At 56.2% G+C, this 56698-nt stretch carries 52 protein-coding genes and 2 pseudogenes (2 of these 54 running past the window's edge); 30 read left to right on the top strand and 24 right to left on the bottom strand.

The features are described from left to right. Positions 1-240 (top strand): annotated as a pseudogene (locus AC6I8P_RS21310) (TNT domain-containing protein) (its annotated part extends 27 nt beyond the left edge of the window); the annotation flags it as partial. Position 241: 1 nt separating this feature from the next. After that, a complete protein-coding gene (locus AC6I8P_RS21305) occupies positions 242-658 on the top strand; it encodes an Imm63 family immunity protein (RefSeq protein ID WP_072208604.1) in 417 nt (138 codons plus the stop codon). A 57-nt stretch (positions 659-715) separates the two neighbouring features. Here the strand turns inward: AC6I8P_RS21305 and AC6I8P_RS21300 are convergent, their stop codons facing one another. Next, positions 716-949 carry a SymE family type I addiction module toxin gene (locus AC6I8P_RS21300; RefSeq protein WP_058776385.1) on the bottom strand — a complete coding sequence of 78 codons (234 nt, stop codon included), beginning with the start codon at positions 947-949 and terminating at the stop codon, positions 716-718. Positions 950-1309: 360 nt separating this feature from the next. Between AC6I8P_RS21300 and AC6I8P_RS21295 the strand changes: the two are divergent. Both AC6I8P_RS21295 and AC6I8P_RS21290 read left to right on the top strand, forming a co-directional pair. Next, a pseudogene (locus AC6I8P_RS21295) lies at positions 1310-2226 on the top strand (VENN motif pre-toxin domain-containing protein); the annotation flags it as partial. A gap of 4 nt (positions 2227-2230) precedes the next feature. Next, positions 2231-2470 (top strand): hypothetical protein, encoded by a 240-nt coding sequence (locus tag AC6I8P_RS21290; protein WP_262264989.1) that lies wholly within the window; start codon positions 2231-2233, stop codon positions 2468-2470. 41 nt (positions 2471-2511) lie between these two features. Here AC6I8P_RS21290 and AC6I8P_RS21285 read toward each other — a convergent pair whose 3' ends face one another. Further along, positions 2512-2598 (bottom strand): SymE family type I addiction module toxin, encoded by an 87-nt coding sequence (locus tag AC6I8P_RS21285; protein ID WP_315975550.1) that lies wholly within the window; start codon positions 2596-2598, stop codon positions 2512-2514. A gap of 403 nt (positions 2599-3001) precedes the next feature. Between AC6I8P_RS21285 and AC6I8P_RS21280 the strand changes: the two genes are divergently transcribed. The 4 genes from AC6I8P_RS21280 (at position 3002) to AC6I8P_RS21265 (ending at position 8889) form a co-directional block, all read left to right on the top strand. Continuing rightward, positions 3002-3154 (top strand): VENN motif pre-toxin domain-containing protein, encoded by a 153-nt coding sequence (locus AC6I8P_RS21280; protein ID WP_262264988.1) that lies wholly within the window; start codon positions 3002-3004, stop codon positions 3152-3154. A 796-nt stretch (positions 3155-3950) separates the two neighbouring features. After that, positions 3951-4295: a hypothetical protein gene (locus AC6I8P_RS21275; RefSeq protein WP_166719163.1), complete on the top strand. Its 345-nt coding sequence runs from the start codon at positions 3951-3953 to the stop codon at positions 4293-4295. A gap of 410 nt (positions 4296-4705) precedes the next feature. Continuing rightward, complete coding sequence (locus tag AC6I8P_RS21270; RefSeq protein WP_420799934.1) at positions 4706-6688, top strand: autotransporter outer membrane beta-barrel domain-containing protein; 1983 nt, start codon at positions 4706-4708, stop codon at positions 6686-6688. 341 nt (positions 6689-7029) lie between these two features. Next, positions 7030-8889 carry a putative phage tail protein gene (locus tag AC6I8P_RS21265; RefSeq protein WP_498031192.1) on the top strand — a complete coding sequence of 620 codons (1860 nt, stop codon included), beginning with the start codon at positions 7030-7032 and terminating at the stop codon, positions 8887-8889. Between the two features lie 40 nt (positions 8890-8929). Here the strand turns inward: AC6I8P_RS21265 and AC6I8P_RS21260 are convergent, their stop codons facing one another. Then, on the bottom strand, positions 8930-10222 hold the full coding sequence (locus AC6I8P_RS21260) for a glycoside hydrolase family 10-like protein (RefSeq protein WP_498031350.1): 1293 nt from the start codon (positions 10220-10222) through the stop codon (positions 8930-8932). A gap of 172 nt (positions 10223-10394) precedes the next feature. Here AC6I8P_RS21260 and AC6I8P_RS21255 point away from each other — a divergent pair, with 172 nt between their 5' ends. After that, the gene (locus AC6I8P_RS21255) at positions 10395-10715 is read left to right on the top strand and encodes a hypothetical protein (protein WP_058759124.1); all 321 of its coding nucleotides are present in this window, start codon (positions 10395-10397) and stop codon (positions 10713-10715) included. A 31-nt stretch (positions 10716-10746) separates the two neighbouring features. Here AC6I8P_RS21255 and gabP read toward each other — a convergent pair whose 3' ends face one another. Together gabP and gabT are read right to left on the bottom strand one after the other, a co-directional pair. After that, the gene (gabP, locus tag AC6I8P_RS21250) at positions 10747-12144 is read right to left on the bottom strand and encodes a GABA permease (RefSeq protein ID WP_021509088.1); all 1398 of its coding nucleotides are present in this window, start codon (positions 12142-12144) and stop codon (positions 10747-10749) included. Between the two features lie 104 nt (positions 12145-12248). Further along, positions 12249-13502, bottom strand: coding sequence for a 4-aminobutyrate--2-oxoglutarate transaminase (gene gabT, locus AC6I8P_RS21245; protein WP_059011229.1), 1254 nt, complete (start codon positions 13500-13502; stop codon positions 12249-12251). Positions 13503-13611: 109 nt separating this feature from the next. Between gabT and pdxR the strand changes: the two genes are divergently transcribed. After that, positions 13612-15105 carry a MocR-like pyridoxine biosynthesis transcription factor PdxR gene (gene pdxR, locus AC6I8P_RS21240; RefSeq protein WP_195910919.1) on the top strand — a complete coding sequence of 498 codons (1494 nt, stop codon included), beginning with the start codon at positions 13612-13614 and terminating at the stop codon, positions 15103-15105. Positions 15106-15119: 14 nt separating this feature from the next. Here the strand turns inward: pdxR and AC6I8P_RS21235 are convergent, their stop codons facing one another. Next, positions 15120-15983 carry an aldo/keto reductase family oxidoreductase gene (locus AC6I8P_RS21235; RefSeq protein ID WP_059011227.1) on the bottom strand — a complete coding sequence of 288 codons (864 nt, stop codon included), beginning with the start codon at positions 15981-15983 and terminating at the stop codon, positions 15120-15122. A gap of 97 nt (positions 15984-16080) precedes the next feature. On the opposite strand from AC6I8P_RS21235, the gene AC6I8P_RS21230 reads away from it, so the two are divergent. Continuing rightward, positions 16081-16992, top strand: coding sequence for a LysR substrate-binding domain-containing protein (locus AC6I8P_RS21230; RefSeq protein ID WP_021509092.1), 912 nt, complete (start codon positions 16081-16083; stop codon positions 16990-16992). Here AC6I8P_RS21230 and AC6I8P_RS21225 read toward each other — a convergent pair. Then, a complete protein-coding gene (locus tag AC6I8P_RS21225) occupies positions 16973-17575 on the bottom strand; it encodes a TetR/AcrR family transcriptional regulator (protein WP_059012970.1) in 603 nt (200 codons plus the stop codon). The two genes, AC6I8P_RS21230 and AC6I8P_RS21225, sit on opposite strands and share 20 nt — an antisense overlap. A 129-nt stretch (positions 17576-17704) precedes the next feature. Here AC6I8P_RS21225 and AC6I8P_RS21220 point away from each other — a divergent pair, with 129 nt between their 5' ends. Further along, positions 17705-18097, top strand: a complete 393-nt coding sequence (locus AC6I8P_RS21220) for a RidA family protein (protein WP_059012972.1) — start codon at positions 17705-17707, stop codon at positions 18095-18097. Between the two features lie 83 nt (positions 18098-18180). On the opposite strand, the gene AC6I8P_RS21215 is transcribed toward AC6I8P_RS21220, so the two are convergent. From AC6I8P_RS21215 to AC6I8P_RS21200, 4 genes are all read right to left on the bottom strand, one after another. After that, positions 18181-19647 carry a pyridoxal phosphate-dependent decarboxylase family protein gene (locus AC6I8P_RS21215; protein ID WP_059012974.1) on the bottom strand — a complete coding sequence of 489 codons (1467 nt, stop codon included), beginning with the start codon at positions 19645-19647 and terminating at the stop codon, positions 18181-18183. 12 nt (positions 19648-19659) lie between these two features. Then, complete coding sequence (locus AC6I8P_RS21210; protein WP_021509096.1) at positions 19660-21042, bottom strand: diaminobutyrate--2-oxoglutarate transaminase; 1383 nt, start codon at positions 21040-21042, stop codon at positions 19660-19662. A gap of 215 nt (positions 21043-21257) precedes the next feature. Then, positions 21258-22022 (bottom strand): prepilin peptidase, encoded by a 765-nt coding sequence (locus AC6I8P_RS21205; RefSeq protein ID WP_059012976.1) that lies wholly within the window; start codon positions 22020-22022, stop codon positions 21258-21260. A 656-nt stretch (positions 22023-22678) separates the two neighbouring features. Continuing rightward, positions 22679-22894 (bottom strand): hypothetical protein, encoded by a 216-nt coding sequence (locus AC6I8P_RS21200; protein WP_227746467.1) that lies wholly within the window; start codon positions 22892-22894, stop codon positions 22679-22681. 457 nt (positions 22895-23351) lie between these two features. Between AC6I8P_RS21200 and arnB the strand changes: the two genes are divergently transcribed. The 7 genes from arnB to arnF are packed head-to-tail and all read left to right on the top strand — an operon-like array spanning position 23352 to position 30696. Next, positions 23352-24488 carry a UDP-4-amino-4-deoxy-L-arabinose aminotransferase gene (arnB, locus tag AC6I8P_RS21195; protein ID WP_264443865.1) on the top strand — a complete coding sequence of 379 codons (1137 nt, stop codon included), beginning with the start codon at positions 23352-23354 and terminating at the stop codon, positions 24486-24488. A gap of 1 nt (position 24489) precedes the next feature. After that, a complete protein-coding gene (gene arnC, locus AC6I8P_RS21190; protein WP_021509379.1) occupies positions 24490-25476 on the top strand; it encodes an undecaprenyl-phosphate 4-deoxy-4-formamido-L-arabinose transferase in 987 nt (328 codons plus the stop codon). Next, positions 25473-27452, top strand: a complete 1980-nt coding sequence (gene arnA, locus AC6I8P_RS21185; protein WP_021509380.1) for a bifunctional UDP-4-amino-4-deoxy-L-arabinose formyltransferase/UDP-glucuronic acid oxidase ArnA — start codon at positions 25473-25475, stop codon at positions 27450-27452. The genes arnC and arnA overlap by 4 nt, the downstream gene beginning before the upstream one ends. Further along, positions 27449-28333, top strand: a complete 885-nt coding sequence (gene arnD / locus AC6I8P_RS21180; RefSeq protein WP_125310936.1) for a 4-deoxy-4-formamido-L-arabinose-phosphoundecaprenol deformylase — start codon at positions 27449-27451, stop codon at positions 28331-28333. Before arnA ends, arnD begins: the two co-directional genes overlap by 4 nt. A 31-nt stretch (positions 28334-28364) precedes the next feature. Beyond that, positions 28365-30020 carry a lipid IV(A) 4-amino-4-deoxy-L-arabinosyltransferase gene (gene arnT, locus AC6I8P_RS21175; protein ID WP_498031349.1) on the top strand — a complete coding sequence of 552 codons (1656 nt, stop codon included), beginning with the start codon at positions 28365-28367 and terminating at the stop codon, positions 30018-30020. After that, complete coding sequence (arnE, locus tag AC6I8P_RS21170) at positions 30017-30337, top strand: 4-amino-4-deoxy-L-arabinose-phosphoundecaprenol flippase subunit ArnE (RefSeq protein WP_058781502.1); 321 nt, start codon at positions 30017-30019, stop codon at positions 30335-30337. The genes arnT and arnE overlap by 4 nt, the downstream gene beginning before the upstream one ends. Continuing rightward, positions 30334-30696, top strand: coding sequence for a 4-amino-4-deoxy-L-arabinose-phosphoundecaprenol flippase subunit ArnF (gene arnF, locus AC6I8P_RS21165; protein WP_058781501.1), 363 nt, complete (start codon positions 30334-30336; stop codon positions 30694-30696). Before arnE ends, arnF begins: the two co-directional genes overlap by 4 nt. 3 nt (positions 30697-30699) lie before the next feature. Here arnF and AC6I8P_RS21160 read toward each other — a convergent pair whose 3' ends face one another. Beyond that, positions 30700-32043, bottom strand: a complete 1344-nt coding sequence (locus tag AC6I8P_RS21160) for an MFS transporter (protein ID WP_058776361.1) — start codon at positions 32041-32043, stop codon at positions 30700-30702. 317 nt (positions 32044-32360) lie between these two features. Here AC6I8P_RS21160 and AC6I8P_RS21155 point away from each other — a divergent pair, with 317 nt between their 5' ends. From AC6I8P_RS21155 to AC6I8P_RS21140, 4 genes are all read left to right on the top strand, one after another. Then, positions 32361-33806 (top strand): sugar porter family MFS transporter, encoded by a 1446-nt coding sequence (locus AC6I8P_RS21155; protein ID WP_498031191.1) that lies wholly within the window; start codon positions 32361-32363, stop codon positions 33804-33806. A gap of 147 nt (positions 33807-33953) precedes the next feature. Then, positions 33954-34775, top strand: coding sequence for a TIM barrel protein (locus tag AC6I8P_RS21150; RefSeq protein WP_481658203.1), 822 nt, complete (start codon positions 33954-33956; stop codon positions 34773-34775). A gap of 31 nt (positions 34776-34806) precedes the next feature. Beyond that, entirely contained in the window at positions 34807-35817 is a 1011-nt protein-coding gene (iolG, locus tag AC6I8P_RS21145) for a bifunctional inositol 2-dehydrogenase/D-chiro-inositol 1-dehydrogenase (protein ID WP_058770196.1), read from the top strand. A gap of 158 nt (positions 35818-35975) precedes the next feature. Beyond that, the gene (locus AC6I8P_RS21140) at positions 35976-37214 is read left to right on the top strand and encodes an aromatic amino acid transporter (protein ID WP_498031190.1); all 1239 of its coding nucleotides are present in this window, start codon (positions 35976-35978) and stop codon (positions 37212-37214) included. 204 nt (positions 37215-37418) lie between these two features. On the opposite strand, the gene AC6I8P_RS21135 is transcribed toward AC6I8P_RS21140, so the two are convergent. Then, positions 37419-38315, bottom strand: a complete 897-nt coding sequence (locus tag AC6I8P_RS21135; RefSeq protein WP_338671151.1) for an SDR family oxidoreductase — start codon at positions 38313-38315, stop codon at positions 37419-37421. 99 nt (positions 38316-38414) lie between these two features. On the opposite strand from AC6I8P_RS21135, the gene AC6I8P_RS21130 reads away from it, so the two are divergent. Next, positions 38415-39260 carry a helix-turn-helix transcriptional regulator gene (locus AC6I8P_RS21130; protein ID WP_394517663.1) on the top strand — a complete coding sequence of 282 codons (846 nt, stop codon included), beginning with the start codon at positions 38415-38417 and terminating at the stop codon, positions 39258-39260. A 171-nt stretch (positions 39261-39431) separates the two neighbouring features. Here the strand turns inward: AC6I8P_RS21130 and uraH are convergent, their stop codons facing one another. Next, positions 39432-39845 (bottom strand): hydroxyisourate hydrolase, encoded by a 414-nt coding sequence (uraH, locus tag AC6I8P_RS21125; RefSeq protein ID WP_394517664.1) that lies wholly within the window; start codon positions 39843-39845, stop codon positions 39432-39434. A 129-nt stretch (positions 39846-39974) separates the two neighbouring features. Beyond that, positions 39975-41075 carry an NADH:flavin oxidoreductase/NADH oxidase gene (locus tag AC6I8P_RS21120; protein WP_394516480.1) on the bottom strand — a complete coding sequence of 367 codons (1101 nt, stop codon included), beginning with the start codon at positions 41073-41075 and terminating at the stop codon, positions 39975-39977. 326 nt (positions 41076-41401) lie between these two features. Between AC6I8P_RS21120 and AC6I8P_RS21115 the strand changes: the two genes are divergently transcribed. Continuing rightward, positions 41402-42214 carry a DUF4225 domain-containing protein gene (locus AC6I8P_RS21115; protein ID WP_481658201.1) on the top strand — a complete coding sequence of 271 codons (813 nt, stop codon included), beginning with the start codon at positions 41402-41404 and terminating at the stop codon, positions 42212-42214. Positions 42215-42216: 2 nt separating this feature from the next. Here AC6I8P_RS21115 and AC6I8P_RS21110 read toward each other — a convergent pair whose 3' ends face one another. The 4 genes from AC6I8P_RS21110 to AC6I8P_RS21095 form a co-directional block, all read right to left on the bottom strand. Beyond that, positions 42217-42531, bottom strand: coding sequence for a hypothetical protein (locus AC6I8P_RS21110; protein WP_058759146.1), 315 nt, complete (start codon positions 42529-42531; stop codon positions 42217-42219). 158 nt (positions 42532-42689) lie between these two features. Further along, positions 42690-42950: a hypothetical protein gene (locus AC6I8P_RS21105; protein WP_058776354.1), complete on the bottom strand. Its 261-nt coding sequence runs from the start codon at positions 42948-42950 to the stop codon at positions 42690-42692. A 56-nt stretch (positions 42951-43006) separates the two neighbouring features. Further along, complete coding sequence (locus AC6I8P_RS21100; RefSeq protein ID WP_498031189.1) at positions 43007-43921, bottom strand: SDR family oxidoreductase; 915 nt, start codon at positions 43919-43921, stop codon at positions 43007-43009. A 36-nt stretch (positions 43922-43957) separates the two neighbouring features. Then, positions 43958-44695 (bottom strand): SDR family oxidoreductase, encoded by a 738-nt coding sequence (locus AC6I8P_RS21095; RefSeq protein ID WP_082678671.1) that lies wholly within the window; start codon positions 44693-44695, stop codon positions 43958-43960. Positions 44696-44814: 119 nt separating this feature from the next. Here AC6I8P_RS21095 and AC6I8P_RS21090 point away from each other — a divergent pair, with 119 nt between their 5' ends. Further along, positions 44815-45729, top strand: a complete 915-nt coding sequence (locus AC6I8P_RS21090; RefSeq protein ID WP_498031348.1) for a LysR family transcriptional regulator — start codon at positions 44815-44817, stop codon at positions 45727-45729. 42 nt (positions 45730-45771) lie between these two features. Here the strand turns inward: AC6I8P_RS21090 and AC6I8P_RS21085 are convergent, their stop codons facing one another. Then, positions 45772-46503, bottom strand: a complete 732-nt coding sequence (locus AC6I8P_RS21085; protein WP_125311799.1) for an N-acyl amino acid synthase FeeM domain-containing protein — start codon at positions 46501-46503, stop codon at positions 45772-45774. Positions 46504-47110: 607 nt separating this feature from the next. On the opposite strand from AC6I8P_RS21085, the gene AC6I8P_RS21080 reads away from it, so the two are divergent. Further along, entirely contained in the window at positions 47111-48664 is a 1554-nt protein-coding gene (locus AC6I8P_RS21080) for a GGDEF domain-containing protein (RefSeq protein ID WP_059010827.1), read from the top strand. Here the strand turns inward: AC6I8P_RS21080 and AC6I8P_RS21075 are convergent. Beyond that, the gene (locus AC6I8P_RS21075; RefSeq protein WP_021509403.1) at positions 48661-50160 is read right to left on the bottom strand and encodes a UbiD family decarboxylase; all 1500 of its coding nucleotides are present in this window, start codon (positions 50158-50160) and stop codon (positions 48661-48663) included. The two genes, AC6I8P_RS21080 and AC6I8P_RS21075, sit on opposite strands and share 4 nt — an antisense overlap. 10 nt (positions 50161-50170) lie before the next feature. Then, complete coding sequence (locus tag AC6I8P_RS21070) at positions 50171-50764, bottom strand: UbiX family flavin prenyltransferase (protein WP_104187331.1); 594 nt, start codon at positions 50762-50764, stop codon at positions 50171-50173. A gap of 137 nt (positions 50765-50901) precedes the next feature. Here AC6I8P_RS21070 and AC6I8P_RS21065 point away from each other — a divergent pair, with 137 nt between their 5' ends. Then, positions 50902-51804, top strand: coding sequence for a LysR family transcriptional regulator (locus AC6I8P_RS21065; RefSeq protein ID WP_104187330.1), 903 nt, complete (start codon positions 50902-50904; stop codon positions 51802-51804). 124 nt (positions 51805-51928) lie between these two features. Then, complete coding sequence (locus tag AC6I8P_RS21060) at positions 51929-52849, top strand: LysR family transcriptional regulator (protein WP_104187328.1); 921 nt, start codon at positions 51929-51931, stop codon at positions 52847-52849. Here the strand turns inward: AC6I8P_RS21060 and AC6I8P_RS21055 are convergent. Beyond that, positions 52839-54533: a thiamine pyrophosphate-binding protein gene (locus tag AC6I8P_RS21055; protein ID WP_275030054.1), complete on the bottom strand. Its 1695-nt coding sequence runs from the start codon at positions 54531-54533 to the stop codon at positions 52839-52841. The two genes, AC6I8P_RS21060 and AC6I8P_RS21055, sit on opposite strands and share 11 nt — an antisense overlap. Before the next feature lie 144 nt (positions 54534-54677). After that, positions 54678-55718, bottom strand: coding sequence for a tyrosine-type recombinase/integrase (locus AC6I8P_RS21050; protein ID WP_159377720.1), 1041 nt, complete (start codon positions 55716-55718; stop codon positions 54678-54680). A 575-nt stretch (positions 55719-56293) separates the two neighbouring features. Between AC6I8P_RS21050 and AC6I8P_RS21045 the strand changes: the two genes are divergently transcribed. After that, positions 56294-56698, top strand: the 5' end (the start) of a protein-coding gene (locus AC6I8P_RS21045; RefSeq protein WP_498031341.1) for a DUF1852 domain-containing protein. 579 nt of this gene lie beyond the right edge of the window; the window shows 405 of its 984 coding nt (coding positions 1-405); the start codon lies at positions 56294-56296; the stop codon falls past the right edge of the window.

Below are 56698 nucleotides of genomic sequence, written 5' to 3'. Positions count from 1 at the left end.
ACAAATGGTTCTTTCCTGGCACCACAAGGTACGCCCCAGGAACAGCGCGCTTTAGCCCCTGGCTCCTTAGCGGATAAGTACCATGAATACGTTGTCATAAAACCGTTGCCTGTTATGCAAGGGAAAATAGCCCCTGCTTTTGGTGAACATGGCGGAGGTATTCAGATTCCGCCTAATATGCAGGAACGAGTAAATGTACAATGGTTGTTAGACAACAAATATATTGAGAGGGTTAATTGAAATGCTGTTGAGTATTAATGATCTTCAAAAAAAAATAGATACGCTGGTTTTGATATTAGGTTTTCCAGTTCACTCTGTTAACCTTTGCTCAGCACCTATTGATGATGGAACGCCTTATATTTCATTTGAAAATGGAAAGTATAATTATATCTGTACCGAGAGAGGATATGAGTTTTCTAGAAAGGTTACAGATTCAACAGATGAGTTACTTTATTGGATTGTGTATGATTTTATATATGATGTAGCAGTCGAGTACGAATTAAATAATCGGATTCCCGGTAAAGATAGTCGGCGTATTTATTTTCCAAAGATTATTGAGCTTATGAACAAAATCAACATCGACTGGGGAATAAAATCTCGAAAACATTTTGAAGAAATTCTTGCTGCCAGTCCTTACGATGATAGCCTCTACTTATAATCTTAACTCAATAAATCCCGGCCTTAGTGCCGGGATTTTAATCTACAGAACAGTTAATTACCCTTCATTCGCCAGCCGGATGAGCAGTTGCCCCGGCCCGGTGATCACCTCGATCTTCTGCCCGGTCGTGAAGCCCAGCTGCTCCAGCCAGCGGCCTTTAATGGTGAGCTGCGGCAGCGGGTTCGGCTGGCTCCGGTTAGGCCGGTAGCTGACCCTGTAATAATGCGCCTGTAGTCCGCAGGCAGCGGTTGTGGGTGTGCGGGTCTCTGACTCATGATGCGTGTCAGCCATGATCAACTACTTCTTAGTTGCTCATGGTCAGCGGGCTGGGGTGCTCCAACACCTCAGTGCCGCGTCTGTTAATTACTCCGTTTTACCAATCGCTGCCGTAACGCTCTGGAAATGCTCACTTCTGAATTAGTATCGTGCTCTGCCATGATTAACCCTCTCGTATAATTGGTTGTGGTTAGCGGGTTAGCGGGTTAGCGGGTTAGCGGGTTAGCGGGTTGGGGTGTTGGCGCACCTCAGCTCCGCGCCGGATATCTACTCTGTTTAACCAATCACATCGTCCAGCATCTCAGCCACAAACTTCTGCCTCGTCATTAGCAGTTGCCTGATCGCATCGATCTGCCTTTCCAGCCGCGGCACCGTGCAGTTGTTAGAATGATAAGATCGCGGGCGGCAGGCAACAGCGCGGCAGCAGGCGCGACCGGTGCGGTCAGCGGAGAGCTGATGGGTCAGTTGATCGTGCATTCGATGTATCCGGGTAAACAGGTCAGTGACCTGCAGGAGTCGGATAAACAGATCATCAGTGCACTGAGTACCCTGGCTGCAGGTCTGGCAGGCGGCGTGACCGGCGGCAGCAGCGCCAGTGCGCTGGCCGGCGCTCAGGCAGGGAAGAATGCGGTGGAGAATAATGCGCTGACTATCCCTGCGCCTCCAGTTCCTGTTCCGGGTGTGCCTGTTGGTCCCGGCGACCAGGTTAAACAGGATGCAGATAAGAAAATAGCTTCAGGTCTTGAAGGTACAATTAAAGATCTGGGTGATGCGCTGGACAAGGCAACGCAATGCTCCTTCGGACGAGCTTGTTCTTCGGAAAATGGCGAAGAACAGAACCAACCAAATATTGGCAAAGATTTTTCGGATGCTGATAAAGCCGAATTGGGTGGAACGGGGTCCGGAACGCCTGGCGGTTGGGAGCCACAGGATGAGGAAAATGCACGAGATAAGGAAAACGGTTCAAATAATAATTTTGACCGTTTCAAGAAAGATGATCTTATTTCGTCTGCGAACGAGCCAATTAACGAACAAGGTTTATCCGCTGCGGCCAGAGCATGGGAAAAACACGCAGGTAGACCTGGTGGTGTTTTTGAACCTTTAAAAGGCAATCCAACACAGAAAGTGAAGCAGCGAATCAGTTTGTAAATGAAGTACTGAATAATAAAAGCACTATAAAAACAGAACTTTCCAGAGGTGGCGTGGAATATAGGTTGCCTGATGGCAGAGGTTTGCGTTATAACTCAGGTGGCTCATTTTCTGGTTTCTTAGATCCTAAAAAGCCGAGATAAATATATGAACAATGATTTTGAATTAACTTTATTCAGTGATTCTAAATATGAAGAAATTACAGCGGAGATCTCTTACAAAGATCAGATTCTTTGCCAACTAAACAAAGATAAAGGCCTTGATAATATAGAAATAGAGTTTTTCTCAGATGCCAGGATACTTGCTGAACAGAATGCAATGAAATTTAGTCTAAGCAGTTTTTTGCAAATCCTGGCGGAAGCAACGGAAGAACTGAAAATATCTTAATCAGATAAAATCCCGGCCACCGAGCCGGGATTTTTACATTATTAGTCAACCGCCGGGCGGATGATGATCTGTTTCGGCGTGGTTATCACCTCGATCTTCTGCCCGGTTTCAAATCCCAGCTCAGCCATCCAGTGGCATCGTGCGTGATCGACGGTGAAGGCCGGTGCTTCAGGTGATAGTGGATATATCCCACGGTATAACGTCTTGATTTAGTTGAGGGCGTGTCGGTTTCTGACTTATGATGGGTACCAGCCATAAGCAGCTCCTCGTTAATTGCTTGCGCTCAGCGGGCTGGGATATTCGAGCACCTCAGTTCCGCGCCTGTTAGCTAATCCGTTTACCCATCACGTTATCCAGCATCTAAGAAATAAACTTCTGCTTCGCCATTAGCGTCTGTCGGATCGCATCGATCTGCCTTTCCAGCCTTGGCATCCGTTCAATGGTTAGTGTGATACGATCGCGGGCGGCAGGAACCAGTGCGGCAGCAGGCGCGACCGGTACGGTCAGCGGAGAGCTGATGGGCAGCTGATCATGTATTCGATGTATTCGGGTAAACAGGTTAGCGACCTGCAGGAGTCGGATAAACAGGTCATCAGTGCACTGATTACCCTGGCTGCAGGTCTGGCAGGCGGCGTGACCGGCGGCAGTAGCGCCAGTGCGCTGCCGGCGCTCAGGCAGGGATGAATGCGGTTGAGAATAACTCGCTGAACGGGGATAAAGCACGTTAATCCGACTGACAAAGTGCGGAATACCTTAAAGACCAGGTCAGAAACAAGCTCGGTAACGGGACAACCTCTGCTATCGCCAACGCGATTATCAACGGCCTGGCCGATGCAGGCGACTCGGCACTGGGGGGCGTGGACTATGTTGCCGATGCGGCCATGGCGCTGGCAACCTGTGTAGCGGAAGACCGTTACTGTAACCAGGGCTGAATGATCTGTCCGGGAAAAATCAGGCAGTCGCGGACAACGTTAAAGCGCTGATGAAAAGCGATACCTGGTATGCGGTGAAAGATACTGTAGTTCAGGCATCAAAAGGGAATCAGCTTGCGCTGGAAGCGACGGATGGGATGCTGGCTGGGATAATACTGCCAGGTAAAAAGGTTCCGGGAATCACTGCGGCCAGACAATCGCCAATTCGGTAGTTGATGCGAAAATTTTGATTATCTTTTTGGTAGAGAAACCGGTAATAGTCATACATTGGATCGTACAAATCAACTTGCTCTGGAAATGAAACGATTAGGTATTACTGATGATATTAATGGCCATACAGTGCTGGCTGAACATTTTACTCAGGCGACAAAAGTCCCAAATAATGTTGTAAAAAAATATACGGATCAATAGGGTAGCTCTGAGATTAGAGAGTCTTTCTTCATTGGCCCTTCAGGAAAGGCTACTATGTTTAAAAGTACTTTCAAAGTTACGGGCGATGGTGTTCGTCAGTACATTACGACCATACCGAAAAATGGGGTAACTAAGTAATGTTTATAGAAAATAAGCCTGATGAAATTGAATTGCTCTCTTTCTTTGAAAGTGAACCAGTCTCGTTTGAGAGAGAGAATGTCAGCTTTTTATATACAGCAAAAGATCAATGCGGTCTTAGTATTGATTTTTCGTTTAGCGTTATTGAAGGTTGGGTTCAGTACGTAATAAAACTACATGATAAAGAAATTTCACATAGCGCTATTGATGGTGTGAGTTCATTTAGTATCAAAAGGGATAATTTAGGTGATTATATTTATATTGAAGTTGTTGCAGAGGGGACGATAAATGAAGTTGAGGTGCGTATAAGGCCAGATATAAAAATTAGCTCTGTTCTTAGATAACGAAAATCCCAGCCCCTGCGGCTGGGATTTTTATTGTGGAGAATAACTTCCTGAAGCTTTTTGCGGAAGGCTGTGCCATCGCTGCCCCGTGTCATAGCAAGGTTGCAGAGCAGTTACTGGGGATGCTAGGGGTCTGTTTATGATATCGGCTGCAGTTAACGCCGCCGCTTTGTCACTCTAAGCACCGTTCCTCACGCTGCGGTTACCAGCCCACAATCCCTGACGTGCCGATCCATCCCGCAAATTTCCGCTCTCTGCCTGGTAAAGGCGCGCCTGCCTGACTACACCTTAAGCATCCTTGTTATCACTGTCCTTTCCGCTGCTTAAGCGGTTTTCAGCCTGCGCGACGGCATCCTGACGCGCCGGCACCTTTAGCGGCCAGACATGAGCTCTGGCCTGATTCGGAGTGAATGATGAAGAGTCGCAACCTGGCGCGATCGGCGGTCGCGTTTGCCACATTGAGTTGCCTGTATGTGCCGTTTAGCGCCCTGGCGTGGGATAACCTGACGGTTTTCGGCGATAGCCTGAGCGATGGCGGTAATGTCGGGCGCTTTACTTATGATGGCGCGCAACATCCACTGTATGACGAGATCCTCGCCGCACAGCTCGGGCAAACGCTGCAGCCGTCGTCGCGCGGTGGCAGCAACTATGCACAGGGCGGCGGCGTTACCGTGCCGGCGCTGGATGCCAGCCTCAATACGCAAGACCAGCTGGCTGCTTATCTGCAATCCACCGGCGGCCGCGCAGATAGCAACGGACTGTACATTCACTGGGTAGGCGCTAACGATATCGCGGCGGCGGTGACCAATCCGCTCACCGCGCGCGAGACCATCAGCAACAGCGCCAGCGCGGCGGTGTCGCAAATCAAAACCCTGCTGGATGCCGGTGCGGGGGCGGTAATCGTGCCAAACGTGCCGCAGCTTGGCTCCACGCCTTTCATGGTGCAGGCGGTGCTGAGTGTGCTGGGCCCGGCGGCGCAGTCGGCGATGGTCGCGGCGTTTGCCTCGCTGGACAGCCATGCCACGCCCGACGTGGCTGCGCGCCAGCAGGCGGTGCGCGACGCATTCGATCAGGCCGCCGCACAGATATCGACCATCCCGGCGCTGCGTGCCGCGCTGGCGCAGCAGCTGTTTTCGGCCTGGCAGGTGCTCAGCGAGCAGGTGACGGCCCTCTCCGATGGCTATAACCAGCAGGAAGAGGCCGGGCTGGTGGCGCTGAATGGCAACATTGTGCGTGCCGACATCGCCGGCCTGTTCAACGAGGTAATTGCCGATCCGCAACGCTATGGCCTGAGCAATACGCTGGGGATGGCCTGTCCGGTCGGCACCTCTGCCGCCGAATGTACCTCGTCAACACCCGGTTTCAGTAACGCGCAGGCCTATCTGTTCGCCGACCGGCTGCATCCCAGCCCGGCGGTACATGCCATGATCGCCGACTATATTCAATCGATCCTTGACGCACCCGCGCAGGTGGCGGCGCTGGCACGGGCTCCGCTGATGCTGTCGCGGGATATGCAGAACACCCTCGACGGCCATTTACAGCAGCAGCGTCAGCAGCCGGCCAGCGCCGGTCAGGTTAGCGTGTTCGGCGGCTATGCCGGTCAGCATATTGATTATCGCGGCGATAGCCTGCTCAACGGTGACGCCAATACCGGCAGCCTGACGCTGGGATTAGGCTATCAGTTCACGGATAACTGGCAGGCAGGTCTGCTGTTGTCGAGCACCGCGCAGCACCAGCATCCGTCGGCGCACTACGACTACAAGCTGCGCGGCAATTTGCTGGCGCTGTATAGCCAGCTGACGCTGCTGGAGCAGGGCTGGATCAATGCGGATGTGCACTATGCCGATCTCGATTTTGACAGCATCGAACGTCGCATCAATATCGGCCCGGCAACGCGCACCGAACAGGGCAGTAGCAGCGGAAAAATGCTCGGGCTACGGGTGCAAACCGGCTGGGATCTGCCGTTGGGCGAACACCTTTCTACCGGTCCGGTTGCCAGCTACGCACTGGATTATGTGCGGGCAGGGGGCTACAGCGAAAACGGCGACAGCAGCACCGCCATGCGTTTTTCCGATCAAACGTTGCATTCGCAAATCGGTGCGCTTGGCTGGCGTATCGACAGCAAACAGTGGCCGGTGAATCCGTGGGCGCAGCTTAGTTATAACCACCAGTTCGGCGATACGCAGAACGCGGTGCGCGCCGGGCTGAAGTCAACGCAGACCGGCTTTGTACGCAGCGTCAGCGCCGGTGATAAAAACTGGCTGGATATATCGCTGGGGGCCAGCGTGCCGCTGGGTGAAACGGTCAACGCCTTTGCCGGGGTTTCTGCGGTCGGTGGCAACAGCGCCTATCATCAGCTGAGCTGGAATATTGGCCTGAACGCGACATTTTGACGGCGACGCGCCAGTCGAAAATTTTTACTGGCGCGTTATCTCGCGTAAAAAATTAAACTGATGATCGCGGGAAATATTTCGATAATTCAAGCCATTCTTCTTCGTAAGTCAAATTAATCAGAACGTTCGTACCGGCGATTACCACAATTATTCTGCGATAAATCTGTAAAACGTAATTTTGTCGCTTCGCTTTCCTTCCGGAATCATATCGTTATTCTGTTCCGGCAAATCACCCCGCTGAAAAGCTCCCGTATAACCTGGCACAGGTCAATATATTAATTTTCAATCACTTATACTGCTGATGCTCTGTCGTATTACGTTAATAATTTATGGGGAACACCATGGCGAATACATCTGGCACCACCAGCACTACCACACCATCTGCCACCGGGACGGTGATTCAATTACATACCATTGACGATTTACGTAAACAGGAACCTGTTTCGATTGGCGAAATTGCGTCGGTGCTGGAATACAGCCGTGGCAGTCGGATGGGCGGCGGCGTGTTTGTCTACGATGCCACCGACAACAGCACGCCCGATGACGGCGGGCTGAATTTCGTGACGTCCGGTAAAAAGCGCTGGAAAAGAGTGGTCCTCGATTATAGCGCGGTCACGGTGGTGGATTTTGGCGCGATAGCTGATGGCACCACCGATTGTATTGATGCGGTAATCCGCATGTTTAAATGGTCGCAGCGTGTATTACCCTCCGCGGGCATTCGCTTTACTGCCGGTGAGTTCAGCCTGTCCGGCTTTGATTTAGCGGAAGTGCTGGGCAGCGACAGAGAGATTAACCGCTTTAAAATTTCCGGCGCGCCGGTCAACTTCGGTTATTTCCCCACCACCACGCTGAAATTTAACTGGAGACCGAAACCGCGCAAAACTCATTTCTTTAGCGTGCGCGCACGCTATGTGGAGATCTCCGGCTTTGTGGTGAAAGGCATGAGTTCTGACAGCGGCGAAGACGGCGGCACGGCGTTTAATAATGTCGGCTTCTTTACCAACAGTATTATCGGTGGCCAGTTTCTGCGCGTCAGCAGTATGGAGTTTCGCTACCTCGGCGGGCGGGCACTGGAACTGATTGATACGCTGGACTGTAAAATCGATCAGTTTTATTCACGTGGCTGTCAGGGCAGTATTGTCTATGCGCGCTGGTCCGATCGGGAAAAAGGCGCCTGGGATCATTCGACCGCGATTGAACTCTCCAACTTTAATTTGCAGCGCAGCACCAAACAGCCGGTGTTCGATCTGCCGCGCTGCACGCAATCGTTTATTCGTAATGGCTGGATCGAGCACTCCGAATTTGCCGGCGATCTCACCAATGGTCAGTGGACCATTGAAGGGCTGGTGATTGAATCGACGCAAAATCCCATGAAGATGGGTTATTGCCGCGCGATGATTATCCAGAAAAGCGTGCACCGCGATAGCGCGGGCTTTGACTTCAGCAAAGAGGGTATTGAGCCATGGACGCTGCTGGCCGAGGGCGATCGTGGCGTGATGGAGATTTCCGATCTCGGCGCGATCATTCAGGGATCGCTGAGTTATGACTTCACCACCTCGCAGCATCACATGGATAACCGTGGCAAAGACGCAAAATGGTTTTACGTCGGCGAATTTAATTTTTCCGACGCCACCTCACAAATTCACGTGCGCATTGTCGGCAGCGCGCAGTATGTTTCCCAGTCGGAAACGCAAACCGATTACAGCTACCGGACACCGGAAGGCGTGGCGCATATTTATCTGCAGGCGCGCAACGACGATAACACCATTGGCAGCTGGTACAGCGAAGGTTCCTCGCCCGTAATTAAAGTGCATATCGAGGGCAAAGGCGCACACACCAAACTGTACGTTAAAATTCCGGCCTATACCGGCTTCTCAATTGCGCTGGTGGAAACCAACGGGCGCGATCGCTATCAGTCCGGTCAGTGTTTTATTTTCCGCAAAAGTTTTACCGCCTGCAGTGCGGAAGAAGCCACGGCGCTGGACAACCAGCCGGTCGTCGCCTTTGAACAGCACTGGGTGGGCAATAAAGATGTCGGCTTTGGCTACAACAATAATAAAGAACTGCTGCTGCGTGGGCCGTTTTTTGAACGGCAGGAGCAGGATGCCGCGGGGAAGTGGATCACCCGCCGTTTTCTGAAAGTCCGCGTGAACGGCGTGCCGCGCAGTATTGAATTACTCGATCCGGATAATCCGCGCTAACGCTTCAGGCCAGCAGTATTCCTCTGCTGGCCTGAATAATTCATTTTCCCCAGCGCTGACGTAAATAATCGACCGCCTGCTGCGTCTGCGGCTGATTAAGATAATCTTCGCGAAACAGAATGGTGCCGTCGATGTGCGGCAGCGATTCATTCAGATCGAGCTGTTTTTTCAGCTCGGGAACGCCGCCCTGAACCGTCCAGTCCGGCTCATTTTTTGAAGCTTCACCCACCTTATACAGCGCCACGCCGATGTACAGCCGGGTGCGCGTTGGCTGTACCACATTGGCCCACCAGCGCGCCAGGACGTCATAGCGCGCAGCCTGGCGGGCAAACGGCCAGTACAGCTGCGGCGCGATGTAATCCAGCAGGCCAAGCTGCACCCAGCGGCGCGTGTCGGCATAGGCTTCATCATAAGCCGCCGCACCGCGCGTATCGGAGCCGGCCGCATCGTGCGACAGATTGCGCCAGACACCCGCCGGGCTGACGCCGAACTCAACGCCCGGCTTAAGCTGTTTAATCGTGCGGGAAACCTGTTCGATCAGTAGCTGGGTATTGTGCCGCCGCCAGTCGGCTTTGCTGGCAAAGCCCGCGCCGTACTGGCGGAAGGTGGCGCTGTCATTGAGCGGCGACGCCGCGGTTTCGGTGTAGAAATAGTCATCGAACTGAACGCCATCAATGGCGTAGTTTGACACCACTTCCGCCACGATGCTGGTGATCCAGTCGCGCGCCGCCGGAATGCCCGGATCGAGCACGAAGCGGTCGCTGGCGGTGCGGATCCAGTCGCGATGCAGCACAAACACGCTGGCCGGCTGCAGCTGGAGCGTGTTGTTTAACGCCGTCACAGTCGCAGTTTTGGTATTGGTCGACACGCGATAAGGATTAAACCACGCATGCACCTTCATGCCGCGTTTGTGCGCCTCGTCGAGGATAAATTGCAGCGGATCGTAACCCGGATCCTGCCCGATATTGCCGGTCAGGGTATCGGACCATGGCAGGATGCGCGAACGCCACAGCGCGGTGCCATCGGGCTTCACCTGGAAAAACACCGTGTTGATCCCCAGACTATGCAGCTTATCCAGTTTGGCCGTCAGTGCCTGCTGCTGCTGGCGGATACGCAGTGCCGGGCTGGCTGTGACGGAGGATATCGGCGGCCAGTCGAGGCGCGACACCGTGGTGAGCCAGACGCCGCGCACTGGTTCAGTCTGCGCTGTGGGTTTGGCCGGAACAGGAGGTTTAGTCGGCGACGGAAACGGGGTGACCAGCGATTTTGGCGGCTCCGAGGCACAGCTGGCCAGCAACAGCACGGCAGACAGCAGACGGGCGACGCGTTTAATGTGGGTAACAGAGAGGTAACGCGCTGAACAGGCTATGATAAACTCCGTTTCTTGTAGTCCGTTATTCGCAGGCGTTCATTCTCTGATCCTCAGACATAATGTCAAGACATTGGCTAAGATGAATGCCGCCGCGGCGCTGTCGCGCGTCCCGCATCTTACAGGAGTTCTCACTATGCAATACGAAGACCTTTATCGCCGCATTGGCCAGATCATTTTTAGCTGTGGCCCCGACGGCGCGCAGGTGCTGGTGGTGCAGGCGGAGCTGTTTGCCGATGAGGAGGGCGGGCAGTTTCAGTTTAACTACCTTGATGAAAACGGCGAACCGGACTGGTTCGAGCCGGACGCGCGCGCGATTGGCGATCTCAGTGCCGCGCTGAAAGACTTTCAGCAATACTTTATCGAACATGAGATGACTGAAGGGCAGCCGGTGTGGACGCACTGCACCGTGACGATTAACGTGGCGGATGAGTCGATCAGTATTGATGTGCAGTAACGGCGGGCTTCCGTGCCCGTCATGGCGAGCGTTACGAACGCAGCGCTACCATCTCCTCGCTGTTTTTACGCGCCGCGCGCTTGCGGTGCACAATCTGGCTGGCGACCAGCACCAGCAGCGTTAACAGGCCGGTGGCGATAATTTCGGAACGATGCTGCGCATTGAACAGCATTGACGTCAGTACGCCAACAATGAACACCATGGTGGCCCACGTCAGACCCGGGAACAGCCACATGCGATAGCTGAGCTGCTCGCCGCGCGCCTCGCGCTTTTTCCGCAGCACCAGATGCGAAGCGGCAATGACCAGATAAACCAGCAGCGCAATGGCGCCGGAGCTGGCCAGCAGGAACTCAAACACCGCGCTCGGCGCCAGATAGTTGGCGATCACCGCCAGAAATGCTGCGGCGGTAGACATCAGCACTGCGACCCATGGCGTGCCGCTGCGCGTGGTGCGCGAGGCCGCCGCTGGCGCATCCTGACGACGCGACAGGGAATAGAGCATGCGCGACGCGGTGTAAAGCGCAGAATTGAGACAGCTGCATACCGCGATCAGCACCACCACATCGACAATCTGCCGGGCATACGGCACGTTCATCATCTCCATCGCCGTCTGGTAAGACCCGGCTTTCATCAGCGACGGCGTATTCCACGGCACCAGCGCCACCACCAGAAAGATCGACAGCAGATAAAACAGCGCGATACGCCAGATCACCGAGTTGGTGGCGTGGGTGATTTGCTTGCGCGGTTCGTTAGATTCGGCGGCGGCAATGGTGACGATTTCCGTGCCCATGAAAGAGAACATGGTGGTAAGAATGGCGGCGAGCACGGCACTGATACCGTTAGGCATGAAGCCGTGAGTGTCGTACAGATGTGAAATACCCTGCGTGCTGCTGCCGGGCAACAGGCCAAACAGCGCCAGGCTGCCGGCACAAAGAAAGGCGACGATAGCCACCACTTTCAGCAGCGCGAACCAGAACTCAAACTCACCGTAGTTTTTCACGCTGAACAGGTTGCTGATGGTCAGAAAACTGGTGATCGCCAGCGTGTATTCCCACACCGCCACCTGCGGGAACCAGCCGTGCAGAATGGTGCCGGCGGCGTTGGCCTCCAGCGGGATCACCAGTACCCAGAACCACCAGTAAAGCCAGCCGATGGTAAACCCAGCCCAGCGGCCAAGAGACTTGTCGGCGTAAGTGGAGAAGGAACCGGAGTCCGGTGAGGCGACCGCCATCTCCGCCAGCATGCGCATAATCAGCACCACCAGCGCGCCGGCGGCGATATAGGCCAGCAGCACCGCCGGTCCGGCTTCGGCAATCGCATGGCCGGAACCGACGAACAGCCCGGCACCAATCACACCGGCAATCGACAGCATGCGCACGTGGCGGGGTTTCAGGCTTTGTGCCAGTACATCGGCATTCTGAGCAGTCATCAATATCTCTCCAGATCGTCTCTCAGGCGGGGCAGACCCCGCCTGTTATGCAGGTGAAACTTGCCTGCGCGCGGCAGGCAAGCGATCGGACAATGGGTGGAACGCTAAGGCTGGCTGAGCAGGCTGTCGAGAATATCCAGCGCCTGACGGAACTGGGCATCCGGAATGGTGAGCGGATAGAGGAAGCGGATCACGTTGCCCTGCGGGCCACAGGTCAGCAGCAGCAGGCCGCGCGCCATCGCCTGTTGCTGCAGCGCCTGCGCCTGCTGCGCGCTGGCAAACTCCACGGCTACCATTGAGCCCAGAGCACGCACGTCGGTAATCGACGCGTTAGCGTGGCGCGCGCGGTGCAGCAGTTCGCTCAGCGTCGCGCCCAGGTCGCTGGCGCGCTGGCACAGCTGTTCTTCGTCGATGACATCCAGCACCGCATGCGCGGCGGCAATCGACAGCGGATTGCCGGCGTAAGTACCGCCCAGCCCGCCCGGACCGGGCGCATCCATAATGTCGGCGCGACCGCTCACCGCCGACAGCGGCATGCCGCCCGCCAGGCTTTTCGCCATGGTGATAAGATCGGGCTGCACGCTGTAGTGTTCCATGGCGAACAGCTTGCCGGTGCGGGCAAATCCGCTCTGTACCTCATCGGCAATCAGCAGAATGCCGTGCTCATCGGCCAGCGCGCGCAGCTGCGTAAGAAACTCTGCCGGCGCGATGTGGAAACCGCCTTCACCCTGCACCGGTTCCAGTACGATGGCGGCCACATCCTGCGGCGCGATGTCGTGGCTGAACAGGTCGTGCAGGCTGGCGATAGCGTCCTCAACGCTGATGCCGGTGACCGCGTTAGGGTAGCGGGCGTGAAACACCGAGGCCGGCATCGGGCCAAAATCGCGCTTGTAAGGGGCCACTTTGCCAGTCATCGCCATGGTCATGAAAGTACGGCCGTGAAAGGCGTTACCGAAGGTGATGATGCCGTGACGACGGGTAGCGGCGCGCGCCACTTTAACCGCATTCTCTACCGCTTCAGCGCCGGTGGTGAAAAAGGCGGTTTTGGCTTTACCGGCAATTGGCACCCGCTGATTGATGCGTTCCGCCAGCGCCACATAGCTCTCATACGGCGTGACCTGGAATGCGGTATGGGTGAATTTTGCTAACTGATCGGCAATGGCCTGCACGATACGCGGATGACGGTGGCCGGTGTTGAGCACCGCGATGCCGCCAGCAAAATCAATCCAGCTATTGCCCTCAACGTCACGCAGCGTGGCGTTTTCGGCCTGATCGACATACCACTGACAAAGATTACCGGTGCCGCGCGGCAGCGCGTCATCTTTGCGTTGTTGCAACTGGCTGTTTTTACCTTCCATAACCTTTCCTTAGCGATAAGCGTCTTTACAAATCACGACAAACACGCTTATTTATGCCTGCACTGAGCGCGGTTGCCAGAGCCAATTTCACTGAGAAGGATGGAGCCAATTGCGGAGTTTGTACGCCGATCATGTATTGGAACGACTACAGTTTGTCGCGGAAGGCACGCTGCAGCAGCGCCTGCTGCACTGCATGCAGGCGGCAATTGTAGAGGGCATTTTCCCGCGCGGCTCACGCCTGCCGGCGACGCGTGATTTAGCGCGCGAGCTGGCGGTGTCGCGTAATACGGTGCTCAACGTCTATGAAAATCTGGTCGCGCAGGGATATGTCAGCGCGCGCACCGGCAGCGGCACCTGGATTGCAGAAAACCTGCCGGAAGGGAGCCTCAACAGCACGCCGGCGCTGCCGCTCAGTGAACCCCTGATGAGTAAACCGGCGGCGATTTCAAAACGCGGCGCCACGCTGCTCGGTCACGCCAATGCCTCGCCTTATCAGTGGGGTGCGTTTGTGCCCGGCGCGCCGGATGTGCGTGAGTTTCCACATAAGTTGTTTAGCCAGATTCAGTCGCGGCTGAATCGCGAACCTGACATCGAGCGGCTGATTTACAGCAGCAACGGCGGCTGCCCGCAGCTGCGCCAGGCGCTGGCTGAGTATCTCAGCGTAGCGCGCTCGGTGCGTGCCGACGCCGATCAAATCATCATTACCGAAGGCATTCATCAGGCGGTGGATCTGGTGACGCGCGTGCTGTGCGACGCGGGAGATCCGGTGTGGATCGAGGAGCCAGGCTACTGGGGCACACGCAACCTGTTACGCATTAACGGGCTAAAAATTCAGGCCAAAGCGGTGGATGAACAGGGCATTATCCCGGAGCTGGCACCGCGCAGCAAAGCGCCGAAGATGATTTTTGTGACACCGTCACACCAGTATCCGCTGGGTGTGCATCTCAGTCTGGAGCGGCGCAGACAGCTGCTCGACCTGGCGCGCAAACACAAAAGCTGGCTGGTGGAAGATGACTATGACAGCGAATTTCGCTTTGCCGGCCAGCCATTTCCGTCGTTGCAGGGCTTTGAGCCAGATGCGCCAGTGATCTACATGGGCACCTTCAGTAAAACGCTCTATCCCGCACTGCGTCTCGGCTATCTGGTGGTGCCGAAAGCGCTGGCGCAGCCGCTGCGCGTGGCGGCGGCCGAACTCTATCGCGGCGGCCATCTGCTGGTGCAGCGCGCGCTGGCGGAATTCATCCAGAAAGGCCACTACATGACGCACATCCGGCGCATGCGCAAACTCTACAGTCAGCGCCGGCGCTTTATGATGACGCTGTTTGAGCGCTACCTGGGCGCGGCATTCATGCCGGTGGTCAATCATGAAGCAGGGCTGCATCTGGTGCTGAATCTGCCCCCGGGCTGTGACGATGTGGCGATTGCCGCGCTGGCGTTGCGACGCGGCGTGAAGGTGCGGCCGCTGTCGCAATACTATATGCATCCGCAGGAGCGACGCGGTCTGCTGCTCGGTTACGCCTGCGTGGATGAGCGCCAGTGCCAGGATGCGTTTGGTGTGCTCAAAGCCTGCCTGATAGAAGCGGGCATCGCCGGGCGGGGATAGCCCCGGCGTGTGCCTTACGCCCGGCCAATGCTGTCCAGTTGTGCAATCACCTCCGGGCTAAGCGTCAGCGCCGCGCTGGCCAGATTTTGCTGCAGATGCTGCGGCGAGGAGGTGCCGGGAATCAGCAGAATGTTGTCTGAGCGCTGCAACAGCCAGGCGAGCGCCACCTGCAGCGTACTGGCGTTGAGCGTGCTGGCCACCGCGCTGAGCTGTTCCGACTGCAGTGGCGAAAAACCGCCGAGCGGAAAGAACGGCACGTAGGGAATGCCCTGTGCGGCCAGCTGGTCGATCAGCGCCTCATCCTGACGATTGGCGAGGTTATACAGATTCTGTACGCAGGCAATCGGCGTCATCTGCTGTGCCTGCGCCACCTGACTGGCGGTCACGTTGCTCAGGCCAATGTGCCGAATCAGGCCACGTTGTTGCAACTTAATCATCGCCTCGATTTGCGGCTCCAGCGATCCTTCTGCTGGCCCATGAACGCTCAGCATCGAGCGTAAATTGACTACCTCCAGCACGTCGAGCCCCAGATTGCGCAGGTTGTCTTCAACCGCCTGCGTCAGCTCCTCCGGCGTGCTGGCGGGCAGCCAGCCGCCTTTGGCATCACGTCGGGCACCCACTTTGGTCACCAGCAGCAGATCGCTGGGGTAAGGATAGAGCGCTTTTTTGATTAGCTGATTGGTGATGTGCGGCCCGTAAAAATCACTGGTGTCGATGTGATTCACACCGGCAGCCACGGCATCGCGCAGCACCTGTAGCGCGCGGGCTTCATCTTTCGGCGGGCCAAATACGCCGGGACCGGCCAGCTGCATGGCACCGTAGCCGAGACGGGCAACCTGACGGTCGCCCAGCGTATAAGTAGTTGTAGCCTGTGACATGTAAACCTCCTTCATCGGATAGTGTTTAAATTGTAATCACAACGGTGCTGTGCGACTATCCGTGTAAATCAGGACAGACTGTACGGAGTGACGCACAATGGCGCTGGATATGGCGTTGCTGCATGCGGTAGTGGCGGTGGCAAAAGCTGGCGGGTTTCGCGAGGCGGCACGCATGAGCGGCAGCAATCCGTCGCGTTTGAGTGATGCGGTGCGGCGCGCCGAACAGCAACTGGGCGTTCGGCTGTTTAATCGCACCACGCGAACGGTGGTGCTTACCGAAGCGGGCCGGGCGCTGATGTCACGGCTGCTACCCGCCATGAACGAAGTGGATGCGGCGCTGGATGCCCTGAACACGTTCCGTGACACGCCGGGCGGCACGCTGCGGCTGAACGTGCCGGTCAGCGCGGCGCGGCTGGTATTACCGGCGATTGTGCCGGGATTTTTGCAGCGCTATCCCGACATCCGGCTGGAGATTGTGGCGGAGAGTAATGTGCAGGACATTTTTCGCGACAGCTGCGATGCCGGTATCCGTTACGACGATCATCTGGAGCAGGATATGGTGGCGCTGCCGATTGGTCCGCGCGTGCAGCGCTTTGCCGCAGCCGCGGCTCCGGCCTATCTGGCGGCTTACGGTACGCCGCAGCATCCGCGCGACCTGATGCAGCATCGCTGTCTGTATGGTCGTTATGCCACCGGGGTGACGGCCGAATGGGAGTTCAGCCGCGGCGCGGAACGCATCACGCTACAGCCGCAGGGGCCGCTGATTTGCAGCATAGGTGCGGCGATGGAGCTGACGGTGTCAACGGCCATCGCCGGTGCCGGCGTGGTCTACCTGTTTGAGGACTGGCTGAAGCCGGCGCTGGCCAACGGCAGTCTGCAACCGATTCTTGCCGACTGGTGGCTCAGCTTTCCCGGCCTGTGGCTGTATTACAATGATCGCCGGCTGATCCCGGCACCGCTGCAGGCGTTTCTCAGCTGGATACGTGAACTCAATGCGACGCCGGGTTGACCAGCAGCCCGGAAACTAGCAGCCGGAAGGCCTGCACCGCACGCGGCAGTGCCGCGACCGGCTCATCGGCAGCGGCAATCCACAGCGCGGCATTGAGCGCAGCGCCGTTGACCAGTTGCGCCGCCGCTTCGGTATCGACCGGTTTCACTGTACCTTCCTCAATCAGCTCCGCCAGCATGGCGGCGGTGGTGCGCAGACAGGCGGTCTGATTAGGCCAGCGCGACGGATCGCCCAGCACCGCCGGGCCATCCAGCAGCATGATGCGCTGGACTTCTGGCTCCAGCGACATCTCGATATAGGTAATGGCTTCCGCCAGAAACGCGTGCCAGCGAGTGTGATACTGCTGTCCGGCTGCGCGCATCTGCTCAAGAATCTCACCATCGATCTGGTCAATAACCGCCTGCAATAACCCTTTCTTGTCGCCAAAATTATGGTACAGCGCACCGCGCGTCAGCCCGGCGGCTGCCGTGAGGTCATCCATCGACGCTTCGTTGTAACCCTTCTGCGCAAACGCGCGTCGTGCAGCGGCAATCAGTTTGCCGCGTGTCTCTTCCACCTGGTCTGCCCGTCGTCTGGCTGCCATCGCTGTTCCTTAAATTTTGCATTGACATACGCCGCGTATGTAAAACATAGTAATACATACGCGGCGTATGTTAAAGCGAAAACGGGCATAGCTAACCCGCTTTCTTCTCTCATCTTCAGGAGTACGATTATGAACAAACGCGATGCTGTTTTTCCAGCGGGCCGTCAGGCGTTGTACAACATCAATAAATACTCTGCGGCGATTCGCTCCGGCGACCTGCTGTTTGTTTCCGGCCAGGTGGGCAGCCGTGATGATGGCACCGCCGAGCCCGATTTTACGCGTCAGGTTAATCAGGCGTTCACCAATCTCGCGGCGGTGCTGAAGGCCGCCGGTTGCAGTTTTAATGACGTGGTTGATGTCACTACGTTTCATACCGATCCGGAAGCGCAGTTCGCCACGGTGAACGAAGTCCGGCTGCGCTTCTTCGGCGATGAGCCTTATCCCAACTGGACGGCGGTGGGCGTCAACTGGCTGGCGGGTTATGATTTCGAAATCAAGGTAATTGCGCGCATTCCGCAGTGAGCCAGCGTGCGGCGATCTGTTTTTAAGCTATAAAAAAAGCCGCTAACCGTTGCCGGTTAGCGGCTTGTTCACTTCACGCCTAATCAGGCGCTCAGCAGTTGATCAGCGGTTTTTTCTACCAGCGCCAGCAGCAGCTTGATGTCTTCCAGCGTGACGGTCGGGTTCAGCAGCGTTAGCTTCAGGCAGGTCACGCCTGCATGCTCGGTCACACCGACGTTAGCGCGGCCAGACTCCAGCAACGCATCGCCGATACGCTGGTTGAACAGGGCGATCTGCGCGCTGTCGCTCAGCTGTTCTGGACGATAGCGGAACAGCACGCTGGCCAGCTGTGGCTGCATTACCAGCTCCAGACGTGGCTCAGATTCAACGAACTGCGCAACGTCCTGTGCCAGGCTCACGCCGTGGTCGATAATCGCGGCGTACTGTTTCTGACCCAGCGCTTCCAGACCCATCCACAGTTTCAGCGCATCGAAACGACGTGTGGTCTGCAGGGATTTGGACACCAGGTTCGGCACGCCAGCTTCTTCATCGAACTCGGAGTTCAGGTAAGCCGCCTGATAACGCATCAGCTCATAGTGACGCGCGTCTTTCAGCAGGAACGCGCCGCAACTGATGGTCTGGAAGTATTGTTTGTGGAAGTCGAGGGTGACGGAATCCACCAGCTCCAGACCATCCAGGTAATGACGATACTTTTCAGACAGCAGCAGCGCACCGCCCCAGGCCGCATCCACGTGCACCCAGATGTTGTGCTCAGCGGCGATGGCTGCGATTTCACGCAGCGGATCGATGGCGCCGGCATCGGTGGTGCCTGCCGTCGCGACGATCGCCAGGATCTGTTCGCCGTTGGCTTCAGCCTGTGCCAGTTTGGCTTTCAGGTCATTTACGTCCATACGGGCGAACTGATCCGATTTCACCTGCACCACAGATTGATAGCCGTGGCCCAGCAGCGCCATGTTCTTCTGCACGGAGAAGTGGGCGTTTTCTGAGCACAGCACTTTGATCTTACGCAGATCGCCAGTGATGCCGTGCTGCTGCACGGAATGGCCCTGACGCGCATAGAAAGCGTCACGTGCCAGCATCAGGCCCATCAGGTTGCTCTGCGTACCGCCGCTGGTGAACACGCCCGCATCACCGGCCGGATAGCCAACCTGCGCACGCAGCCACTCAATCAGTTTGATTTCAATAATGGTGGCAGAAGGGCTCTGATCCCACGAATCCATGCTCTGGTTAGTGGCGTTGATCAGCACTTCAGCCGCCTGGCTTACCACCAGGCTCGGACAGTGCAGGTGCGCAACGCACTGCGGATGGTGCACCGCCAGACTGTCTTTGAGGAAATATTCAATCGCACGTTCAATCGCGGCCTGGTTGCCCAGGCCGTTTGGATTGAAGTCGAGCGTGATACGCTCGCGCAGTTCGGCAACCGTTTTGCCCTGGTACATCTCAGGCTGTTGCAGCCACTGCACAACCGCGGCGCTGCTCTGGGCAATCGCCTGCTGGTACGCCTCAATGCTCGGGGCCGAGGCGGCCAGAATCGGGTTTACTTCAGACATTTACTCTTCCAGTCAAACAGGTTTGACGCCAGCGCCCAGCAGCGCCTGCTCAAATTTATCCAGGAACACGGCCAGCTCTTCGTTGCTGATCAGCAGTGATGGCAGCAGGCGCAGTACCGCACCATGACGACCGCCACGCTCCAGAATCAAACCGGCTTCGAAGCATTTTTTCTGCAGCAGTGCAGAGAGTTCGCCGTCGGCCGGGAAGCTGCCCATGTGGTCAGCTGGCTCGTGTGGCTTAACGATTTCGATACCGATCATCATCCCGAGGCCGCGTACGTGACCAATAACCGGGAAGCGTTTCGCCATCGCGTTCAGCTGGGCTTTCAGCCATTCACCCTGTTCTGCCACTTTGCCGGCGATGTTCTGCTCGGTCAGGATCTTCAGCGTCGCCAGACCGGTTGCCATCGCCAGCTGGTTGCCGCGGAAGGTACCGGTGTGGTGGCCAGGTGACCAGGCGTCAAACTGCTTTTTGATACCCAGCACGGCCAGAGGCAGACCGCCGCCCACCGCTTTAGACATCACGATGATGTCTGGCTCAATGCCCGCGTGTTCGAAGGCAAAGAACTTACCGGTACGGGCAAAGCCAGCCTGGACTTCGTCGAGGATCAGCAGAATGCCGTGTTCCTGGGTCACTTTGCGGATGCGCTGCAGCCACTCAGCTGGCGCCGGGTTCACGCCGCCTTCACCCTGTACCGCTTCGAGGATCACGGCCGCAGGCTTACGCACGCCGCTTTCAACGTCGTTGATCAGGTTTTCGAAGTAGTAGGTCAGGGCTTTCACGCCAGCTTCGCCGCCGAGGCCCAGCGGGCAACGGTACAGGTGCGGGTAAGGCATGAACTGCACTTCTGGCATCATGCCGTCAACCGCTTCTTTCGGCGACAGGTTGCCGGTCACGGACAGCGCGCCGTGCGTCATCCCGTGGTAACCGCCAGAGAAGCTGATTACGCCGCTGCGGCCGGTGACTTTTTTCGCCAGCTTCAGCGCCGCTTCAACGGCATCAGCACCGGATGGACCGGTGAACTGCAGGCAGTACTCTTTACCCTGACCTGGCAGCAGCGAGAGCAGAGATTCGGAGAACTGATCTTTCAGAGGCGTCGTCAGATCAAGAGTATGTAACGGCAAGCCGCTGGTAATGACATTTTGGATGCTCTGCAGAACATCAGGATGGTTATGACCAAGTGCCAGCGTCCCTGCGCCAGCCAGACAGTCAAGATATTGTTTGTTTTCAACATCCGTAATCCACACGCCATTGGCTTTGGCAATCGCTAAAGGCAACTTGCGCGGGTAACTCCTGACGTTTGATTCAAACTCAGCCTGACGGGCTAAGAATGCGTCGTTGTTTCCGTTGAATGAGTTGGCACCAAAAGTATCAATACGGACTTTATCCGTCATCATATCTCTCCTTCAACCGGGGCTCGAACAGGCTGGCCGATTGACTAGTTGAACAAAAAAGTATCAGTGGCTCAAAAAACGCGGCCAATATAGAGCCTTTTGACGCACATCACAATGATTAATTTTGTTTAGAATTGTTTATTCTTTTCATATAGGAATCAGGACGTTGGACAGAAACTGGCCACTTATTTTAGCGCCGCGATATGAACAGGCGATTAAATAATCGTGTGAATAAAAAGACTTATGCCCGCCAGTGCCAGCCACGGACCAAAGGGCAGCACGTGATACAGCTCGCGTTGCCAGCCTAATCGGGCCAGCAGAACAAACAAAATTGCGCCTGTGCAAGCCAGTAACAGCACAAAGGGTAAAAGCACCCAGCCGAGCCAGGCACCCAGCGCAGCCAGCAGTTTGGCGTCTCCGCCACCGAGGCCGGGGCGCTTGTTTATCAGCTGATAGAGTCCACCCACTAGCCACAGCGCGCTGTATCCCGCAACTGCGCCGAACACCGCGTCATGCAGCGTTCCGGGCAGCCAGTGCAGCGCTTTGAACAGCAGGCCAAGCCACAGCAGTGAAAGGGTGAGAGCGTCCGGCAACAGCAGATGCTCAATGTCGATGAGGGTCAGCGCCAGCAGAATCCAGGCGAGCAGCAGGGCGGCAGGCAGGCGGCTATCGGGCGGCAGCAACCAGGCCAGCGCCAGGCTGATCGCGGCGGTGAGCAGCTCCGTCAGCGGGTAGCGCAGGCTCACCGGGTGGTGGCAGTAGCGACAGCGTCCGCGTAACAACAGCCAGCTGAGCAGCGGCAGCATGTCGATCGCGCGCAGCGTGGTCTGGCAGTGTGGACAGTGCGAGCGCGGCAGCAGCAGGGTAAGGCCGGGTTGCGGGTTCATTACCTGCTGCGGCAGGCGATAAATGACCACGTTGAGAAAGCTACCGACACATAGCGCCAGCAGTGTACCGATCAACCAGTAGGCAATTTCCATGAGGTTTTCTCCTGCTGTCCATGCAGCGTTGGGTTTTTCTGACGCCATTAATGGCGACCGTGCAGGTCATGGCACGGTTGCCGTGGGGACGCATTTATGCGTACCGGTGTAAGCGGGGCGATTTTATGCCAGGTTGCACGACAGGTTGGCATAAAGGTGCCGCGTAACCTGTTTGCGCGATAAATCGCGCCGCTACCAGTTCTGTGCGGTTTGACGAAAGGTCGCCATAAATGGCGACCCTACAGGTTTCACAGGGTACGCATTTATGCGCACCGCGAAATCGCGCCGCTACCAGTTCTGTGCGGTTTGGCGACAGGTCGCCATAAATGGCGACCCTACAGGTTTCGCAGGGTGCACATTGATGCGCACCGCGATCTGTCGCCAACCATGGCCGGTTTGCGAGAGGCACAATACGCCGGTGGAGACGGCGTGGCGAGCAGCAAAGCGGCGTTGCAGCGATTTGCAGCAGGATTTACGAGCGGGTTCCAGAGAACAGAAGAGATATAAGCAGGGATGCGTGAATTTCACGGGCAGGCAATGCCCTAATCGATGCTAAGACAGGCAAAAATCCTATTGATGCGCCAGCTGAGGCTGGCAACATTCTAACCAATACGCCAGTGGAGACAGATAATAATCCAATCAATGCGTCAGCGAGTTTACTGGCTCTGTTTGAACTGCTGCATGGCTTCCAGCACATTGCTGGTGGCGAGCGACATCACCCATTCGCTGTTGCGAAAGACGTCGTAATGGCCGGCGTTATAACGAAACACATACAGCTCACCGCGGAAACGCAATCCTTTTGTTTTCACGCCAATGTGATGCCGGCGTAGTGCTGCCTGTGAAAGTCTGTCAGTCGCGGTTCTCATCATCATTCTCCTGTCCAGCCTCTGGCGTCACTATCCCAGGGAAGAATAAGCAGCCAACCTTAGGATAACCTTAAGAACAGTATAGTCTCTTCGTTAATCCATTGAAAAATGGCGATTTTAATTGTCGTGGGTCGACAAGCCGACCCATGATGTCTGATCCGATGCTGATTTCCGGCCCCGGCGCGCAATCTTCTACCAATCTTCAACATCACGTAAAAAAGTCAGCTTGCCGCTTTGCCATTTAATGTTCAGTTAAGTTTTCCCCCGTATTTTGGTTTCTTATAGCGATAAAACAGACCTGCTTAAGTTTTATTGCGCGCAGATGACAGCAGCCCTGCGAACGCACTCGTTTAAGTAACGTTTAAACAATAGGTTACAGGGTGTTTCATCAGGTTGTCATGCGCAGCAATAACGCTTGTTTTATTTTTCAGCATGTTTTCAGGCACAACAGTAAGGTTATCTTATGAGTTTCCTTCCGTTTTCGCGCCCGGCATTGGGTGAGGAAGAACTGGCCGCGGTGCAGGCGGTATTTGCATCGGGCTGGATTACCACCGGACCGCAGAATGCTGCGCTGGAGCAGGCGTTTTGTCAGCTCACCGGCAACCAGCACGCTATTGCTGTCAGCTCCGCCACAGCAGGCATGCACGTCACGTTGATGGCGCTGGATATCCAGCCCGGTGACGAGGTGATCACCCCGTCGCTGACCTGGGTTTCCACGCTCAATATCATTACGCTGTTGGGCGCCACGCCGGTGATGATAGATGTGGACCGCGATAACCTGATGGTGAGCGCAGAACAGATCGAAGCGGCCATTACGCCGCGCACCCGCGCCATCGTGCCGGTTCACTATGCCGGTGCGCCGGCGGATATCGACGCCCTTCGCGCCGTCAGCGCGCGCCACAATATCCCGCTCATTGAAGATGCGGCCCACGCGGTAGGTTGCTATTACAAAGGCCGGCACGTCGGGCAGCAGGGCACCGCAATCTTCTCGCTGCACGCCATCAAAAACATCACCTGCGCCGAAGGCGGCATTGTGGTGACCGATGACGCGCAGCTGGCCGACCGCCTGCGCAGCCTGAAATTCCACGGCCTCGGCGTCGATGCCTACGATCGTCATACCCATGGCCGCAAACCGCAGGCCGAAGTGATCATGCCCGGTTTTAAATACAACCTGCCAGACATCAACGCCGCGATTGCGCTGGTGCAGCTGCAAAAGTTGCCGGCCATCAATGCACGTCGCCAGGCCATCTCCGCGCGCTATTTGCGTGAGCTGGCAGATACGCCGTTGCTGCCGCTGGTGCAGCCGGCGTGGCCGCATCAGCATGCGTGGCATCTGTTTATCATTCGCGTGGACGAAGCGCGCTGCGGTATCAGCCGCGATGCGCTGATGGAGCAGTTGAAAATCCATGACATCGGCACCGGCCTGCATTTCCGCGCCGCGCATACGCACAAGTATTACCGTGAACGCTATCCGCAGCTCTCGCTGCCGGCCACCGAATGGAACAGTGATCGTATCTGCTCGCTGCCCCTGTTCCCCGACATGCACGATGACGATGTAACGCGTGTGATTGCTGCCTTACGCCACCTTGCGGGAGCCTGAGATGCTGGAAGAAAAACCGATTCGCAAAGTCTCCGTGGTGATCCCGGTGTACAACGAAGAACAGAGCCTGCCGGAGCTGGTGCGCCGTACCGACGCTGCCTGCCGCACGCTCGGACTTGACTATGAAATCTTACTGGTGGATGACGGCAGCGCCGACCGCTCCGCGCAGATGATCGCCGATGCGGCGGATATGCCGGGCAGTCACGTGGTCGGCGTGCTGCTGAATCGCAACTACGGGCAACACTCGGCGATTATGGCCGGTTTCAGCCATGTTTCCGGTGATGTGATCATTACGCTGGATGCCGATCTGCAAAACCCGCCGGAGGAGATCCCCAACCTGGTCAAAGCCGCGCAGCAGGGCTACGACGTGGTCGGCACCGTGCGTCAGAACCGTCAGGACAGCTGGTTCCGTCGCCGCGCTTCACGCACCATCAACCACCTGATTCAGCGTGTGACCGGCAAAGCGATGGGCGATTATGGCTGCATGCTGCGCGCCTATCGCCGTCACATTGTCGATGCGATGCTCAACTGCCACGAACGCAGCACCTTTATCCCGATTCTGGCGAACACTTTCGCGCGCCGCACCATTGAACTGCCGGTTACGCATGCCGAGCGTGAGTTTGGCGACTCCAAATACAGCTTCATGAAGCTGATCAACCTGATGTATGACCTGGTGACCTGCCTGACCACCACGCCGCTGCGTCTGCTGAGTATCGTCGGCAGCTTAATCGCGCTGGCCGGTTTCGCCTTTTCTCTGATCCTGATTGTGCTGCGCCTGTTCCTCGGTGCCAGCTGGGCCGGTGACGGTGTGTTCATGCTGTTTGCCGTGCTGTTTATTTTTGTCGGCGCGCAGTTTGTCGGCATGGGCCTGCTGGGCGAATACATCGGTCGTATTTATAACGACGTACGCGCCCGTCCGCGCTACTTCATTCAACGTGTTATCCATCCGCAACAAGATGCCCCGTCTGTACAGGAAATTAAGCAATGAAAACTATCGTCTTCGCCTATGCCGAAATGGGCTGTGCAGGCATCACTGCGCTGCTGAACGCAGGCTATGAAATCAGTGCCATCTTTACCCATGCGGACACCTCGCCGGAGAGCCATGCGTTTCCTTCGGTGGCACGCCTCGCGGCTGAGCAGGGCATTCCGGTTTATGCGCCGGAAGATGCTAATCATCCGCTGTGGGTGGATCGCATCCGCACCATGCAGCCGGACTTTATCTTCTCGTTTTACTATCGCGCACTGCTGAGCGACACGATCCTGAACTGCGCGCGGGTCGGCGCGTTTAACCTGCACGGTTCGCTGCTGCCTAAATACCGTGGTCGTGCGCCGCTTAACTGGGTGCTGGTCAACGGCGAGACGGAGACTGGCGTAACGCTGCACCGCATGGTGAAACGTGCCGATGCCGGCGACATTGTGGCGCAGCAGCGCGTGGCGATTGACCCGCAGGATAATGCGCTGACGCTGCACCGTAAGCTGGTGGCCTGCGCCGGCCAACTGCTGGAAGGCGCGCTGCCGCCGATGAAGCGCGGTGAGATTGCCGCCACGCCGCAGAACGACGCGGAAGCGACCGTGGTTGGTCGCCGCACGCCGGAGGATGGCCGCATCAACTGGGAGCTGCCGGCGGCTAAAGTGAATAACCTGGTGCGTGCAGTCACCGATCCCTGGCCTGGTGCGTTTGCGTATGCCGGCACGGTGAAATTCGTGGTGTGGAAAGGGCGGGTTCACCAGGATGCGCCCAGCGCCAAACCGGGCACGGTGCTGTCAGTTGAGCCGTTCCTGATTGCCTGCGGCGAGGGCGCGCTCGAAGTGGTCACCGGGCAGAGCGACAACGGTGTTTACATGAACGGCAGCCAGCTGGCGCAGAGTCTGGGCATGGTGCCGGGTGCGCTGCTTTATTCGCAGCCGGTTGCTGCGGTGAAACGCCGCACGCGGGTGCTGATCCTCGGCGTAAACGGCTTTATCGGCAACCATCTCACCGAACGCCTGCTGCAGGATGATAACTTTGAGGTTTATGGCCTGGACATCGGTTCCGATGCCATCAGCCGCTTCCTGGATGAACCGCGCTTCCACTTCGTTGAAGGGGATATCAGCATCCACTCTGAATGGATTGAGTATCACATCAAGAAATGTGACGTGGTGCTGCCGCTGGTGGCGATCGCCACGCCGATCGAATATACCCGTAATCCGCTGCGCGTATTCGAGCTGGATTTCGAAGAGAACCTGAAGATTATTCGTGACTGCGTGAAGTATAAAAAGCGCATCATTTTCCCGTCTACCTCCGAAGTGTACGGTATGTGCACCGATCAGCATTTCGACGAGGATCACTCCAACCTGGTGGTCGGACCGATCAATAAACAGCGCTGGATCTATTCGGTGTCGAAACAGCTGCTGGACCGGGTGCTGTGGGCCTATGGCGAAAAAGAGGGGCTGCGCTTTACGCTGTTCCGTCCGTTTAACTGGATGGGCCCGCGGCTGGATAACCTCAACGCCGCGCGTATCGGCAGTTCTCGCGCCATCACCCAGTTGATCCTTAATCTGGTGGAAGGCTCGCCGATCAAGCTGATCGACGGTGGCGCGCAGAAGCGCTGTTTCACCGATATTCGCGACGGCATCGAAGCGCTGTTCCGCATTATCGAGAACAAGCACAACAACTGCGATGGCCAGATCGTTAACATTGGTAACCCGGAGAACGAAGCCAGTATTAAAGAGCTGGCGGAACACCTGCTGGCCAGCTTTGAGCGCCACCCGCTGCGCGATCGCTTCCCGCCGTTTGCCGGTTTCCGTGAGGTAGAGAGCAGTAGCTATTACGGCAAAGGCTATCAGGACGTGGAGCATCGCAAGCCGTCGATTAAAAACGCCCGCCGGCTGCTCGACTGGACGCCAACCGTGGCGATGGATACCACCATCGACAATACGCTGGACTTCTTCCTGCGCACCGTTGAGCTACAGGAAAAGCCATGAAGCGAGTGGGTTTGCGTGTTGATGTCGATACCTGGCGCGGCACGCAACTGGGCGTACCGGCGCTGCTGCAGCAGTTCAGCCTGCATCAGCTGCAGGCCAGCTTCTTCTTCAGCGTTGGGCCGGACAACATGGGGCGCCACCTGTGGCGCCTGATGAAGCCGCGCTTTCTGTGGAAAATGCTGCGTTCGCGCGCGGCCTCGCTGTACGGCTGGGATATTTTACTGGCCGGTACCGCCTGGCCGGGCCGCGAAATAGGCAAAGGGCTGGCGTCGATTATTCGCGCCACGGCAGATCACCATGAAGTGGGGTTACACGCGTGGGATCACTTTGCCTGGCAGACCTGGGCTGGCGTCTGGTCGCCACAGCAGCTGAATGCGCAGATTGCGCGCGGTAAAGCGGCGCTGGAAACCATTTTGGGTGACAGTGTCACCTGCTCTGCAGTGGCAGGCTGGCGCGCCGACAGCCGGGTACTGGATGCCAAGCAGCCGTTTGGCTTTCGCTATAACAGCGACTGTCGTGGCAGCGGGCCGTTCATTCCGCGCCTTAACGATGGCAGCTTCGGCACGGTGCAAATTCCGGTAACCCTGCCAACGTGGGATGAAGTGGTGGGCCAGCAGGTCAGCGCGGAAGGGTTTAACGACTTTATTCTCGCGCAGATACATGCCGCCAGCGGTACGCCGGTCTATACCATTCACGCAGAGGTCGAAGGCATCATCGGATTGCCCGCCTTTGCCGATCTGCTGACGCGCGCGCAGCAGCAGGGCATCCGGTTTTGCCCGCTGAGCGAGCTGCTGCCGGACGATCTCAGTACGCTGCCGCAGGGCCATGTGGTGCGCGGGCACATTGCCGGCCGGGAAGGCTGGCTGGGTTGCCAGAGTTAACATTTTACAGGACCCAAGTATGGAAACACCGATGCGCAGCCGCACCCGTATAGTGCTGCTGATAGCGCTTTTTGCTCTCTATTATCTGATCCCGGTGCCATTCCGTGATCTCTGGCAGCCGGATGAAACCCGCTATGCCGAAATCAGCCGCGAGATGCTGCTGAGCGGTAACTGGGTGGTGCCGCATTTTTTTGATTTGCGCTACTTCGAGAAGCCGATTGCCGGTTACTGGATCAATAATTTTGGCCAGCTGATATTTGGGCATAATAACTTTGGCGTGCGCGCCGGTGCGATTATCTGTACCACGCTGAGTGCGCTGCTGATCTACTGGCTGGGCAAACGGATGTTCGCCAGCCGCAAAATAGCGCTCACCGCCAGCGTGATCTTTCTTACCTCGCTGCTGGTTTACGGCATCGGCACTTACGCCGTGCTCGATCCGATTCTGCTGCTGTGGCTGGTGGCGGCAATGTGCAGCTTTTGGTTTGCTGCGCAGGCGCACAGTACCTCACAGCGGCTGACGGGGTATGTGCTGCTCGGCGCGGCCTGTGCCATGGGTTTCATGACCAAGGGCTTTCTGGCGCTGGCGGTGCCGGTGCTGGCGATTGTGCCCTGGGTGCTCTGGCAGCGACGTTTTGGCGAACTGCTGCGCTGGGGCCCGCTTACTGTGCTGGTGGCGGCCGCGATCAGCGCGCCCTGGGCGCTGTCCATTCAGCATAAGGAAGGCGATTTCTGGCACTACTTCTTCTGGGTCGAACATATTCAGCGCTTCGCCGAGAGCGACGCGCAGCATAAAGCGCCGTTCTGGTATTACCTGCCGGTGCTGCTGGCAGGCTGTCTGCCGTGGCTCGGCCTGTTGCCAGGCGCGCTGAGCGGCGCATGGCGTCAGCGTCAGCAGCACGCTGCCGCGATCTATTTGCTTAGCTGGGTTGTACTGCCGCTGCTGTTCTTTAGCATCGCCAAAGGCAAACTGCCAACCTATATCCTGCCGTGCTTTGCGCCGCTGGCGTTGTTGATGGCGCACTATGCGCACGGTAACACCGCGCGCCTGAAACAGGCGTTGGCGGTAAATGGCTGGATCAACCTGCTGTTTGGTCTGGTTGCCACGCTGCTGGTCGTGGTGGTGCTGGCACCCTGGGGGCTGGCGCACCATCCGGTGTACGCGCGCGATGAGTTGCTGCGGGTAGTGTGCGCTGCGCTGGCATTTGCCGGCTGGGCGGTGATGGGCTGGTTAAGCCTGAAAACAGGCCGCTGGCAACTGGCTGCGCTTTGCCCGCTGGCATTGGCGCTGCTGGTCGGGTTTGCTATCCCGCAAAAGGTGCGTGATAGCAAACAGCCGCAGAGTTTCGTCAGCGCCGTTCGGCCTCAGCTGGCGCAGAGCCGCTATCTGGTGGTGGACAATTCCGGCATCGCTTCTGCGGTCGCATGGGAATTGCGCCGCAGCGATATCACTTTCTTCGATGAAAAAGGTGAGCTGGAGTACGGACTGGGTTATCCCGATGCAAAAACGCGCTACGTCGACGGGGAAGCCTTCGCTGACTGGCTGCGCCTGCATCGCCGACAGGGTCCGGTGGCACTGGTGCTGCTGCTGAATTCTGACGAAAAGCAAGCGGATGCGCATCTGCCGGTGCCGGATGATGTGTATCAGCAGGGACGGCTGGTCTACTACGGCTACAACGCGACACCATGAATCTGCTACTGATCCTGCTGGTAAGCCTGCTCAGTTGTGCCGCCCAGCTGTGCCAGAAACAGGCGGCCCACTGCGGCGGGCAACGCCTGTTCGGCTGGCTGGTGCTCAGCCTGCTGCTGCTGGGGACGGCGATGCTGCTGTGGCTGGTGGTGCTGCGCACCGTGCCGGTCAGCGTGGCTTACCCGATGCTGAGCCTGAATTTTGTGCTGGTGGCGGTGGCGGCGCGCGTCATCTGGCGTGAGAACTACACGCGGCGGCAGTGGCTGGGTACGTTGGCGATCGTTACCGGGGTTGCGCTGATGGGGAGCCATCTGTGAAGGGCTGGCTGCTGGCGCTGGCCAGCGTGCTGCTGGTGTCGCTGGCGCAGCTGCTGCTGCGCACGGCAATGCTCGCGCTGCCACCGCTGGATACATGGACCGCGCTACCGTGGCAGCACGGCCTGATACCGTTAATCGGCGGACTGGCCGCCTACGGCTGCTCAATGCTGTGCTGGCTGCTGGCGCTGCGGCTGTTGCCGCTCAACCGGCTCTATCCGCTGCTCAGTCTGAGCTATGTGCTGGTGTGGCTGGCCGCCATTTCTCTGCCGGCCTTGCATGAAACTTTCCGCTGGAGCAGTCTCGCTGGCGTCATATTGATCGTCTGCGGCCTGCTGTGCGTGGCGCTGCCGCGCCGTTAACCGTTAATGCTGCTGCCACGGGTGATATTCTCCCTGGCGGCGGCCTGGCGCCGTTTCCGGCAGACGCAGCAGGCCGAACAATGAAATCACCCCCAGCACTGCAACATACAGCGCCAGACCATACCAGTGGCCGTGGGTCACCTGCAGAATCTTCACTGCCACCAGTCCGAGTACGCCGCTGCCGATCAGCGAACCGATCTGCCAGATCACCGCGATACCGCTGCAGCGAATATGCGTGGGAAACAATTCGGGGAACCATGACGCCTGCGGGGCATAACACATGCTGTGGCCCAGCGTCAGCGCCACGATCATCGCCAGCTGCGTGAGCCAGTAGCTGTTGTGCGCCAGCGCGAGAAAAAATGGCACGATCGAGAGCATGATCAGCAGCGTGCCGATCAGGTAAACCGGCTTGCGACCGATGCGGTCGGAAAGGGCACCCATCAGCGGGATCGCCAGTACTTCGAGGATCACCGCGACGATCATACTGTTCATCAAAATGCCGGCATCAAGCTGATTAGCTTTACCCCAGGCAAGGATGATGACGGTAAACAGGGCAAAGGCGCAGGCTTCGATCAGTTTCGCTGCTACGCCGTTGACCACCAGCCGTGGATTACCACGCAGCACCTCTTTTAACGGCCTGGATTCTGCCGCTTTGGTTTCACGAATGGCGGCGAAGACCGGCGATTCATCAATGCGCAGGCGAATAAACAGGCCGACAATCACCAGCAGCGCGCTGAGCAGAAAAGGCACGCGCCAGCCCCAGTCCATCATCTGCTCCGCGCTCAGCGCGGCATTAAGCACAGCGAACAGCGCCAGCGGCAGCAGAAACCCGACCGGAGCACCAATCTGCACCCAGCTGGCAAAGAAACCGCGCCGGGAAGGCTGCGCATATTCGGCCGTCATTAATACCGCGCCCGCCTGTTCACCGCCGACGCCAAACCCCTGCAGCAAGCGGATGGCAATCAGTAATACCGGGGCCCAGACGCCAATTTTTTCGTAGGTTGGCAGCAGACCAATGCAGAACGTGCCAAGGCCCACGATCAGGATGGTCGCCACCAGCGCTTTTTTGCGTCCCACTTTGTCGCCGATGTGCCCAAACACCATGCCGCCAATAGGACGTGCGAGGAAGCCAACCGCATAAGTGGCGAAGGCAGCGAGTGTGCTGACCAGCGGATCGTGGCTGGGAAAGAACAGATGGCCAAAGAATAGTACCGCTGCCGTACCGTAAGCGAAAAAGTCGTAATACTCTGCCGCCGTGCCTATCGCCGAGGCGCTGGCGACGCGGCGAATCAATGATTTAGGGTGAGCTTCAGCGGTATCAGATTGAGCAACAGTTGAAGAGGCCATGACAAATCCTGAAGAGGTGAAAGAGCGACTACCATACAAGAAGGTTTGTGCAGTTGTTGCGCGATTGATCACAAAGCGTGGCGACTCTCGGCGTAAAGGGGCCGATCTGCTGTGCTTCCATAACCACCTCGCCCAATCTCCATTCTCCTTATTTCGGCTGATGTAAATCCATCAAAATAAACCGGTCAAAAGGCTTGAACTCACAATTTGAAAAGCAGGTTTCAAATATAAATTAACATGAAATAAAAATGCCGATAGCCTGGACGCGCTGCTCTGTTCTGATGCTTTTCCTAACGCATTTTTTACCAGGAGGTATTATGGAAAAAGAACTTTATCTCTCCACCAACACCGCATCCGGCCCCAACAGCACAACAAAAACCGAACCCTTCGTAAAAGTCATCGCGCTGGTGGCGACACTCGGCGGGCTGCTGTTTGGTTACGATACCGGCGTGGTATCCGGTGCGCTGCTATTCATGCGGAGTGATTTGCATCTCACGCCGTTCACTACCGGGCTGGTGACCAGTTCACTGTTGTTCGGCGCTGCCTTTGGCGCGCTGCTGGCAGGGCACTTCGCGGATGCCCTCGGGCGCCGCAAAATCATCATCACGCTGGCCTTTATTTTTGCCCTCGGCGCGGTCGGCTCTGCCTTCGCACCTGATGTGGTGACGATGATTGCGTCACGCCTGTTTCTTGGTATTGCCGTTGGCGGGGCGGCTGCCACCGTGCCGGTGTATATCGCGGAAATTGCCCCGGCGAATAAACGCGGTCAACTGGTGACGCTGCAGGAGCTGATGATTGTCTCTGGCCAGCTGCTGGCCTATGTCTCCAATGCGACCTTCAATGAAATCTGGGGTGGCGAACATACCTGGCGCTGGATGCTGGCCATCTCCACCGTACCCGCCGTGCTGTTGTGGATCGGGATGATCTTTATGCCGGAAAGTCCACGCTGGCACGTCATGCGCGGCAACACCGCTGGCGCGCGCAGGGTGCTGGAGAAAACCCGGGCGGCGGAGGACGTAGAGTGGGAACTGGAGGAGATCGAAGAGACCATCGAAGAGCATCGCCAGCAAGGCAAAGGTCGCCTGCGTGACCTGCGCACGCCATGGTTGCGCAAAGTGTTTTTACTGGGAATTGGCATTGCCGCCATCCAGCAGCTGACCGGTGTGAACACCATCATGTACTACGCGCCAACCATGCTCACTGCTACCGGCCTGAGCAACGATGCGGCGTTGTTCGCCACCATCGCCAACGGCGTGATCTCGGTAATCATGACGCTGGTGGGGATCGTGATAATCGGTAAGGTTGGTCGTCGTCCGCTGGTGCTGATAGGGCAGATGGGCTGTACCGCCTGCCTGTTCTTTATCGCCGCAGTATGCCTGCTAATGCCGGAGTATCACGCCGGTGGTGCGGTTAATCTGCTGCGGGCCTATCTGGTACTGGCCGGAATGCTGATGTTTTTATGTTTTCAGCAGGGCGCGCTGTCACCGGTCACCTGGTTGCTGCTGTCGGAAATCTTTCCGGCGCGCATGCGCGGCATTTGCATGGGCGGTGCCGTTTTTGCCTTGTGGATTGCCAACTTCGCCATTTCCATGGCCTTCCCGCTGTTGCTGGCCGCCTTTGGCCTGGCTGGCGCTTTCCTGACTTTCGCTGTGATCGGAATCGGCGGCGCCCTTTTTGTGCTGCGCGCTATCCCGGAAACCAAAGGGCGCAGCCTGGAACAGGTCGAACACTATTTCTATGAACTGTATGACGGCAAAGGCTAAATGTGAGGGCGATCAGATTGCGCTCAGGCTGATGTAAATCACTCAAAGAAGCCGCAGAGCGGGCAAAAAAGATAACTTACTATCAGGGCATGTCAGTAGCTTGCAGCAAACAGAACCTTACCCAGTGATTATTATCCAGGAAAGATCATGACCTACAAAATAAGCAGTGACCGATTCTGTGTTAACCGTAAAATTGCCCCTCATCTCAGCATGGCGGAATTCTTCGCGCTGGTGGAACAGCTGGGATTAAATAAAGTTGAAATACGCAACGATATGAAAAGCGGCAGCGTGACCGACGGCGCAGGCGGTGAGGAAGTGCGTCGCCTGGCAGCGCAGCATCAACTTGAGATCGAAACCATCAACGCGCTATATCCCTTCAACCAGTTAGATGATGCGGTGCTGAAAAAAACGCGCGCGCTGTTAGCCGATGCGCGCGCCACCGGGGCGAAAGCGCTGGTGCTTTGTCCGCTCAATAATGGGACGCCGGTGAGTAATGAGCAAACCGTACAGGCGCTGCAAACCCTGGCGCCGCTGTTTGCCGAATATGGTGTTGCCGGGCTGGTTGAACCGCTCGGTTTTCCGCAGAGTTCACTGCGCTCCGCCGCGCTGGCGCAGCAGCTTATCGCTCAGGCCGGCGTGCCGTTTAACATCGTACTGGATACCTTCCATCATCACCTGTACGAAGGCGCCGAACAGGATTTCGCCGGTGGCGTAGACGTGAATCACATCGGCCTGGTGCATCTCTCTGGCGTAACGGATGCGCGCCCGACTCATCAACTCACCGACGAAGAGCGCATCATGCTGAGCGCGGATGACCTGCTGAAATCCCGCGAGCAGGTGCAGCGCCTGGAAGAGATGGGCTATCGCGGTGTTTATGCTTTCGAGCCGTTTTCTTCGGTGATGGAGAGCTGGAGCGCTGAGGATATTGCGCGCGAAATCCGCAGCAGCATTGATTATCTCAACCACTAACCAATCCGGCATTTTGCTGAAGGAACCTCGCATGACACTCAATATTGGTGTAATCGGCACTGGCGCTATCGGCCGTGAACACATTCGTCGCTGCAGCCAGGTGCTGCAGCATGCGCGCGTGGTCGCGCTTAATGATATCAATCGCAACAACTGTGAGCAGGTGATTAGCGAGCTCGGCTTGCAGGCGGAGATTTACGACAACGCGCACGATTTAATCGCCGCGCCGGAGGTGCAGGCCATTCTGGTTACCTCATGGGGCCCGACGCATGAAGAGTTTGTGCTGGCAGCCATCAAAGCCGGCAAAGCGGTATTCTGCGAGAAGCCACTGGCGGTGACCGCGCAGGGCTGTATGAATATCGTCGAAGCGGAAATTGCCGCGGGCAAAAAACTGGTGCAGGTGGGTTTTATGCGACCGTACGACAGCGGCTATCGCGCGCTGAAAGCGGTTATCGACGGCGGCACCCTGGGTGAGCCGCTAATGCTGCACTGCGCGCACCGCAATCCGGCGGTCGGCGATGCTTATACCACCGATATGGCGATCACCGATACGCTGATCCATGAACTTGACGTGCTGCGCTGGCTGCTGAACGATGATTATGTCAGCGCGCAGGTGATTTACCCACGAAAGACCCGCCACGCGTCATCGCACCTGAAAGATCCGCAGATTGTGCTGCTGGAAACCGCGAAGGGTATCCGCATTGATGTCGAGATCTTCGTTAACTGCGCCTATGGTTACGACATACAATGTGAGGTGGTTGGCGAGAGCGGCATTGCCCGCCTGCCTGAACCGATGTCGGTGCAAACCCGTCATGCGGCGCAGCTCTCCACCGGCATTCTGACCGACTGGAAAAAGCGTTTTATCGCTGCGTATGACGTTGAGCTGCAGGATTTCATTAACAACGTGCTGTCGGGCAATATGACAGGCCCGTCGGCGTGGGACGGCTATGCCGCCGCCGTGGCGGCCGATGCCTGTGTCGCGGCACAGAACAACGGTGACATTGTCCCGATTACCATGCCACCACGTCCGGCTTTCTATCGTTAATCCCGCAAAATCACGGCTGGCGCACCCTAACCGGTGCGCTTTTATGTGACATTGTCACCTGTTGACAGCCATCTTCCCGTCAGTCACCGCCCGCGCCTCACATTTGTTAGCGATCCCGTGTATCATCGCCGCCTTTATGTTGTGCAAGGAAAAGTGTGATGACGGAGAGCGTAATGGCGCGCCGCCAGCCCTCGGTATGGTGGGGCGCCATGATCATCTGTGGGACGGTAGTGGGCGCCGGTATGTTTACGTTGCCGATCGTGATGGCCGGGGCGTGGTTTGGCTGGGCGCTGCTGCTGCTGGGCATAAGCTGGGGCGCAATGCTGCTCTCCGGGCTGCTGTTTATGCGTGTCAGCCTGCATTATCCGCCAGGCGCGGGCTACGATACGCTGACGCGCGATTTGCTTGGGCGCGGCTGGGCCAGCATCAATGGCCTTAGCATCCTGTTTGTGCTGGGCATTCTCACCTACGCTTATATTTCAGCCAGCGGTCCGGTTTACCAGCACTCGCTGAATCAGCTTGGCGTGCCGCTCTCAACCGCCGGGGCCAAAATCGCGCTGACGTTGTGTGTCGCCGCCGTGGTGTGGCTCGGCACCACCGGCGTCAGTCGTTTGATGACGTTCTGCGTGCTGGCAAAAATCCTGCTATTGATTTTGCTGTTCGGCGGACTGTTAACCCAGGTCGATGTGCCCTCACTGTTCGCTGCCGCCGCGCCGGGAGATAGCTACTGGCCTTACGCGCTGGGCGTGCTGCCGTTCTGTCTGGCCTCTTTTGGCTATCACGGTAACATCACCGGACTGGTGAGTTATTATCAGCGCCGCGAGTCGCCGGTGACACGCGCGCTGGTGCTGGGCACGCTGATGTCGCTGGCGCTGTACCTGTTCTGGATTGCCTGCACCATGGGGAATTTGCCGCGCGCCGCGTTTCCTGACATCGTGCAGCAGGGCGGAGATATTGCCGCGCTGATGGCCGCGCTGCGCGATCATCTGCATGTGCGCGCGTTATCGCTGATGATGTCGGTGTTCTCACATTTTGCGGTAATTGCCTCGTTTCTCGGCGTGACGGCAGGTCTGTTTGATTTCATCGCCGACCGCCTCGGCTGGGGGCATTCCCCGCGCGCGCGGCTGCAAACCGCCTGCCTGACATTTTTGCCGCCGCTGCTCGCTTCGCTGTGGTGGCCACATGGCTTCGTCGCCGCCATCGGTTTTGCCGGTCTGTTTGCCACGCTGTGGGCGGTGATTATTCCGGCGCTGCTGGCGCGGCGTGCGCAACAGCGTTTCGCCGATCGGCCGCGTACGTCACTGGCGATTGGTCTGGTACTGCTTTTCGGCGCGCTGAATGTGCTGGCATGGACGCTGAGCTGGCTGGGTGTGTTACCGCAATTTGCTGCGGTCTGAGTGGCGAGAGCCATGGGGTTCAGAGGTATTCGTAGCGGCGCGATTTATCGCGCGAATCTGGCCACCGCGCCGTTGTAAATTGTGCGATAAATTGCACCGCTTACGGTCACAGCACCAGCTCGTAGCGGCGCGATTTATTGCGCTAATCCACCCGCCGCAGCGTTGAAATTGCGCAATGAATTGCGCCGCTACCCGGCGCTGGGGCTACGACTGGGTTGAATAATTCACTCTGCTTAAATCAGCGATAAGACCCGGTCCGTTGGGCTGCCAGTTGAGCTGCTGGCGCGTCCAGGCACCGCTGGCACGCAGATCCAGCCTGGCGAAAGCGGCGAACCAGCCGAAATGCTCCGCGGCCTGATCGGGTTTCAGCGAAACGGCAGGAATACCCAGCCCTGCTGCCACGGTTTCAGCAATCAGCCGTGAGGCAATGCTTTCCTCAGCTACCGCATGATACCGTTTGCCGCGTTCGCCTTGCTCAAGCACTTTTACGTACAGCCCGGCGACGTCATCAACGTGTGCCGCGCACCAGGCGTTTTCACCTCCGCCGATATAAGCTGCCGCGCCTTTCTCCCTGGCAAGAGCGATGTAATAGCTGATTAATCCCTGACGTTCGGTGTTGTGAACCTGAGGTAAACGCACCACACGTAGATCGATCCCCGATTCAAGGAGCTTAGTACCTTCCAGCTCCGAGGCGACGCGTGGGTTAGGGTGTGCCGGGTTGAAATTCTGCTCAAGAGCGGGCTGGCCGCTGCCGTCATCACCCATTCCGGTACCAGAAGTGATGAGCAGCGGACGCTGACTGCCCTGCAACACAGAGCCAATCGCGCGAATAACGCGGCGGTCTTTTTCGCAATTTTCGACAAAACGGCTGAAATCATGATCGAAAGCGGTATGGATCACCGCATCACATTGGTCAATGCCGGCAATCCATGCCTGGGGATCTTCCAGCGTACCGCGCTGGGCTGTGGCGCCCATATCTTTTAACCGCTGAGCTGCTTCTTCTGAACGTACAAGACCGGTCACCTGATGGCCGCGAGCCAGCAGGGCCGATACAACGCGTGAGCCGATAAAGCCCGTCGCACCCGTTATAAAAATACGCATAGCCTGTCTCCTGAGTGATTTAGTGCGACAGCGTAAGCGCGGATCTTTTACTATTAAAGTAGTGAAGTTATCAGGGTATAAACATTAACAGGGTGATTTATGACGCTGCTTTCTGAAAATCCGCTGGGTGAGTTTTTAAGGGCACGCCGTCTGGCAATTGACCCGGCTTCGTTTGGTTTTTTGCCCGGCCGCCGACGTACGCCGGGCCTGCGCCGCGAAGAAGTTGCCCAGCTCGCGAATATCAGCCCGACCTGGTACACCTGGCTTGAGCAGGGCCGCGGGGGAGCGCCCTCGCGTGAGGTACTGAACCGCATTGCTGCCGGGCTGCGGCTTACGTCTCCCGAGCGCGATCATCTGTTTATCCTCGCGTTTGGGCATCCGCCAGAAAACCGGGTAAGTCGGTCCGATAGCATAACCCCACGGCTGCAACGCGTACTGGAAAGCCTGACGATTCCGGCGATTATTAAAACCGCCACCTGGGATGTGGTGGCATGGAATCACCCGGCGACGGTTGTGCTGAAGGATTATGGGCAACTCCCGCCCGCGCGGCGCAATATTCTGCGCCTGCTGTTTACCGATCAGGAAGCGCGGGGGATGCAAGACGACTGGGAGGGCGTGGCCCGTCTCATCGTCAACGCCTTTCGGGCGGATGCCGCGCGCCTGGGTGCTTCAGAGGAAATTGATCGACTGGTTGAGGAGCTATCCGCTCAAAGCGCTGACTTCGCCCGCCTGTGGCGTAACAACGATGTGGCCGGGCATGGCGAAGGGTTTAAGGTGCTGCATCATCCGCAAATGGGGACGATTGCCCTGGAGTTCTCGACCTTTTCTGTTGAAGGCCGGCCGGATTTGACGATGATGCTCTTTAACCCGGCAACCGATGAAAGCAGAGTGAAAACAGAGCGCTGGATTTCACAGAACCCAGCTCAGCAGTCAGGCAGTTTTTAATGCGTCAGCCAGCACGCTATAGCAATCACACCAGCCGAAAAAAACAGGCTTACCTTGTAATGGGCAGGAGCAACGAAATAGAGATTCTCCTGCCTGATTCAATCGCTTAACGAGGCAACGGTTCAACAAAACGTACTGGTATAAATATACCGTCCGCAGCGCCTTTTTTGCTTAGTTGCCGCGATAGGTGGAGTAGCCGTACTGACTGAGCAGCAGTGGAATATGGTAGTGCTGATCGGCATTATCCAGGTTGAACATCACCGGGATTTCCGGGAAGAAGGTCGGCTGACTGTTTTTTTTGTAATAGTCACCGGTTTTAAAAATTACGCGGTAAATCCCGGTCTGCGCCTTCTGGCCCGCCGGGTAAAGCGCCGGAATACGTCCCTGTTCGTTGGTAGTGCCCTGCGCCAGTTTCACCCACTCTTCACCCTGTTGCTTATCCAGCTCGACCTCAATACCTGCGGTCGGTACACCGGTTTGCAGATTCAGCACGTGCACGCTCAGGGGATTTTTCATCTCGGCGGCCAGGCCGCTCACGCTGAAAGCGCAGAGCGCGCCGCCCAGTAAATAATGCTGCAATTTCATTTTATCTTCCTTTTGGTTGATTGGCAGAAGAAGCATAAAACGAAAAGCGTGCAGATGCGCACAACGGGCTGAAATCTGTGAAATTTCCCAGAGCAGAACCGGCAACCGGGCGGCTGCCGGTCAGTCGGATTACTGGTTACTGATCAATGTGCCTTTCAGGCCGTGCGGTTCGGAACGCAGATACTGTGGCGGCGCTTTGGCCTGCGCACCCAGTTCGGTGGCGGCGTGCCATGGCCAGCGTGGGTCATACAGCACCGCGCGTGCCAGCGCGATCAAATCGGCATCTTGCTCCTGCAGTGCCTGCTCGGCCTGTTTCGGTTCGGTAATCAGCCCCACGCCAATCACCGGAATCGAGACCTGCTGGCGAATCTCGCGGGCGAATGGCAACTGATAACCTGGACCGACGCTGATTTGCTGCTGCGGTGCCAGCCCCCCGCTGGAGACGTGAATATAGGCGCAGCCTGCGGCTTCGAGCTGCTGGCTGAAAACAATCGATTGCTGATTATCCCAGCCGCCCTCGATCCAGTCGGTGGCGGACAGCCGCACGCCAACCGGGATTTCCGCCGGCAGCGCAGCGCGCAGCGCCTTAAACACCTCAAGCGGAAAACGCAGACGGTTCTCTAATGAGCCGCCATATTCATCGTCACGCTGGTTGCTGAGCGGCGACAGAAACTGGTGCAGCAAATAGCCGTGCGCAGCATGCAGTTCGACCAGCTCAATGCCGATGCGTACCGCGCGCAGGGCGCTATCGACAAAGGCCTGTTTCAGCTGCGCCAGATCCTGTTTGCTGAGTGCGGCCGGCGGACGCTCATCCTGTCCAAACGGCTGCGCAGACGGCGCGACGGTCTGCCAGCCGCCGTTTTCCTCAGAGAGCTGCGCACCGCCTTGCCATGGCGCAGCACAGGACGCTTTGCGCCCGGCGTGACCCAACTGAATGCCAATCGGCAGGGTAGCGTAGCGCCGCACGTCCTGCAGCACGCTGGCCAGCGCGGCTTCAGTGGCGTCGTCCCATAACCCCAGGTCGCCCGGCGTGATACGGCCAATAGCTTCCACCGCCGTTGCCTCGATAATCAGCAGTCCCGCGCCGGAGAGCGCCAGCTGGCCCAGATGAATGCGGTGCCAGGCCGTTGCCTGACCTTCTTCCGCTGAGTATTGGCACATCGGTGCAATCACAATACGATTTTCCAGCGACAACTCGCCAAGCTGCGTCGCGCTAAACAGTAAACTCATGCATACCTCATATCCGCACGTTAATGACTCACTACAGCATAGGAGCTGCAGCCGGATTTGCAGCAATGCCAGATGTAAGCGGCAATGACACCCATTAATTACAACATACTATTAGTGATTAATGTAATGGTGCCGGGTTCGGCTAACGTGCCGTTAAGGCTAACTAGCGCCATTTATTCAAACCAGGGGCTGAGGTTTAACAGAACGCAAGCTAACGCTAATGAATTCTGGACGGGCGTAAACCTGGCGGTCCAAAATAACTTCTCATGTTAAGAGGGATCTGATTAAGTATTATCGAATCATCGGCTAATCAAAGGAACTGTGAAATGGATGAAGCACTACTCGCAATGATGCGTTCAAATGGGCGCAACAGGGCCTGGGCAGAATCGATGGTCAATCTTGAAGCCCGTAAGCTGATTGAAACGGCTAACCGTGAAGCCGGGTTTCACATCAGGGATGGACTTACACGACTCCAGTTTGTGCAGGAAATAAGGGATGTGATTGAAGAGCAGTTCTCGATCGCCCGGCGCGCAAAGTCTGATGAAGAGTGCATGGCCTGCGTAGAAAACCTCAGGGCAGAGACCGAAAATCTTGCAGAGCAGGGGCAAATGCTGCGCAGGAATACTGCGAAACTTTACGCCAAAGTGGAGTTCGTCCGGGAAAATAACAAAATTGTCGGTTATGTGATTTCTGCTGTTCATATTGTGGTATCAGGTGCAGCGCTGTTTGGCGGAATGATCATGATGTCGACAATGACTCCTTTGGGAATACTTGCCGGGGCGATACTTTTTGTTGATGGTATCAATGGGATCACAAAAGAGGCCAGCCATCTTCGTTACGGCGATCAATCCAAATCAGAGGGAATATTCGCAGACAGTTCTATGGAGGCTGCTAAGTATCTGGGTTTTAAACCTGAATCAGGGCTGGCATTTTATAATGCAGTAACCTTAAGTGCTAGTGTCTATAGTATTTTTGGTCTTGCAAGAAAGCCTGGTGCGTGGCGATTATTCAGATGGCTTCCTCGGGATTATTACCGAAAAGTTGAAACCATGAGCAAACCAAAATTAACGATGAAAATTGTTGGTTATGGTGTAAAAGCAAAAGTCATTTTTGACCTTTTGACCCCCGAGAATAACTGAACCTAACTCCGATTTATTCTTTTATAACGCCAGGATTTATAGGCAAGCACCGGCGGCTGTACAAATATTGCAACCGCGATACCGCAAAGTAGCCCGACAGAGCCAGCGAAAAGGTTTTCAGCTGAACCAAAGAGAACCAGCAAAACAAAAACGGCAAGGCAACCCGTTACAACACAAATCGCTATGATAAAGCGATTTGCCAAATCCTGGATGGTATCACCCATTGAACCACCGTAATTTTCGGTATTATTTTTAATTTTCTGGATATCTTTATGACTGAAGCCGGACTCCAGCAGTGATTCTTCGCTAATTTTCATGGATTTCATCCTTAAAATTCACCATAACATCACCAGTGAGTTTACCCGAAAACAGGCGATAAATCGCCATCTGTGAATCATGTTTCGATGTTAGTTAATTTAACTTTGAAACAGCAGCTTACGTCATTAGTCTGACTTGCTGGTTACTGGTAATCGATTTACCAGAGAAGCAGCACAAAACCGGCAGCGATGACCGGCGGCAGCAACACGTACGGCAGTACGGACAATTCTTCACTGAACGCATAGCCGGCTTTGTTGATACCTGTCCACATGTTGATGAATGCGATTATCACCCAGACGGCGATGAAACTTTTCGTGGTTAACTCACTGGGAAAGGGGCCTAAATGCCAGAGCCATCCAAAAGTCAGGAAGATGCCAAATAGCGCAAAACCACAGATAAGGGTGACAACGGTGTGCATTTCCGGCGCTCCTGTTTGGTAAAGCGACCGGCGAGCGATCCCGCCGGTCACGCCTGTTACCCTTCACACGACGGTGCTTTCGCTGGCGTCAGAAGATCGGACAATCCAACCCGATGTAGCATTTCGGCGCGCAAACGGTCGATGACCGCAAAGCCAATATTTGCGCCGTCTTCGGACGGATCGTTATGGACACGAAATGGACGCGTACCAAACGGCATACCGACTACATCGGCAATCTGTGCTGCAACGCGCGCGGGATCGGCATCTTCCGGCACTATCTCCGCAAAGGCCTTTTGCACATCATCGCCGAAACCGGCATAAGGACCTGCTTCATACTCCGCGACACGCCCGGTGTCGGCAGGACTTCCTGAATGGGCAAAATGGTTCGTCCCTTTGGTAAAGGCTCCCGGCACGATGATTGTCGTCTCAATGCCGAATCGGCTGAGCTCGCGCGCATACTGAACGGCAAGCGTATCCATCGCCGCTTTGGCGGCAAAATAAGGGGCCAGATAGGGCGGTGTGCCGCCGGTCACGCTGGAACTGGAAATCCAGACCAGCAGGCCTTCACGGCGGGAGCGCATATGCGGCAGTATGGCCCGGTTGACGCGCTGCGTTCCCAGCACGTTAACGTCATATTGCTGGGCGAACTGCTCTGGAGTGAAGGCTTCGGCCGGGCCGAACATCATGTGGCCAGCATTGTGTACCACCACATCAAGCTTCCCGGCGTCGGATATTACCGTTTCAATGGCAGCATCAACCGATATGTCGATCTGAACATCAAGTTCCAGCGGCCGCAGGTCAATTCCCTCCCGCGTGGAAAGTTCGCTTAACTGGCGGACATTTGCGGCATTACGGCCCGCAATATCCCGCATTGATGCATAAACGGTATGACCAGCACGAGCCAGCGCTTCGGCGGTCAGGCGACCGAAGCCGCTTGACGATCCGGTCACAAGGATAATCTTCTGAGACATAACAGTACTCCTTTGACTAATTCTGCAGTTTGCGGCTCAGACCATTCCGCCATTGGCGCGCAGGATCTGTCCGTTCATCCAGCTGCCCTGTGGTCCGGCGAGGAAAGAAACAACACTGGCGATATCCTCAGGCGTGCCGAGGCGTTCCAGCGGATTCATTTTGGACATGCGCGCGATCAGTTCATCGCTTTTCCCGTTGAGGAAGAGGTCGGTCGCAGTCGGACCGGGCGCGACGGCATTGACGGTGATGCTGCGTCCGCGCATCTCTTTGGACATGATGGTTGTCAGTGTTTCGACGGCCGCTTTGGTCGCGGCATAGACGCCATAATTCTCAAGCTTAAGCCCGACAACCGACGTGGAGAAGTTGATGATGCGCCCACCAGAACGCAGGCGGTTTGCCGCTTCGCGCAGGGTGTTAAACGTCCCCTTCAGATTGATGTCAATCTGCTTGGTAAAACTCTGATCGTCGGCGCTGGCCAGCGGAGACAACATCATTACGCCGGCATTATTGACGAGCACATCAATACCACCAAACGCAGATTCGGCTAAATCGAACATGCGTTTGACCTGGCTGGCATCAGCAACGTCCGCCTGCGCGGTGATAGCTCTGCCACCGGCGGCTTCGATCTCCTCAACCACGGCGGCAGCAGCCTCTGCGTTGCCGGCATAGTTCACTACGAGGGCAAAGCCGTCCGCAGCAAGCTGCCTGGCAATGGCGGCACCAATTCCGCGGGATGCACCGGTTACGATTGCAACTTTCTCTGAAACAGACATAGATATTCTCCCATTTTCGCGCGGTATCGCGCCTGAACACGGAGAAAATCTAGCACTGTATCCTTTCCGGATAATCAGTCATTATCAGGTATCAGAATCCGATAATGACGAACAATGCCATGGACAGAATTGATACGATGCGCGTTTTCACGCGTGTGGTAGCGCGCCGCAGCTTCACAAGGGCGGCGGAAGACCTCGGCCTGCCACGCTCGACCGTAACGGACGCGATTAAGCAACTTGAGTCGCGCCTGGGCATTAAGCTACTGGAACGCACCACGCGTCACGTCAGCCCGACGCTGGACGGTGAAGCCTACTACAAGCGCTGCGTTTCTATACTGGACGATATCGAGGATGCCGAGGGCGCGTTTGCCGGCGCCCGGCCGAAGGGATTGCTGCGTGTCGATGTTCATGGCACGCTGGCAAGACATTTTGTTCTGCCGCACCTACCTTGTTTCATCGAAGCTTATCCTGATATCGAAATCTATCTGAGCGAGGGTGACCGGCTGGTCGATCTGGTGCGTGAGGGAATTGATTGTGTCCTGCGTGTCGGAACGCCGCAGGACAGCGATATGATCGCGCGGTGCGTCGCCACGCTGGAAGAGGTCACGGTCGCTTCGCCCGGTTACGTCTCCCGGTTCGGACTTCCGTCGGATCCGGATGAACTGCATTGCGGCCACAGGATGATCGGATTTCGCACCACGGGCAGCAGCGGCATCCTGCCGCTGGCATTCAGGGTGGACGGCAAGCGCATCACCACGACGATCAAAACTTCAATTACGGTTAATGCGGCTGATACCTTTGTATCCGTGGCGCGCATGGGACTCGGCATCATCCAGGTGCCGCGTTATCACGTGGAAGATGATTTGAAGACGGGGACGCTCGTCGAATTGCTCAAAGCCTTTCCACCTGAACCGTCTCCCGTCTCTGTCCTGTATCCGCATAACCGACAGCTATCACCCAGAGTCAGGGTCTTCATCGAATGGCTAAAAGAACTCTTCCTGCAGCACGACGTGGATAGCAATGCCGGCAAGTAATCTGTGTGAAAATCGAAAACGGTGCAGAGGAGGCTGGCGCCGTCACAGATTACACAGATATTGATAGAGCTCCGCGTCCCGCTGATCTGGCGTAAAGCGCGGACAGCTGTGGCACTGCTGGCTCAGCGTGCGGTAGTGCTGCAGTAAACCAAGTTCACGCAGCATGCGCAGCCAGCCCATCGGGCCATAACACTGCTGCTCATAAATTTTGTCGCGGATACTTTTCACGTCCACGCGCAGCAGCGTGGCGTTAAGGTCACTGTAATCCGGGTGCTTTTTGGTGCCGCCGACCTGTTTGAACAGGAAATTGCGCTCGTAAAACGCAGCAACCTTCTCTTTGACCTGAATAAAGATGTCATCCACCTGTTCAATGAAAATGGTGTAGATCATGATTTTCAGGTACAGCATAAACACAATATTTTCACTGTCTGCCTGATAGCGTACCGACAGCGTGCCAAGCTCTACCACTTTGCGCTTTTCCAGCTGCAGGGCGGCCATCTCTTCACGAAAAAGTTTGCTGCATGGCAGACGGTTATTGTGATTGGCGATGACACTTAGCGTGCCGAGGATATCCTGGCCTTTGCGGGCGAGAAACAGCGTGCTTTCCGGATTCAGCAGCCCTTCGTTATAGAGAAAAATTGAGCGTTTTTCCTTAACGATTCCACTGCGCCGGTACTGTTCGTTGGTCACCTCCATCCCTTTAAGGAAGTCAATCAATCCGCTTGCCGGTGTAATGCTAATGCGCTGATCGATACCATTAAGTATCCTGCACATTCTGTGGGTTCTTTTTGTCAGTACGCCATCAGAGATAGCGCTGCTAATCACTGATTTCCTTGTTAAATGCACTGTAATCCTCAACCAGTCCACATTAAAGTTTCGCTAATATAATAAATATAATTTAATGATTGAATAAATTTTTGCTGCAAATTTAGATCTTCAGAAAAGCGTGGCGGCAGGGGATAAGGCGCGTTACAGGGGAGAAAATACCGGCGGTAACAACCGGAACGACAGCAGGGTTAATGATTAGCGTGATTTAATATTCGTGGCGGGACCAGCAGCATGGCGCTGGCTGATTTCAACGCCTCGTCGCGACAAAGGATTTTAACTGGTCAATAAACGCTCTCAGCGAGGCCGACATATGGGGATTGTTAACGTAATAGAGATTAAGACCTGAAAACACTGCAGACCACTCGCCCAGTACCTGCCTGAGTTCGCCGCGTTCAATCCAGGGTTGGGCGAACTGATCGCTGGCGATTTATGCAGCATTCACCCGTCGTCCAGTGGCCATCGCCACGCCTGACATCATTACCGTCTTTAATCCTGAAAATCCCGTCGCTGATTATGTGCTTAACTTAGCGTTAACACGGCAACAGGGTGAAACATGACGTTTAAAAGGAAAAATGAAGCGGCAATCATTTCAGGTTCCTCGCTGCTGCGCAGTATTTTGCTGTCCGGCGGATTGCTGATATGCGCGATCATTGCGCTCACCCTGTGGACGCTGCGCGAAGACTGGCACGGCGCGGTGCGCCAGACGGAAGAGATGGCGGTCAATCTTTCCCTGTCACAGTCACGTCAGGCGGAAGATACCGTGCTCCAGACCGAACTGGCTCTGCGTGAAGTGCAGCGTGACCTGCAGGCGCAGCCGCTGGAAAAGCTCAACGCCGCCAATCTGAGCCAGATTATGCGCGATCTGCAAAGCCGTCTGCCGCAGCTGCATGGGCTGTTTTACTATGATGAGCAGGGACGCTGGATCGCCACCTCCACGCGCAGCGTGCCGGTGGGCACCAACAACTCTGACCGTGAATATTTCCGCTATCACCGTACCAACAGCCGTGACAGTTTGCACATTGGCCCGGTGATTCGCAGCCGCAGCACTGGCGATCTGGTTATTCCGGTTTCCCTGCGCGTCAGCGATGCCGCGCGTGATTTCAAAGGCATCCTGTTAGCCACCATTAAAGTGGATTATTTCCGCCGTTTTTACAGTTACTACGAACTGGGGCCGCGCGACGTGCTGGTACTGATGCTGGCAGACAGCACGGTGCTTTATGCCCGTCCGATGCCCGACAGCTATATCGGCAAGAGTCTCTCCGCCAGCCATCTGTTCCAGCAGATGCTGGTAAAAGCCGATCGCGGCAGCGGCGAGTGGAACGCGGCGCTGGATGGCCAGGTGCGCATCTTCGGCTTCGCCAGCTCAGAACGCTATCCGCTGGTCGTCGCGGCGGGTTATGACAAGCGCAATCTGTATCTGCGCTGGGTGAAAGGGCGACTACAGGATATTTCCCTGAACGTGGCGCTGCTGGTCGCGATTATCCTGCTTGGACTGTTTGTCATTCGTCAGGCTCGGCATAGCCAGCATTATCAGGAAGCACTGCTCAAACTAAAAAACGACCTCGCCGATGCCAATCACCATCTGGATCAGCTGGCGTTTTTCGATGGGCTGACCGGTCTGGCTAACCGCAGACAGTTTGACCGCTTTTTGCAGAATGCTTTGCATAATCTGCGGGAAAAATCAGCGCCGGTGTCGCTGATTTTGATGGATATTGACTACTTCAAACACTACAACGATCGCTACGGGCACGTCGCAGGCGATCACTGTTTACGCCAGGTGGCCGACGCGCTTAAACGCCTCAAGCTACGGCAGAGCGACATGGTCGCGCGCTATGGCGGCGAGGAGTTTGCCATCATCCTCGCCGGTGCCGATCAGCATGCGGCGCTGAATATTGCGCGTCAGGCAGTACAGGCGATTGCTGACCTGCATCTGCCTCACGCCGCTTCCGCACTGCCCGACGCGCAGGTGACGCTCAGCGCGGGCTGTGCGACCACCTGGCATGACGATCAGGCCGGCAACCTGATCGAACATGCTGATGCGGCGTTGTACCAGGCCAAGCATAGCGGACGCAATCAGGCGCAGGCCTGGCGGGCAGTGAGTGATTAACGGTTAAAACCAGGAATGAAGCGTGAAACATCGACTTCCATAAACTGCGAGCGCTGGAAGTTGTGTTTCAGGTCATACGGCACCGTACAGTCAAAAATGGTTTTACAGGTAATGCCATGGGCGCGAATCGAGTTGCTGAAGGCCGGATCCTGTGAGGGATCGAGCGGGTGACAGCGCACGCCCGGAATAAAGATGGTATCCGCGTCGCCCTGATAACGCGTGGTCATCGCCCAAATCACGTCATTTAAGTCGAACACATCAACATCTTCATCGACCAGGAACACGTGCTTCAGCTCTGAAAAGGCCGAGAAAGCCAGCAGGGCGGCCTGACGCTGGCGTCCCTCATCCTGCGGGCCGCGCTTATTGATTTGCAGCACCGCAACATATTTCCCGGTGCCTGGCGAAGGGCAATGTACATTCTTCACCAGACCCGGTAACGCACGCTCAACCATATCGAGAATGCTGGCTTCGGTCGGGATTCCGGCCAGATTGGTGTGCTCGTCGCTCGGTCCGATGCAGGTTTGCAGGATGGGGTTTTTGCGGTGCGTCACGGCTTTGACTTTAATCACCGGCACTGCCGCCTGCGCTTCACCGGTATAACCCGGGAATTCCGGCATCGCTTTACCGCTATGGGTATGCTGATCTTCCTGTACGCGATAATCCGGCACCAGTTCACCCTCAATCACGATCTCTGCATGGGCAATGGCGCGGGCATCAACGGCGACACCCTTAACCAGCTCAACCGCCCGACCGCGCAAGCCCCCGGCTATCGCCAGCTCATCAAAACCGAGCGGTGTGGTCGGCGGCTCGAAACAGGCACCAATTTCGATGGCCGGATCGACGCCAATACTGATGGTAATCGGCAACGCTTTGCCCGCCTGCTCAGCCTTGATGCGGAACTGATCAAGATGGCGGCCCGGTACAAAGTACATCGAGATCTCATCTTTGCCCTGCACACACAAGCGGTGAATAGTGACGTCATGTTCGCCGGTTTCCGGATCGGCGGCATAACACATCCCCATGGTGAAATAGGGGCCGGCATCTTCAGGCGTGTTGGTTGGCGCGGGCAGCAGGCGGCGGATATCAAAACCGTCGTCCGTGGCGAGGTGCACCACTTCCTGACAAACCGCCTGCTGCTGGCTTATTTCCACCGGCGCAATGGCGTTGTGTACCGATGAACGCAGCAGATGCGCCAGCTTTTCTTTCGGCACTCCTAGCAGGCGCGCCACGCGCTGCCGTGAAGCCAGCAAACCAATTAGTACGCGAAAGTTGTCGTAACCTTTGATGTGATTAAACACCATCGCCGGTCCGGTCTGCGTGGGACGCATCACGGTACCGCCCGCGCCAACGTAACGATAGACACCGGACAGTTCCGCTTCGGGATTCACCGGTTCATCAGTCTCAATATACTCACCATCAAATTGTTTCAGCAGTTCGATGGCAGAGCGCAGATCGTAAACCTCACTGCTGTGCGAAGAGGGAGATGTGTTTGACATAGGCTGTTCCTTAGTTTGAGAGTGTCTGGTCATCACTGGCGGGATGCAAACCCTGCCAGCGCGTGGCGCCAGCAGTGTCGATACCAAGCTGATCCAGCACGCGACCCACGATATGATTTTCCACATCGGCGATTGTGGCCGGATGGTTGTACCAGGCCGGCACAGGCGGAATCAGGCTGACGCCCATGCGTGACAGCGCCAGCATGTTTTCCAGATGAATGGTGTTAAGCGGGGTTTCGCGCGGTACCAGAATCAGTTTGCGCTGCTCTTTCAGGACGACATCAGCGGCGCGGCCAATCAGCCCTTCCGCATACCCGCTGCGGATACCGGCCAGCGTTTTCATGCTGCAGGGAATAATCACCATCCCGTCGGTGACAAATGAGCCCGAAGAGATAGTCGCGGCCTGGTCACCGGCCGGATGAAACACATTGGCCAGCTGTTTGATGTCGTTGAGAGAACAGTTGGTTTCATGTTCCAGCGTCACTTTTCCCCAGCGTGACAAAATGAGATGCGTTTCGATGTGCGGAATGTCCGCCAGCTGCCGCAGTAATCGCAGCGCGAGTGGGGCACCGGTGGCACCGGTTACGCCGACAATAATGCGCATAAGGCCTCCTGTGAAAGGCAAAAATTTTCCGGCGCGTTCCTGCCGTCGCCGTCCTGCTGGCAAAGATAATGCGCTCGCTAATCATGGTCTAATTGGTATTATGGTTTTATTAATAACGAATCCTTATCAGGTGTGGCATGGATTACCGTAAGCTGCGTTCTTTTCTGGCACTCGCCGATACGCTGCATTTCGCGCGGGCGGCGGCAGTGGTCAACCTCACGCAACCGGCATTGTCTCAGCATATTCAGGCACTGGAGCAGCAGTGGGGCGTGAAGTTATTTGCGCGCGACAAGCGTAAGGTGAGTCTGACGCGCGAAGGCGTATTGCTGCTCGGGGAAGTCCAGCAGACGGTGCAGCGTGTGGAGCATCTGCAGGACACGATTAAGCAGGTGGCCGCCGGGCGACGCGGCATGTTACGCATTGGCTATGTGGGCACGTCCATGCTGGAGCCGGCGCTGGTCAAAATTATCCGTGCCTTCAGACGTGATTTTCCCCAGATCGCGCTGCAACCCGTGGAGTACAGCGTCAACCAACAGCTAAGCCTGCTGGAGAGCGGCGATTTGGATATCGGCATCCTGCGCGGGCCGCTGCCGGAACGTCGCCAGATTAGCCGGCAAATTCTGCATCAAACCTCGCTGTGTGCGGTGCTGGCCGACGACCATCCGCTGGCGCAGCAGGCCTGCGTCTCGCTGGCTGATTTGGTAGCGGAGCCGCTGATTTTGCAGGAAGATCCGGAAGGTATCGGGCTGGGTGGCGCGGTGCTTAATCTCTATACCGCCGCCAGGCAGATTCCCGCCAGCGTGCTCCGCGCGCGCGATGTGGCCACAGCCGTTGACCTCGCTGCGCTGGGTCTGGGCGTGACCTTCATCCCCCACGCACCGGAGAGATTTTTGCGGCAGGATGTGGCACTGCTGCCGCTGGCGCAGCAGGATGTCACGACGGCACTCTACCTGTGCTGGAAAACCGGCGCGGCCAACCCGGAGATCCGGCGCTTTGCCGGGTACGCGCAGTCACACTATGGTGATGAACCCGCTGCGTAATCAGCCGGCCATTCCAGCCTCAGCGGCGTTATGGGGATCAATATGGCGAATTGCTATGCCATATCGGCTAAGTTGTGATTCACTGACGTCATCTATTGTCAGATTATGCGTGAGAAGCGCAGTCATGAAGCCAACACTGAATCAGCTAATGAGTTTTTGTACCGTGGCAGAAGTGGGGAATATAGGCCGGGCAGCAGAAAAGCTGAATATTTCGCAGCCACCGCTAAGCAGACAAATAGCCCAGCTCGAACGTGATGTGGGTGCGAAACTTTTTACCCGTAATGCCAAAGGCATGAAACTTACCTTTGCCGGCGAGCAATTTTTAAAAGATGCTTACGCCGTATTAAGAATGATGCAGCAGGCGTGTAATAATGTGCAGGCTGTTTCAGAAGGGCAAATGGGATTGATTAAGCTGGGCGCAACCATGTACGCATCGTACAGTGTGGTGCCGCAACTGGTCATGAAACACAGAATGAATTACCCCAGTATTGATCTGCAATTTCAGGAAATGATCCCGACCGGGTTAAACGCTGCGCTGGAGGATGGGCGGCTGGACGTTGCGATCAGCTTTTCGGAAGTCACCAGCTCCGCGATTAATTCGCTGGTGTTATTGCGTGAACCGTTAATTGTCGCGCTACCTGCGGATCATCCCCAGGCCAATGTTGAAAATTTCACCCTGGAAACGCTGGCCAATGACCCGTTTATCATTGTGCCTCGCCCTATGTCGCCGCTGCTTTATGACAGGATTTTTAATCAGTGCCTGAAAGCCGGTTTTAGTCCCCATATTGGCGTTGAGGTTTCGGTCCAGCAAACCATCGTTAATTTCGTCGCTCATGGATTAGGGGTGGCCATCATTCCGGCAAGTATGGCGACGGCGCAGATAAGAGGCATTAATTATCGGAAAATTGCGGACGCAAATACTATCGAAAATATCCTGATGTGGTCTTCTGGTAATAAAAATCCAGCGCTGGAACACTTTGTTAACCAATGCCGTGCCCTCGCAGAGGAGTTAAGCACGGCATCGGACACCCGCATCAGTTCTTAGCAATCACGATTTCGATCAGGCTGGGTTTACCGCTGGCGATAGCCTCCTCGACAGCCGCAGCGATCTGTGAAGCCACCTCAATCTTACGCGTTTTCAGCCCCAGCGCGGTGCCAAGTGCCTGATAATCAATCACCGGATCTACCAAATCCATGGCGATAAAGCGATTGGTTTGCGCCGACGTATAATCTTCTTTAGACCGCATAAAGTTCTTAAGAACATTATATTCAGTATTGTTCATCACAATAAAGGTTACCGGCAATTGCTCATGGGCGGCGGTCCACAGCGACTGAGGCGAATACATTGCCGCACCATCCCCCACAAAACAGACAACAGGGGCTTTGCCCAGTCCGAGGGAATACCCCACTGCAGCGGGCATGCCCCAGCCCAGACCGCCACCGCGCATAAAAGCATATTGATCTGCTCTGTGACTCGACAGCGAGCTACGCAGCGATTTTGAGGTCGCAATGGCCTCGTCAACAATTGTTATATCCGGACCAATAGCGCGCGCGGCCTCAAATGCGGCGATCAATGGCGTGATCTTCGTGGCCGACTGCTGCTCTTGTACCGACTGTAATAAGTTCTCTTTAGTTTGTTCGAACTGTGCTGCCGCAGCCGCGAAACGACGCTGATAATCCGGGCGATTATGCGCGGTAGCCTCTTTCAGCTCAGGTAGCAGCACCGCCAGCGATAATTTAATATCGCCGAGAGTTGAGAGCTCGCTACGATAAGTTCGTCCCAAATCGCCGGCATCAGCTGAGAGCTGGAACACTTTACAATGCTCCGGCACGGCACGCCCCTCGGTGTAGAGGATGGTGATGAGCGATTTACCGCCGAGCGCAAAGATTGCATCGTATTGATCAAGCGCTTTGGCAATGTCCGTCGCCTGAGTAGAGAGATTGCCTCGCCACAGAGGATGCGCGGTGGGATACGGAATCCGATTCGGCCAGGTTGAGCCATAAACGTCAGCGGCCAGCAACTCAGCCAGTGCGACAACTTCCGCAGCCGCGCCGCTTTGATGAATCTCATCGCCGGCAATAATCGCGACCTTGCCAGGGGTGAAGGCGGCTAACTTTTTGGCTAACAGCGGCAGTGAACCTGCGACCGCTTTACGATCAACGTTAGACGGCGCGCCGATGTCAACGGAGCTCATGGCTTCCATCACATCCATCGGTAAAGAGAGGAAAACCGGGCCTTTAGGCGCAGCGTCCGCATCATGAAAAGCACGGCGAACCAGGATTGGCAGCTGGTCAACGCTGGTGACTTCCTTCGACCATTTGGAAAAAATCTTACCCATACTCACTAAATCCCCCAACAGCAGGGGATCGGTGATGCTGTGGCGTAAATCCTGCTGGCCAGCCGTCACCACTAATGGCGTTTGCGAGCAAACCGCATTGTGCAGATTCCCCATGCCGTGTCCCAGACCGCCGGCCGTGTGCAGATTGAGAAAACCAGGCTTCCCGGCAGCCTGCGCGTAACCATCGGCCATCGCAACCGCACTGGCTTCCTGCAAGGCAAGCACATAGTTGATGTTGGGATTTCTGAGCAGGGCGTCCATGAACGGTAATTCAGTCGTGCCTGGGTTACCGAACACATACTCAACGCCTTCGCTCTCTAACACTTCCAGCAGGACATCACCACCGCGGCGTACCGGGGTGTCGTTTAATTTTGCAATGGGTTTATTCATCGTTGTTCACCTCTGACTATCGATTAATAATCCGCCAGTTTCCGGGCTGAATTTATCTTAGAAGCAGGGTGAGCGTTGATTCCAATACTAAGATTAGCCTGTTTGATACCCTAAAAGGTATGACTATAAGGCAAAGCCGCGTGATTAAAGATGCCCATTCATCAGATCCACCATCGCCCCGGCATGCGCATCAACGTGGCGAATATAGCGCATCACCGTTTCCGGCTTCTTCCAGGTGCCTTCCTGCATGATCTGCGCGGTGCTGTACTTATTGCTGGCCATGTCGATGGCGGCACCGACCCGGGTGCTATGTCCCGACCAGCCGCGATAGCGATTTTTATTGGGTTGCAAGCCGGTGCCCGGTCCCGCTTCACGCCACGCACGGACGAAAATATCCTCCAGCGCGCGGGTCGAGAGCGGTTTATCGCAGACAATCTGCGCCTGGTTGGCGCGGTGCACCGGGCCAAAAATGAACGCGTCGGGTTCAGCGATCAGCCCGGATGCCACCAGCCATTCGGTCAGACGTTGTGATGAGAGATCGCCGAGTGCCTTAATCAGTCCCCCGGTCATCACAATGGTTTTGGTCCAGGCGACATCAAGAATGATACGGCCATCGGCCGAACGCGAAATGTCACGCACCCGCAGGCGGCTCAGTTCACTGATGCGTAACAGCGTGGCGTAAGCCACATGCAAAAATGCCAGATCGCGCTGCTGTTGCAGGCGGTCAGAGCCCGCCCAGCGTTGGTCCAGCTTAAGCAAATCGCGAATGCGAAAGGGGATGGCCTGACCGGCACGTTCACCGGCTATCACTGCGCTGCGATTGATTTTTTTCACCGCGCGAAACACCAGCGGCGAAACATTGGGCGGCACCAGACCGGCGTTACGGTGTAACATGGAAATTAATGCCGCATGAGTCGCGATGGTAGAAGAGGCGCGTCCCGATGCCTGAAGCCACAGCAGGTAATCACGCAGATCGGCAGGATCCATCGGAAAAAATTGCCGGCCATGTTCCGTCGCCCAGCGGCTGCCGATCCGCATAACGCTCAGCAACTGTCGCCACGTGTTATCAGAAAACGCCTCTTTATCACTGACAAATTCTCTCAGGCGTTCAGCAATATCCTCATCAATACTGTGCATCAGGGCCGGGCTGGCGGTAATCCCGGGCAGGGTGTCCGTTTTACTCATTAATTTATGACGTCGCTACGTGAATTCTATGCATGTAGCAGGGTCATCACCCGCCAGATTTAACGTAGCGGTGCCGGTTTTTTATGCACGGCGTGGCACTGACACACTGCGTCATGTTAACCAAAGGTAATGATCCTGCGGATCCTGACTTCATATAATGCCAATTATATGAAGTCAGCTATTCTAACCGCTGAAAATCTGGATGGACAGCGCTAAAGGGGATGAAAAACGGCGATGGTGAAGTTTTTTCACCTGACAAACGCCCCGTCAGCTGTCAGGCTAAGGATGGGCAGTGTGATAGCGCAGATTAGCGCCTGATTTTGCAGGTTTTTTGCCCAACCTTTGCTTACTTACCCTCAGCGCGAGCCTGGCGCAGGCAACATGAAGTTAGCTCATCTTGCTTTGAAATTTAATCACTTTTCCTCTCGCAGGGACTCTGGCATAACTAAGGTCATGTTAAATATTTTCGACAATATGACCACTGCTGAATTTGCAAACCTGTAAACGTTTTGAGAACTCCGGTAAAGGAGAGAAAAGCGTCAGGTTGCAAGCAGAAATCAGGATGCCCGCTCGCGATGAAAAATGATTTTACCTTTAGTATAAAAAGCACGCGCTTCGATGAGAATTACAATCCCTCCAAAGATACGCGCATTACCACCAATTTTGCCAACCTGGCGCGCGGCAGCAATCGTGAAGAGAATCTGCGCAACGCGCTGATCATGATGAACAACCGTTTCAATTCGCTGGCGAACTGGGACAACCCGAAAGGCGATCGCTATGCGGTTGAACTGGATATCATCTCTGTGGAGATGAATCTGGGTGCAGGCGGTGAGGGTAAAAGCTTTCCGGCGATTGAGATCCTGAAGACCAACATCGTTGATAAAAAAACCAGTGAGCGCATTGAAGGGATCACCGGCAACAATTTCTCTTCATACGTGCGTGATTATGATTTCAGCGTTCTGCTGTCCGAGCATAATAAA

This window comes from gamma proteobacterium symbiont of Lampromicra miyakona (genome assembly GCF_059730895.1).
The sequence above is the reverse complement of the archived record's forward strand: the minus strand, read 5'-3'. Positions and strand labels throughout refer to the sequence as shown.

Coding starts and splice junctions, on each gene's coding strand:
- AC6I8P_RS21305 (WP_072208604.1), top strand. CDS start 242: ATGCTGTTGAGTATTAATGATCTTCAAAAAAAAATAGATACGCTGGTT.
- AC6I8P_RS21300 (WP_058776385.1), bottom strand. CDS start 949: ATGGCTGACACGCATCATGAGTCAGAGACCCGCACACCCACAACCGCT.
- AC6I8P_RS21290 (WP_262264989.1), top strand. CDS start 2,231: ATGAACAATGATTTTGAATTAACTTTATTCAGTGATTCTAAATATGAA.
- AC6I8P_RS21285 (WP_315975550.1), bottom strand. CDS start 2,598: ATGGCTGAGCTGGGATTTGAAACCGGGCAGAAGATCGAGGTGATAACC.
- AC6I8P_RS21280 (WP_262264988.1), top strand. CDS start 3,002: ATGTATTCGATGTATTCGGGTAAACAGGTTAGCGACCTGCAGGAGTCG.
- AC6I8P_RS21275 (WP_166719163.1), top strand. CDS start 3,951: ATGTTTATAGAAAATAAGCCTGATGAAATTGAATTGCTCTCTTTCTTT.
- AC6I8P_RS21270 (WP_420799934.1), top strand. CDS start 4,706: ATGATGAAGAGTCGCAACCTGGCGCGATCGGCGGTCGCGTTTGCCACA.
- AC6I8P_RS21265 (WP_498031192.1), top strand. CDS start 7,030: ATGGCGAATACATCTGGCACCACCAGCACTACCACACCATCTGCCACC.
- AC6I8P_RS21255 (WP_058759124.1), top strand. CDS start 10,395: ATGCAATACGAAGACCTTTATCGCCGCATTGGCCAGATCATTTTTAGC.
- gabP (WP_021509088.1), bottom strand. CDS start 12,144: ATGACTGCTCAGAATGCCGATGTACTGGCACAAAGCCTGAAACCCCGC.
- gabT (WP_059011229.1), bottom strand. CDS start 13,502: ATGGAAGGTAAAAACAGCCAGTTGCAACAACGCAAAGATGACGCGCTG.
- AC6I8P_RS21235 (WP_059011227.1), bottom strand. CDS start 15,983: ATGTCACAGGCTACAACTACTTATACGCTGGGCGACCGTCAGGTTGCC.
- AC6I8P_RS21230 (WP_021509092.1), top strand. CDS start 16,081: ATGGCGCTGGATATGGCGTTGCTGCATGCGGTAGTGGCGGTGGCAAAA.
- AC6I8P_RS21225 (WP_059012970.1), bottom strand. CDS start 17,575: ATGGCAGCCAGACGACGGGCAGACCAGGTGGAAGAGACACGCGGCAAA.
- AC6I8P_RS21220 (WP_059012972.1), top strand. CDS start 17,705: ATGAACAAACGCGATGCTGTTTTTCCAGCGGGCCGTCAGGCGTTGTAC.
- AC6I8P_RS21215 (WP_059012974.1), bottom strand. CDS start 19,647: ATGTCTGAAGTAAACCCGATTCTGGCCGCCTCGGCCCCGAGCATTGAG.
- AC6I8P_RS21210 (WP_021509096.1), bottom strand. CDS start 21,042: ATGACGGATAAAGTCCGTATTGATACTTTTGGTGCCAACTCATTCAAC.
- AC6I8P_RS21205 (WP_059012976.1), bottom strand. CDS start 22,022: ATGGAAATTGCCTACTGGTTGATCGGTACACTGCTGGCGCTATGTGTC.
- AC6I8P_RS21200 (WP_227746467.1), bottom strand. CDS start 22,894: ATGATGATGAGAACCGCGACTGACAGACTTTCACAGGCAGCACTACGC.
- arnB (WP_264443865.1), top strand. CDS start 23,352: ATGAGTTTCCTTCCGTTTTCGCGCCCGGCATTGGGTGAGGAAGAACTG.
- arnC (WP_021509379.1), top strand. CDS start 24,490: ATGCTGGAAGAAAAACCGATTCGCAAAGTCTCCGTGGTGATCCCGGTG.
- arnA (WP_021509380.1), top strand. CDS start 25,473: ATGAAAACTATCGTCTTCGCCTATGCCGAAATGGGCTGTGCAGGCATC.
- arnD (WP_125310936.1), top strand. CDS start 27,449: ATGAAGCGAGTGGGTTTGCGTGTTGATGTCGATACCTGGCGCGGCACG.
- arnT (WP_498031349.1), top strand. CDS start 28,365: ATGCGCAGCCGCACCCGTATAGTGCTGCTGATAGCGCTTTTTGCTCTC.
- arnE (WP_058781502.1), top strand. CDS start 30,017: ATGAATCTGCTACTGATCCTGCTGGTAAGCCTGCTCAGTTGTGCCGCC.
- AC6I8P_RS21160 (WP_058776361.1), bottom strand. CDS start 32,043: ATGGCCTCTTCAACTGTTGCTCAATCTGATACCGCTGAAGCTCACCCT.
- AC6I8P_RS21155 (WP_498031191.1), top strand. CDS start 32,361: ATGGAAAAAGAACTTTATCTCTCCACCAACACCGCATCCGGCCCCAAC.
- AC6I8P_RS21150 (WP_481658203.1), top strand. CDS start 33,954: ATGACCTACAAAATAAGCAGTGACCGATTCTGTGTTAACCGTAAAATT.
- iolG (WP_058770196.1), top strand. CDS start 34,807: ATGACACTCAATATTGGTGTAATCGGCACTGGCGCTATCGGCCGTGAA.
- AC6I8P_RS21140 (WP_498031190.1), top strand. CDS start 35,976: ATGACGGAGAGCGTAATGGCGCGCCGCCAGCCCTCGGTATGGTGGGGC.
- AC6I8P_RS21135 (WP_338671151.1), bottom strand. CDS start 38,315: ATGCGTATTTTTATAACGGGTGCGACGGGCTTTATCGGCTCACGCGTT.
- AC6I8P_RS21130 (WP_394517663.1), top strand. CDS start 38,415: ATGACGCTGCTTTCTGAAAATCCGCTGGGTGAGTTTTTAAGGGCACGC.
- uraH (WP_394517664.1), bottom strand. CDS start 39,845: ATGAAATTGCAGCATTATTTACTGGGCGGCGCGCTCTGCGCTTTCAGC.
- AC6I8P_RS21120 (WP_394516480.1), bottom strand. CDS start 41,075: ATGAGTTTACTGTTTAGCGCGACGCAGCTTGGCGAGTTGTCGCTGGAA.
- AC6I8P_RS21115 (WP_481658201.1), top strand. CDS start 41,402: ATGGATGAAGCACTACTCGCAATGATGCGTTCAAATGGGCGCAACAGG.
- AC6I8P_RS21110 (WP_058759146.1), bottom strand. CDS start 42,531: ATGAAAATTAGCGAAGAATCACTGCTGGAGTCCGGCTTCAGTCATAAA.
- AC6I8P_RS21105 (WP_058776354.1), bottom strand. CDS start 42,950: ATGCACACCGTTGTCACCCTTATCTGTGGTTTTGCGCTATTTGGCATC.
- AC6I8P_RS21100 (WP_498031189.1), bottom strand. CDS start 43,921: ATGTCTCAGAAGATTATCCTTGTGACCGGATCGTCAAGCGGCTTCGGT.
- AC6I8P_RS21095 (WP_082678671.1), bottom strand. CDS start 44,695: ATGTCTGTTTCAGAGAAAGTTGCAATCGTAACCGGTGCATCCCGCGGA.
- AC6I8P_RS21090 (WP_498031348.1), top strand. CDS start 44,815: ATGGACAGAATTGATACGATGCGCGTTTTCACGCGTGTGGTAGCGCGC.
- AC6I8P_RS21085 (WP_125311799.1), bottom strand. CDS start 46,503: ATGTGCAGGATACTTAATGGTATCGATCAGCGCATTAGCATTACACCG.
- AC6I8P_RS21080 (WP_059010827.1), top strand. CDS start 47,111: ATGACGTTTAAAAGGAAAAATGAAGCGGCAATCATTTCAGGTTCCTCG.
- AC6I8P_RS21075 (WP_021509403.1), bottom strand. CDS start 50,160: ATGTCAAACACATCTCCCTCTTCGCACAGCAGTGAGGTTTACGATCTG.
- AC6I8P_RS21070 (WP_104187331.1), bottom strand. CDS start 50,764: ATGCGCATTATTGTCGGCGTAACCGGTGCCACCGGTGCCCCACTCGCG.
- AC6I8P_RS21065 (WP_104187330.1), top strand. CDS start 50,902: ATGGATTACCGTAAGCTGCGTTCTTTTCTGGCACTCGCCGATACGCTG.
- AC6I8P_RS21060 (WP_104187328.1), top strand. CDS start 51,929: ATGAAGCCAACACTGAATCAGCTAATGAGTTTTTGTACCGTGGCAGAA.
- AC6I8P_RS21055 (WP_275030054.1), bottom strand. CDS start 54,533: ATGAATAAACCCATTGCAAAATTAAACGACACCCCGGTACGCCGCGGT.
- AC6I8P_RS21050 (WP_159377720.1), bottom strand. CDS start 55,718: ATGAGTAAAACGGACACCCTGCCCGGGATTACCGCCAGCCCGGCCCTG.